The sequence below is a fragment of the Paenibacillus algorifonticola genome, assembly GCF_000971975.1.
GTDB lineage: Bacteria > Bacillota > Bacilli > Paenibacillales > Paenibacillaceae > Pristimantibacillus > Pristimantibacillus algorifonticola.
In genome coordinates this window covers 1-57,671 of record NZ_LAQO01000019.1, presented here as the reverse complement: position 1 = coordinate 57,671, position 57,671 = coordinate 1, and the positions used below count along the sequence as shown (strand labels likewise).

Below are 57,671 nucleotides of genomic sequence, written 5' to 3'. Positions count from 1 at the left end.
TCGCGGTCTTCCGCTACCGCATCCCGAACTTCAACTTTGATTTTCGCCACACTATACACACCTTTCGCATGATTTTTATCGGAATTATAGTATAAAAAAGAGCTTTGACCGCTTCATCTATAGGGTGACGACTATGAGCCCCCTCTGTCATTCCGTTCGTTTATTGTTCATTTGCTTCGCCAAACGTTTCCAAATAACGGCTCGCGAGATTGGCAAAATAAACAGCGGTCAGCGGCAGCGCCTGCTCATCAACATCGAAAGCCGGATGATGCCATTCCTGCGGGCCCGCTGTTCCCATGAAAAAAAACAATCCCGGCACTTGCTTCTGATAATAAGCAAAGTCCTCGCCCGCAGAAGACGGAAGCGGCTCTATGACATTAAGCAACGCATCGTGAGCTGCTGCGACTGCTGCTTCTACTAAAGCAGCGTCATTTTGAACCGCTGGCGGCCCTTTAATCCAGCGTACCGCCGCAGTTGCGCCAAACGCTACCGCTACATTTTCCGCCACCTGCTTGAAGCGCTCCAGCACGCGTTGCCTCACCTGCTCGTCAAAGGTGCGAATCGTCCCGTCGAAGACGGCCTTTTCCGCTATGACATTCCAGGCGGTGCCGCTTTGAATGCGCGTCACGCTTATGACCGCGCTGAGCAGCGGGCTGACATTGCGGCTGACGATCGATTGCAGCGCCGTCACAATATGCGCCGCCGTCACAATCGGATCTATGCTTGCTTCCGGCACAGCGGCATGGCTGCCTTTGCCTGTCACCTCAACAACAAAGCCATCGGCTGCTGCCATCATAGGTCCCGGCTTAATGCCGATCGTCCCGACGGGCAGATCCGGCTTATTATGAATTCCATAAATCGCTTGAACACCTTCAAGCGCGCCGCTTGCAATGACCGCTTGCGCGCCCGTCGCCTTTTCCTCAGAAGGCTGAAAAATAAAGCGTACCGTCCCCGCAAGCGTCTCCTCGCGCTGCTTCAGCAGCAAAGCTGCACCGATGAGAGAAGCGGTATGATAATCATGCCCGCAGGCATGCATTTTTCCTGCAACCTGCGAAGCATAAGACAGCCCCGTCTCCTCTTGAATCGGCAGTGCATCAATATCGGCCCGCAAAGCTAGTACAGGCCCGCTGCGTTTGCCGCCTACTTCGGCGACTACACCCGTTTTTAGTCCATAATCGACGATGCGAATGCCCGCTTCCGTAAGCCATTCTTGAATCGCCTTCGTCGTGGCGAACTCTTCATTTGATAATTCGGGATGCTGGTGCAGCTGGCGCCGTATTTCGATCAGCTTTGCGCCCAGCTGCTGCGTCCTCTCCGCCGCCTGTGTATCCGCCATGCCAAGTCCTCCCCGCCTCGTGCTTTTGCTCCAGCATATTCATGCTGCCTGCCCTACTATTCACCTTTCACAATAACCACTCTAAACGGTCTAGCTTTCTACAGCAAGCTCAGCGAAAGCTTCCGATAGCAGCTCATAGGAGCGAATTCGAGCTTCAAAATCCTTAACCGCCGTCGTTATAATAAACTCATTGACGTGATGCTTCTCCTGCCATTCCAGCAGCCGCTTGCGAACGGTCTCCTTCGAGCCCTTCGTAATTTCGGCTTCCTTCACTTCAACCGTATAATGCTGGCCCGATTGTCTGCCGAATTCCTCCGCTTGCTGGGCCGTTCCAACCGTCAGCGTCTTGCCATTTTCCAAATGAATTTTGACGTTTTTATGGTCAGAGGCCAGCAGTGCGGCTTCCTCATCGGTATTTGCTGCAATGAGCGACAGCGCCAAAATCGCCTGTGGCTGCTTGCCTTTATCCGAGCGGAACTCCGCATGGTAGGCGGTTAGCGCCTCTTCCGCAACAGCTGCATCGCTATTGATAAATTGCGCAAACACATACGGATAACCGGCTTCCGCTGCCAGCTTCGCACTAGCTACACTCGCGCCAAGCACAAAAATCTCGGCTGGCTGCTCCGGCACAGGAGAAGCCTGCAGTCCGGCCAGCGCATGATCCGCGGGCAATGTATTTTGCACAAAATGCTCTAATTCCACCAGCTTATCCTGCAGCGACTGCTCCTGTGAAATGCCTTTCTGCAAAGCCTGCGTAGAACGCGGCAGCCCGCCCGGCGCACGGCCGATGCCCAAATCTACGCGCCCTGGAGCAAGTGTCGCCAGCAAATTAAAGTTTTCCGCTACTTTATAAGGACTATAATGCTGAAGCATAATACCGCCTGAGCCGATGCGAATACTTTCTGTTTGAGCAAGCAAAAACGAAATCAGCACCTCAGGCGAAGAGCCTGCAACTTGCGCCGAGTCATGATGCTCGGATACCCAGAAGCGGTTGTAGCCGAGCTGCTCTGCCTTTTTCACCAGTTGAAGTGTATTTTGGAAAGCCTCTGCCGGGGTGCTCCCTGGAAAAACAGGGCTTTGGTCTAAAATGCTAAGCTTAATCGCCATTTTCATTCTCTCCCATCGTCGATTGCCTCGTAACGCTCGTTTATATGCTATAGCTAGGTTCCGGCGCGATTCGCTTCAGAAACTGCTTCGTTCTCTCTTCCTTCGGCTTGCCGAACAGCTCGCTCGGCTTGCCTTCTTCGACGATAACACCGCCGTCCATAAAGACGACATGGTTGGCCACATCGCGGGCGAAGCCCATTTCATGCGTGACGACGATCATCGTAATGCCTTCTCCTGCGATTTTGCGAATGACGTCAAGCACCTCGCCCACAAGCTCCGGATCAAGTGCCGACGTCGGCTCATCGAACAAAATCACTTCCGGGTTCAATGCAAGCGCCCGGGCGATGCCCACCCGCTGCTGCTGCCCACCGGACAGCTCGCTTGGGTAAGCATCAAGCTTCGCCGCCAGGCCTACCTTCTCCAGCATTTGCGTGCTGCGCCGCCTCGCTTCATCTTTGGGCAGCTTTTGTACAATGAGCAGCCCTTCCATGACGTTTTCCAGCGCCGTCTTATGCTTGAATAAATTGTAATGCTGGAACACCATCGCAGAGCGCTGGCGCAGATTATGAATATCTTTTTTTCCTGCCGTCTTGAAGTCCAGCTTAAAATCGCCAATGCGGATTTGCCCATTATCGGGCTTCTCCAAATAATTGATGCAGCGCAGCAAGGTTGTTTTTCCCGAACCGCTTGGGCCCAAAATGACAACGACCTCGCCTTTTTCCACCGTCAAATCGATGGATTGAAGCACCTGATTTTTCCCAAACGACTTGGAAATTTGCTTCAGTTCAATCATGCTACGCCACCTCGATTGTATTTATTAATTCTCCGCTCCAGCCAAGCTGTCGCCTGCTCGATTAATATGGTCATGCCCCAGAACAGCACCGCAGCTGCAATGTAGGCTTCAAGAAATTTCCAGTTTGTGGCAGCGACAATTTGCGCTTGGGCGTTGATTTCAACGACAGATACGGTAAAAGCGAGCGTCGAACCGTGCAGCATGCCAATCAAATTGTTGGATAAATTCGGCAAGCAGACGGCAAGCGCCTGCGGCAGTACAATACGACGCAGCGCCTGCGGCGTCGTCATGCCAATGGAATAGGCGGCCTCCATCTGTCCGCGGTTCACCGAAAGTATGCCTGCGCGTACAACCTCCGACATATAGGCGCCTGCTGTAATCGAGAAAGAAATATAAGCAAACCCGATTAACGGAATGACCGTTGAATTAAAGCCGAGTCCCAGTGCGCTCGCCAGCCCATCGATTATAATCGGAAGGCCGAAATAGATCAGCAGCAAATGCATGAGCATCGGAGTGCCACGAATGAACAACACATATGCGCTAGCCAGCGGGTATAGAACGGGAATCCGATAAATACGAATGAGAGCTATCGCTGTGCCAATAATGAAACCGACGAACACCGAGACGATCGTAATATAAAGCGTATTCGGCAGCGCCTTGAACAAGCTGAGAAAGGCCGTCCATATAAATCCAGGGTCTAGTGACATCAGGCTCAGCCTCCTTTCTCCAGGCGCGTGATAAGCGTTCGCTTCCACAGCCTTCTTTTTCCATAACGTACCGCCGGTTCGGCCACTTGTTTCTCATGACGCAGCAGCCTGCGCTCCAAATAATGGAAGGTCCGCTCCAAAATGGTGCTGATAACAAAATAAATGAGCGACAAGGCAATGTAGGTTTCAATAAAATGCTGGGTCGCCGAGGCGAGTGTTTGCGACTTGCCCGTCATTTCCATGGCGCCCAGCGTAAACGCCAGCGACGTATCCTTCAAGTTGCCAATGACGAGGTTTGCCAAAATGGGGATCGATATCGCCAGCGCCTGCGGCAGCACAATACGGGTAAACGCCTGATAGCCACTCATACCAATGGCATAGGCCGCCTCTACCTGCCCACGATCCACCCCATTGACCGCTGCCCGAATAGCTTCGGAAATAAAAGCGCCACTATGGAGGGCATAAGCCAAAATAACGAAAACGAGCACATTGGCCCGCGATACATCAATATGAACCAGCTTGAGCAATTCCGGGAGGCCGTAATAAATGAGAAAGAGCTGAATCAATATCGGCGTTCCACGGAAAAAGGATACATACACCTGCGAAGCCCGCTGCAATACGGGAATTTTGTAAAGCCGGGGCAGCGCGATTATAAAACCAACCACGAGCCCCAGCAAAATGGATGCAGCCACAATAAACAAGGTAATATGCAGGTAAGACAGCAATTTGGGTAAGAAATCCAGCAAGTAATGAATATCAAATTTTCTGCCCATAGGTTTCCCTCCGTCTTACACCCTTGACCAGCAAGTTAGTAGCACCATTTATTTTTTTACAACTTCATCAAGCGGTTTTGTGTAATCTTCGCCAAGCCACTCTACGCTAAGCTTCGAAAGCGTTCCGTCATCTTTAACCTCTTTAATCGACGCATCCAGTTTGTCAGCCAGCTCCTGGCTGTCTTTCCGAAGCACGAACAGCACATCGGATTGAATGAGCGGATCGCCTACTGTCTTCATCGCAGGATTGCCATCTGTGTCAGGATAGAAGGGAAGCGAGAAATCGGTAGCAAGCGTTGCATCTATGCGGCCGCTTTTGAGCAAAGCAATACGGTCGTTGGCTGCGCCGCTGGAGTAAACAATTTCATATGGATTGTTATGGTCCTTGTTGTATTGCTCTAGGAAAAAGGCCTGGTTGCTCGTTGGCGATGTAAATATTTTTTTGCCTGTCAAATCGTCGATCGATTTAATCGTCGTATTGTCTCTATAAACCGCTATTTTCGAAAGGAAAATGCTGTACGGCTCTTTATTAAAAAGGAATTTAGCTTCACGCTCCGGGTTTTTCTCCATTTGGTGAGCGACAAAATCGATTTTTTTCGTCTCCAGGCTTAGCAGCAAGCTTGAAAATTCTTGCGTTTGGAACTCAAACTCATATTCCGGCAGGCGCTTATCCAGCTCTCTAACCAGCTCAACGTCGAAGCCTGTCAGCTTGCCATCCTCATCGATAAAGCATACATTCGGGAACTGGGTGCCCGTGCCGACAATAATTTTCTTCACTTCCTGAGCCGGGCTCGCACTTGCTCCTGCACCGCTGTTCGCTGTTTCATTCGCGCCATTATTTGCAGCACCGCACCCTGTCAGCGTAAAGGCCAGGACAAGCAGCGTAGCTAAAAAAGTTCTTTTTTTCATAAAAATCGTTCCCCCATGTCATGTTCATTTTTATAATACCTATAATTCCTACCTACTAAGTAAGAATTGTTCTGTCACTAATTTATCATCCGCCCAGCAAACCGTCAATGCCCCGAATAATAGGGTTTTTCTATTCTCTTATCTAAACATTCGATAGGTCGGCATTATAGCAGCTGTTCAAGTTATCGCATTCGCTCGTTTTACGTTTTATGTTCCGCTGACGAAGGGCAGCGCTTTGACAAGCTTCACCAAGCTTTCGAAAAAAGGGCTGCTCTCCCCGTTAAGCATAATCAGGTTCGTATCGAGCGACAGGCCCTCCACTTCCGGAATCGTAATCGGGAAAAGCTGGCCAGCCTGAACCTCGTCATAGGCAGACAGACTTGGCAGGAAGCAGATCCCCAGCTTTTGCAGCACGAGCCGCTTCGCGGTTTCCAAATTATCCGTGTGGCAGGACATTTCCGGCGGTTCATTGAGCGATTCAAAAACCCGCTGAAGCCTTACCCAGTCCAGCGCCCCACATTCAAAAAACACAAGCGGCTGGTTGCCTATCGCCCTCAGCGTAATCTGCTTCTCTTTCAGAAAAGGATGGCCCTCATACACATGCAGCCGAATGGCATCATCCAGCAGCTTAACTGAGCGCAAGCCGGGATGGGTCGTTTGACGGACAAAGCCGATATCAACCTCTTTGTTCAGCACCTTTTCCACGATATCATCCGTCGGGGCGGTCACCGTCTTGAAGCGAATGCCGGGATGCTTCTCCTTCAGCGCTGGCAGCAGCCTCGGCACCAAATAGTTCGCCGTTGACACGGTACAGCCAAGCCTCAACTGGGCAGGCATCTCCTGCTTCTGATGCAGCTGCTTGCGCCCCTTTTCCAGCGTCTGCAAAATTTGCTGGGCGTAGGGGAGGAACCGCTTGCCTTCCTCGGTCAACTGAATTTGCTTGCCCATACGGTCGAACAGCTTGCAATCAAGCTCCCGCTCCAATGACTGAATTCTCGCGGTAACAGACGGCTGGGAGAGAAACAGGCTTTCCGCTGCTTTATTGAAGCTGCCGTAATAAATGACATAGACGAATGCTTCTATATTTTCAATATTCACCGGGAGAGCCTCCTCGAAAAAAATACAACTTAACCAACTTGTTAACTTGGAATTATGTTGTGATAATGGTAATCCACATCTACCTAGGTGTCAATGGGCGAAGGAGAAAAAAAACAGCGGCATCTATGGACAAGGAAATAAAGTCCTAGACAGCCGCTGGTTTGTTGAACTAATGTTCTACGTTAGAGTTCAATGTTGGGTAGATCTTTTCCTCTACTATAAGCGTTCATTAATTTTAATCAACATTTCCTTTAAGATTTGCTTCTCCTCCTCGGTAAGGACTTGAACGATTTCTTCCTCCACCTTTTGGAATAAGTCTTGAAAGTCTTCAATCAGTTCAATCGCTTTTGGCAATACGTATATATTTTTTTGCCGTTCATTATTGGTCGGGATTTTACGCTCGATGAACCCTTTTTGCTCTAGACCTTGAAGCATGCTTGTAATGCTGGCCCCACGTAGATGAAACCGATCTGCAAGGTCCTTTTGAATACGGTTACATCGGAAGCATCATCACAACCGACTGGTTCGCAGCCTTCGACAACGTGACTAGGACAATTACTTAGCCACTGAGCGTCCGATTCGAGCCTTTCATCACCTATTCGTCGGAACTGAAATTATTGCATATAAGAATTGACATATCTATATAATTAGATATAATGATGCTATGGAAACCATGATGATCTTTAAAGCTTTGTCTAATGACACCCGCGTGAAAATTTTGGAATGGTTAAAAAAGCCGGATGAAAATTTTGGACCGCAATTGTATTTACCATCGGATGCTGACTTTAAAGGAGGGATTTGTGTAGGAAGCATTCAGGAAAAAACGGGATTGGCACAATCGGTGATTTCCAGCTATTTAATGATCATGAAGAAAGCTGAACTTTTAGAATCAAGGCGATTTGGACAGTGGACCTATTATCGGAGAAATGAAGAAACCATTCGTAAATTTGCCGACTATATCAAGAATAAAATGTAGGTAGCCACAATTATAGGGTTACCTGCTCATTTTTTGATTCTATATATCTATAATTATAGATATATAGAAATAAGGAAAAATATTGTGTTATAAGGAGAAAAGAATCATGAACAGAATCAGTCCACTATTTTTTATTGCACTAGGTATATTTGGCATTATAAATACCGAACTTGGTGTAGTCGGAATTTTGCCAATGGTCATGGAGAAGTATAACGTTACCGCAGGACTAGCTGGAATGCTTGTTAGTTCGTTTGCACTTATTATTGCCCTTTTTGGTCCATGGATGACGCTGTTGCTGTCAAGATTAAATCGTAAAACTACATTGATTGGCATTCTGATTATTTTTGCCGCTTCCAATTTGATGTCAGTTTTTGCTCCGAATTTTTATATGCTTATGGCTCTCCGAATGATTCCAGCTTTCTTTCATCCGGTTTATTTCTCCATTGCTTTTGTACTAGCCACTGAATTATCAGTAAAGGAGGAAGCCGCGAAGGCGAGTGCAAAGGTATTTCTTGGGGTAAGCATGGGCATGGTGCTCGGAATCCCGCTTACTTCCTACATTGCCAATCAATTTTCACTTGGTACCTCATTTTTATTTTCTACCCTTGTGAATGTCATTGCGTGTGTTGGAATAGGAGTAATGGTTCCAGCCATGTCGGGAAAGGAGAAAACCTCTTTTGGAAGACAGCTTGCGATATTACGAAAACCCGCTTTATGGTTAAATAGCGGTGCTGCTTGCTTCATATTTGCTGCTATGTTTTCTGTATATAGTTATTTTGCGGAATATTTAGGACAGAGGTCTGACATGAGTGGGAAACTTATTAGCGTGATGCTTGTGATTTTCGGAATTAGCGGTGTGGCAGGAAATTGGTATGCTGGAAAGCTATTAAGCCATCGTATGTTGAAAACAGTGCTGCTTTATCCTATCGCTTTAGGAATATGCTATTTACTTCTTTATTATGTGGAAACACCCCTTATTCTCATAAGTGGGATTATCATTGTGTGGGGAGCTGTTCATACGAGTGGACTTATTGTAAGTCAAATTTGGCTGACATCGGAAGCTTCAGAAGCCCCAGAATTTGCTAACAGTTTATATGTGTCTTTTTCAAACTTAGGCGTCACGATGGGTGCGGCTATAGGTGGTTGGTTTATATCACGATTGGGAGTAGGAGAAGTCGTTTGGAGCGGTTTACTTTTTGTAGTATTGTCCCTTTTGTGTATCGTCGTAAAAATAATGTATTTTGGCTTAAATGCTAAGCCAAATGTGAAATCTATGGTTACGGAAGAAGATTGACGGAACTCGTTTCTTTAGTCACACCTAAAGAGGATGGCAAGTAGTGCGGGAAGTGTACAACTTATGTGGAAATTCACCTAATACACCCAAAATGAATTTTATTAACACCAATACCGTGCAGTTTAGCTCAACTGGCAGAGAGCCTTATTGGGAACGATGAAGTCTTTAAACTCTTATATGGATCAAACTAGTTCACTTGGGAATGAGCTTCCCAACCAAAGGAGCCAATAGACAATTACCTGTTCGCTCCTTTGGTGAGTTCCGCTTTACCACTATTTGTGATACGGTTCTCCGCACTGTCTGTAACGACAAGTTTTAGAGCCATCCTTCACGGGATGGCTCTTTATTTGGAATATTGAACTTAACTATTTGTTGAATAACTAAATGACCCTACATTTCAAATTAACGGATAGGCTTATATTCCCCATCGAAATTAAAACAATAACCGTTGTCTATACGGATATATCCGAAAATACAATGGTCTCTATCCCTATATAAAACACCAGAGCAGTTTTTATTGTCTTGGTTACCTTCTGCAACCAAAATTCTGTCGTCCTCACAAGCTATAACAATTCCTATATGATCGTGAGAGTGATCGCTTAAAAGCTTCTCAAAAATAACGATATCCCCACGTTCTGGATTAAATCCATCTTGTTTATCACGATAGAAAAACCCCGTTTCAGGCAATTGTGCCCAATCCAACCATGCGCCAACCCCAGCTAATCGATACATGCGATTCGGATATCGAATTGGCAGTCTTATTCCCACCGCCATACAGCAGTAGTAAACGAATGCAGCGCACCAATTCCCTTCTAGCACTTTATAGATATCAGTGTCCGGCCAATACTTGCAAATTTCCCGGTAGCGTTCATCTTCCGGAATGCCAATAATATTTTGCCCTGCAAAAATTTCTGAAAAATCTGCCAGCCTAAGACGTCTGTCTTCCGCATTAATCTCCATCGTTTCCGTGTCGACGTTAGATTCCGTCCCTGCATACTCATTAGGAATCCCCAATTCAATAAATACATTTTGCAGTCTATGTATAACCGCCTTGGATGAATAGTTACCAGTATTCTGAAAGTACATCTGCAATAAAATAGCATCTTTAATCATTTCCTCGTATGGGTCCTGCGTTCGATGTATAGCTTCTTGATAAAAGATCGATCGAAGAATGACCTGCTGCTCTTCGTCAGAAAAGAGTTGCGTGCTCCGCAGTATAGGTCTTACCGCATCTGCACTGTTTGGACCAGGGAAGTCTTTAATTCCGGTTTTATACAAATAATAACCGTGAAGCAACCCGGCTACCCCGGCAATATCCGGATCTTGTCCTCTTCTCATAGCAAGCATCGAAGCGAAATTTGATACCCCGTAAAGATGTACTCCGGTTTTCTTTTTATAGAGAGTCTCCCCTGTATGTAAGAGCATTTCTTGAACAAGACCACGAACACTTTCAATCCGCTTAACCTTCTTCTCTCCAATCATAATTTCGCCCCCTGCCCTTCAACTATGCTGACTCAAGAAAGATAATTGGCCATTCATCATTAATTATAGCTAATTTCCCAACAAAAAAACGGCTCAGAATGTAACGAAACATTCCCTTGCCGTTTTTAACGTTTGAATAGGCTATTTAATAACGCCTTTTTTCAAAATAATATTCGCATACAGCGCCTGCTCGCCAGTTGCAACAATCGCATAAGCCTTCTTCGCCCGCTCATAAAAAGCAAAGCGTTCCACTTCCTCCGGTTTCTCGCGAACGGGCGTATGCTGCTCAATGATGAGCTGATACTGCCCCCAGATTGGCGTCTGTACCGTATCGCCAGGAACAACCTGCATGAGCGCCGCCGGACGCTCCACATATTGGTCCAGCGGAAACAGCGGCAATATCGCTTCCAGCAGCTCAGGAATGCCGTGGCCGTCTGCCCGGACAACGCGCTGCGCGTGACTCATGACGGGGAAATTGCCGTCGGCCAGCACGATTTCGTCGCTGTGGCCCATTTCCATTAATATTTTAAGAAGCTCAGGTGAAATCAATTTGGATATGCCATGCAACACCTTAAACACTCCCTTAGTAGGATTAAAATTAAGACTTCACCTGCAAAGCCGCTAACCGCAGATAAGCTTCGTAAGCCTGCCCCCATACTTCCCTGTCCGTTGGCGCGGGCCCCTCATAGGTGACCACCTCAAACGATGCCGCCGACAGCTGCCGTGCCTCCTGCAAATCCGCACATTCCCCTTGGGCGATGAGCTGAACGAGCATATTGCCGATTGCGCTCGCTTCGACCGGGCCTGCCCATACCGAGCGCCCAATCGCATTTGCTGTAAAGCGGCATAGGAGCCGGTTCTGTATACCGCCGCCAACCATATGCAGGCCGGAATATACCTCCCCGGTTAGCTGCTCCATCTGCTCTAGCGCATAACGATATTTCAGCGCCAAGCTTTCGAGAATGCATCTCGCGATTTCGCCCCGAGACTGCGGTACAGGCTGACCTGTCTCCTCGCAATATTGCTGTACATTCCGAATCATGCCGGACGGGCTGTAAAAACGCAGATCATCCGGATGAATCAGGCTGCGGAAAGGCTCTGCCTGCTCCGCTTCAGCCGCAAGCTGCGCGAATGACAGCTCTTGTCCTTGCGATTCCCATTCGCGATGGCATTCCTGCAAAATCCACAGGCCCATAATATTTTTGAGCAGCTGATAGGTCCCGCCGACTCCGCCTTCATTGGAAAAATCGAGCGCCATCGCTTCTGGCGTAAGCAGCGGACGCGCAAGCTCGGTGCCAAGCAGCGACCATGTACCGCACACCAAATAGGCAAACGCCCCTTCTCCTGCCGGCACAGCAGCAACCGCCGATTCTGTATCATGCGTGCCTACGGCAATCGCTTCGATCGGCGGCACATCCAGTTCCCCGCATACTTCCGATGTAAGCGGCCCAATGCGTGAGCCCGGATGAATAGGTTCCAGAAACAGCTTCGCTGGAATGCCTAGCTGCTGCATGAGCGGCTCATTCCACTGCTGCCGCTCTGGATGAAACAGCTGCGTCGTAGTCGCCATCGTAAATTCGCACACCTTCTTGCCCGTCAAAAAATAAACGAGCAAATCCGGTGTCAGCAGCAGCGTCTCGGCGGCCGCCAGCTTGGGCGAGCCTGCCTTGCTCATCGCATACAGCTGATAAATCGTATTAAAGGGCATGAACTGGAGCCCGCCCTGCTGGTATTGCTCCTCGCGGCTCAGCAGCTGCTCCACCTCTTCGATCAAACCTTCCGTCTGCGGGTCGCGGTAATGATACGGATTGCCCAGCAGCTCGCCATGCGAATCCAGCAGGCCAAAGTCCACTCCCCATGTATCCACGCCAAAGGTGGAGGGATGATAGCCCTGTTGGAACGCTTTGCGAATGGCAACCTTCATCTCCTGCAGCAGTCGCAAAATATCCCAGTGCAGATGCTGTCCTACTTGTACCGCATAGTTTGGAAAACGATGAAGCTCGGTCACCTCGAGCTTGCGTCCGCCCTCTGCATTCGCAGCTAGCTTGCCGATTAACGCCCTGCCGCTGCTCGCGCCGAGATCAAAGGCAAGCACAGTCGCCGCCGTTTTCGCTGCATTTGCCATCCCTGCATTCCTCCTTTGCTTGCGGATTCACCACAAAGCTACTGCATTTTTTGCAGCAGCTGGATGCGGTATGCCTCGCTCTCCAGCGATGCGATTTCTTCAAATTCTTCTTTCGTCAGCACTTTTGGCTCCTTGATGGCTTTGGCGATCAGGAAGATTTTTGCGCTTTCCTCTACAACTTCCGTCCGGTAGTAGGCTTCACGCAGGTTGCGCCCTGTCGTTACGAGTCCATGATTGCCTAGCAAAATCGAGCTCGCAGCATTCACTTTCTCAACAAGCGCATCAGCGAGCTTATCTGTAGTAGGCAGTACATACGGAATATACACCGTCTTGCCTACAAGCGCTGCCTGATCGGGGAACATAATCGGCAGCTCCTGCTCCACAAGTGTAAAGGCGATGCAATAAGGCGGGTGCGTATGCACGATGGCCCCGATATTCGGGTTCGCACGATAAGCATATAGATGCATCAGCACCTCGGACGATGGACGGAAGCCCGTATCCGTTACGGCTCCAGTCTCAATATCGACCTCTACCCACTGCTCCGGCTCAATTTCATCAAGTGCAAAACCGCTTGGGGAAAGATACATTTTGCCCTCATGCTTCGCACTAATGTTGCCGCCTGGACCAACCACCAAACGGTTCGCGACCGTCTTTTTTGCGTATTTACATAGTTCCTCTCTAATTTCCAAGCTGCTCATTTCTCTCTTCCTCCTCCATCCTATTGAACCCATGAAGCTGCCGCCCCAAATAATCGGAACGGCAGCTTGTTTAATTCTTATTATTTATATAACGGCCCGAAGTTGTCGCATGCGCGGTAATCTGCGCTTTCCGCATTGCTCGTACCGAATAGGCCCCAAGCGCGTGGACGGAATAGCTTTTCCTCTGCCACATTGTGCATATTAACTGGAATACGCAGCATCGAAGCAAGCGTTATTAAATCTGCGCCAATATGCCCGTAGCTGATAGAGCCATGATTCGCGCCCCATTGGTCCATAACTTCATAAACGCTGCGGAATGCACCGCTGCCTGTCAAAATCGGAGCAAACCACGTTGTTGGCCAGGTCGGATCTGTCCGTTTGTCGAGCACATCATGAACGCCTTCTGGCAGATCAACCGAATAACCTTCGGCAATTTGCAGAACGGGGCCAATGCCCTTCACCAAATTGATCCGGGACATCGTCATCGGCATGCCGCCGCGTGTCAAATAGTCGGAGGAATAGCCGCCGCCGCGGAAATACTCGACCGATGCCGGACGCCACGAGGTTGCTTTTAGGCAGGCATCTGCCTCCTGCTCAGAAATTTCCCAATGCGGCTTCAAAGCCGGCTTGCCATCCAGCTGCTGCTCGCCTGTTCCGTCAAGCGTCGCTGAACCGGAGTTGATCAGGTGCAAAATGCCGCCCGCTGCATGGCCTTCCAGCTTATGTCCCGTTACGCGTTCAACCGAATCAGGACTCCAATACGTCCGAACATCGGCAAAAATTTGCGCCGTATTCGTCAGCAAATTACCGAACAGCATCGCTACGCCGTTCAAGCTGTCATTTTCCGTTGCTACCGTGTAAGGTGCACGAATGCCGTTCCAGTCGAACGAGGAGTTAAGCAGCGTTTCCATGAAATCGCCGTTTGGAAAATGATCCGTCCATTGGCGCTGCCCCTGGAAGCCGGATACGATCGCATTGTGACCCATCGCCTCTTCCCCGAAGCCAAGCTCTGCAAGACGCGGGTTGCCGACCATCAGATCACGGGCAATCATCGTCATTTTCACAACGGTTTCCCAATCCTTGTCCTTCTGCTCTCTGGAGGTCTGGATTTGCGCCGGATTGTTGTCTGCGCCTTCTGGGCAGTTTTCCTTCACCCATGCAAGCGCGCGGGCAAATTCTTCACCATCGTAAATTTGCTCTTCGAAGCGGCGAACGAACTCCGACATGTCCACATACTCGGTACGCATGCCCAAATATTCCTGGAAAAAAGCATCGTTCACGATCGAGCCCGCGATTCCCATCGATACGGAGCCCATCGACAAATACGATTTGCCACGCATGTAAGCTACAACAAGACCCGCTTTCGCGAAGCCCAGCAGCTTGCCCTTCACGTCTTCAGGAATGCTCGTATCACCGGAGTCCTGTACTTCTTCGCCATAAATGCCGAATGCCGGAAGGCCCTTCTGTGCATAGCCGGACAGTACAGCAGCCAAATATACGGCACCTGGACGTTCTGTGCCGTTAAAGCCCCATACCGCTTTCGGAATGGACGGGTCCATATCCATCGTCTCGGTGCCATAACACCAGCATGGCGTTACCGTGATAGACACGCCTACGCGCTCGCGGGAAAATTTCTCCGCGCAAGCTGCCGCTTCCGCTACACCACCGATACAGCTGTCCGCAATGACGCATTCAACCGGCTCGCCGTTCGGATAACGCAAATGCTCGCCAATGAGCGCTGCTACCGATTTTGCCATATTCATCGTCTGTTCTTCGAGCGATTCGCGAACGCCCTTACGGCGTCCATCGATCGTAGGACGAATACCTATTTTAGGGAAACCGCTTTCAAAACGATGCTTTTCTTGTGTCACTACTATCCCTCCAATATAAAATAAATTGCATAACCAGCTGATTGCGTTAGTATAGAGTTACCGATAACTCTAATTTATCAAGCTTGAGGGTTGCTGTCAATGGCTCTCTTTTGTAAGATGGTAGAATACAAAACGATTGGGATGTAATAGATAAGGAGCAAGCCGCATGGTTACGATTTACGATATCGCTCAGCGATCCGGGGTTTCGGCGATGACCGTATCGCGAGTTATCAATAACACAGGCAGAATAAGCGACAAGACGCGGGCAAAGGTAAAGAAAGTGATGGAGGAAATGCACTATGTGCCGAACCAGATGGCGAGAAGCCTGGTGCTCCAGCATACCCGCTTGCTGTTTTTGCTTATTGCCGATATTACGAATCCGTTTTATACGACACTGTCACGGGGAGCAGAGGATGCCGCTACGAAAAATGGCTACAAGCTGCTGTTCGGCAACAGCGATGAAAATTTGGAGAAGGAATCGGATTACATCCATACGATTTTGACAACGCGGGTTGACGGCGTGATGATGGCACCGACTGGCGACCCTTCCCTGCCCAATCTGGAGTCGCTGCTCCAGCATCAGACTCCGTTCGTGCTTATTGACCGCGAAGTACCAGGTGTTGAATGCGACATCGTCCTTGGGGACAGCAAGGAAGGAGCCCGCCAGCTCGTTGATCATCTTGTGGAGCAGGGGCATACGCGGATTATGATGGTCAACGGCTCGCTATCCAGTTCAAGCGCCCGCCTTCGCTTGCAAGGCTACAGAGAAGCACTTCAGCTCAATGGACTGAAATATGAGCCTGAATATTTATTCGAGACCAGCTTTGGCCCGCAAAATGATCTTTCTGCCATGAATGCCTGGATCGACAGCATAAACCCGCTTCCGACCGCTATCATTGCGGGAAACAACGTCATTGCCATTGAGCTGATCCGCCTGCTCCAGCAGCGCGGCCTGCGTATTCCAGACGATATTTCCATCGTATGCTTTGACGATTTTGGCCCCTATGCGGACATTAATCCGTTTATGACCGTTGTCGCCCAGCAAGCCTACCAGTTCGGTTATCTCGGCATGCAAATGCTCATCGACCGCATTCAGAGTGGCAGCGCCTCCGGGCCGTGGCGGAAAGTCGTGCTGCCTGCGGAGCTTATCGTAAGAAGCTCCGTCAAGCAGCTTTAACATGGTCATTGGAGGGCAATGAGAGCATATAGAAAAAAAGGCCAACCAGAAATCTCTGGTTGACCTAATCAATTGAACTATATTTCTTAACCACTGCTACACTAGCTAGTTCAATGAAAGATGATTTAGATCCTAGTCTGTGTATGCAAACGTAAGCGATCCAGAGCCTGATCGATTTTAGCTGTAAGGAGAAAATAAAGTTCTAGACTGAGAAAATAAAGTATTAGACTGACGATGCTTCATTAAGCTAACGGGTAGGAGGTTTAAGATCAATCTCGGTGAACCATACCATAAATGACGGCGAAATTTTTTTGAATAATAAATTTAAATCCAATCGTAAGGATGATCTGCATATGAAAATTTTATTAGTCGAAGATGATAAAACGATCGCATCGGGTCTGGAATATTCGCTGCAGCAAGATGGTTTTCCGACCGTTCTCTGCCATGATGTCGCCTCAGCCCAAAAGGTGCTCGCCGAAGACATCGATCAGTTCGCTTTATGCTTGTTCGATTTACAGCTTCCGGACGGAAGCGGCTATGAATTGTGTAAGATGGTGAAAGAGCGACGAGACATTCCGGTTATCTTCTTAACGGTGATCGACGATGAGGTCAATGTCGTGATGGGGCTTGACATGGGAGCCGACGATTATATTACAAAGCCTTTTCGAGTTCGTGAACTGCTCTCCCGGATCAAGTCCGTCTTGCGGAGATACCAGAAGCCGTCCTACACCAGAGCGATCATAGACATCGACAATGTCCGAATCAATACGCTGGAAGGCAAAGTGTATAAAAACGGCGCTGAAATTTGGTTGACCGCATTAGAGTATCGCTTATTGCTGATCTTTGGTAGCCACATTGGACAGGTTCTCACAAGGAATCAGCTTCTAGAGCAAATCTGGGACGTGGCCGGCGACTTCGTGAACGACAATACGTTAACGGTTTATATCAAAAGGCTGAGAGAAAAGCTGGAGGATGATCCAGGGAACCCGATTTTGATCAAAACGATACGCGGTTTAGGCTATAAGGTCGGTGAATAGATGCTGCGTAATCGAGAAATTCAGATTTTATTGCTCATCATGGGCTCGATTAGCTTAACGGCGATCGTTGTCGCTGCTTTCATTTCGTCTGTCGCGGCGGCGTTCGTTACCATTCTATCCATTCTGCTTATTGGTAGCAGTTTATTATTCACGAGATGGAGATATCACGAGCTAGAGAAGCTGTCCGTCTATTTGCGGGAAATTAGCAACGGCAATGATTCCCTTGACGTTCGCGATAATCAAGAAGGCGAGTTAAGTATTTTAAAGAATGATATTTATAAAGTGACGCTCATGCTATCGGAGCACCGATCGTTATTGCACCGGGACAAAATTCAACTGACGGATGCCATATCCGATATATCGCATCAGCTCAAAACGCCGCTCACCTCCATGACGGTGATGGCCGATTTGTTAAGCGCCCCTGACCTGCCTCCTGCCAAAAGAACGGAGTTCACCCATCATATTCGCATTCAGCTTGAACGCATCGATTGGCTTGTTTCATCCTTATTAAAGCTATCGAAAATTGACGCGAAGACCATCCAATTCAAAAAAGATCGTATACTCATGAAAAACCTTATCCAAAAGGCATTAGAACCGGTTATGATTCCGATGGATATTAAGGGACAAACGGTTTCCATCACGGGCGATGACGACGTCTCTTTTGTCGGCGATTTCAATTGGACTGCCGAAGCGGTCATCAATATTTTGAAAAACGGCCTGGAGCACACGCATGAAGGCGGAGCAATCGCCATCAGATTTTCCGAAAACGCGTTATTTACGGAAATCGTCATTGCTGACAACGGAAAAGGCATTCCGAAAGAAGATCTGCCTTATATTTTCAAACGTTTTTACAAAGGAAAGAACGCCGGCGAAGGGAGCATCGGCATAGGACTTGCGATGGCTCACAGCATCATTGCCAGCCAGAACGGAGTGATCGATGTGACGAGCGACAGCGAGAAGGGTACGCAGTTTCGGATTAAATTTTATAAGCAAGTGATTTAGCGGCACTCCGTAAGTGACTGAATTGTCACCTCCATCGTCACTTGAAAGTCATTTTAGACAGATAAAATGATATTCATCAGATGAACGATGGAGGTAAGACAATGCATTTGAAGCAACAGCGTAAGATTATTTTTGCAATCACGATATTCTATACCCTTTTGATTCTTTATTTTTTGTTTTTCGCTTTCGGCAGAGTAGGTAAGGTAGATCAAATCACCGAGTACACCTTTATTTTTTTGCCGGATAGCTTTTTTAGGCTGCCAGGTCTATCCGATCTTCTACATCCTACGCTGATGGATTTTGTGGATTTCGCGAACATCGCAGCCTTCATCCCTTTTGGTATATTGATTCCGTTGTTATATCGAACCAACTTTGTTCGCTTCATGACTTTGTTCATCCTGTCCATTCTCGTGCTGGAGACTATTCAGGCACTAACTTTCCTCGGCAGCTTTGACATTAACGACGTCATACAGAACTCATTGGGTGCAGCCGTCGGATTCGGGGCGTACAAACTTGGCTTTCGTACAAAAAACAACTGGAGAAATACTGCTACTATGGGTATTTCCAGTGTTGTCTTGATGCTCGGGGTGTGGGGGGTCTTCGGGATGCTTGACCAAGTGTTCACCAAAGAACTTGGCCCCTTTGTGGCGATAAACGAATTGAAGGATAGTACCGGGAATCCATTAACGGGAACCAAACGGTCCAGTCTTAAGATGGGCGGTCAAGACGTGGAACCCAAATATAATGTGTATAGCATTGAAGGTAAAAAGAAGGAAACGTACACGTATACGTTAGGCAATAAAGAGGAGTTGTATTTCTCCTTAAATTATGGAATTCCCGATCAAAAGGATTTCCAAGGCAGCATCAAGCTTACCGTCGATGGACATGAGTTCCTGTCCGCATCTGCAGAAGATCAACGCCATGAGCCGGATATGACCGAAATTTTCCTCCCACAGGCAAATGAGCTTACGATAACCATTGAGGGAAATGAAACCCTATGGGATGTTGGATTTAGAGAGATGATATATTTCTGGAACTGAGCATCAAGGGAAGGAGGTATGGCAATGGAAATTTTAAAAATTGAGCATCTGTCTAAAATATACGGCACAGGCGAATCGGCGGTGAAGGCGCTTGACGAAGTTTCTTTTTCGGTCCAAAAAGGCGAATTCGTCGCGATTGTCGGCCCGTCCGGATCGGGGAAATCGACGCTCCTTCATATGCTGGGCGGCGTGGATCGACCGACTGGCGGTAAAGTTTATGTTCAGGATACGGACATGTATGACTTGAACGAAACGCAGCTGGCCATCTTTCGACGCAGGCAAATCGGCCTGATCTACCAGTTTTTCAATCTGATTCCCGTCCTGATGGTGGAAGAGAATATTACGCTGCCGCTCTTGCTGGATAACCAAAAGGTAGATCAAAAGCAATTAGCTGGCCTTGTGCATACGTTGAATTTGCAGCATCGATTAAACCACCTGCCGAATCAGTTATCCGGCGGACAGCAGCAACGTGTCTCGATCGGCAGAGCGCTCATCGGCAATCCTGCGATCATGCTGGCAGACGAACCGACCGGGAATCTGGACAGCAAGAATAGCAGCGAGATCGTCGACTTATTAAAAATGTTGAATAAAACCTATCATCAGACGCTGATCGTTATTACGCATGACGAACGAATCGCCTTGCAAGCCGACAGGATCATTTCGATTGAAGACGGGAGGATTGCCAAAGACGAGGTGATCCGACGATGAACATTGTCAATACACTAACCATCCGGCATCTGAAGCAAAACAAAAGACGAACGCTCGTAACCATCATCGGCGTCATCATTTCGGTTGCCATGGTGACCGCTGTCGCTACGCTTGTTTTTTCCTTTTCGGATTTAATGATCAGGCAAGCCATTGCGGATACAGGGGAGTGGCATGTCCAATATCAAGATGTAACCAAAGAACAGCTCGCGGTGATACAGGGCGATGACGCAGCCAAAACTGTTGCGATCACAAGAGATCTTGGCTATGCCCCATTAGAAGGGGGACAGAATCCCAATAAGCCGTACTTGTTCATCAAGGAATATGATACACAAGGTTTCGCTCAATTTCCAATTGAATTAAGCAAGGGGCGTCTTCCGCAAACGGACAAAGAAGTCGTTATGTCCGAAGCCGTTGCAACGAACGCCAAAGTGAAGTGTGAAATCGGCGATCGTCTAACCCTTCGTGTAGGCGAACGATTCGAGCAAGGGGGTGATCATCCCCTGGATCAGACCGAACCGCTGCGTAGGGAAGACGGCACATTGACCGAAACGTTGCAGCATATAAAGACAAGGGATTATACGGTGGTGGGCTTCATCAAGCGTCCCGTATGGGAAACAGCTTGGGCCCCGGGCTATACGATCATTAGCTATATCGATGAAAACATCATCGGTGCAAACGATCGAGTCAATGCGGCGGTGGTCTTGCAGAAAGTCAATCCGTCCTTGTTCGCTCATGCGGAAAATTTGGCTAAGAGGAACCATATCGAGACGGTCCAATATAATAACGATTTGCTTCATTATTACGGCTTGTCCAATAGCAAAGCCTCGTACAGCATGATGTACTCCTTATCGGTGATCCTGATGGCGGTCATTATGATCGGCTCGGTTTCGCTCATCTATAATGCTTTTGCGATATCCGTCTCGGAACGTTCCCGCCATTTAGGGATGCTCGCGAGCGTGGGGGCTACGAAAAGGCAGAAGAGAAATTCAGTGCTTTTTGAAGGAGTCGTCATTGGCTTGATCGGCATTCCCATTGGCATCCTATGCGGTCTTGCCGGGATTGGGATCACCTTTTGGTTCATGAACGCCATGATTCAAGGGGCATTATGGACCAATGAACAGCTGATGCTCGTCGTCACGCCGTTATCGCTCTTGATTGTCTGTGTTGTCTCGATGTTGACGATTTTCATTTCGACGTATCTCCCGGCGATCAGAGCATCCAAGGTATCCGCCATGGACGCGATTCGCCAAACAACCGACTTAAAGCTTACGGTCAAAGCTGTAAAAACGTCAAAGTTCATTCGCAAGCTCTTCGGCATCGAAGCGGAAATCGGGCTAAAAAATTTAAAAAGGAACAAACGGAGATATCATGCCATCGTATTTTCGCTCGTCATCAGCATCGTTTTGTTTTTAACGGTATCGTTTTTTACCACCGCCATGAAACAATCCCTGGATCTGTCGCAGGAAGGCGTCAATTTCGATATTGAAGTATCGTACAGCAATGGAAAAAGAATAGACGACCGGTTGATACAATCGATTGTATCCCTGGATGGCGTAAAGGAATACAACGTGATTCACGAGTTGTATAAGAACGCTTGGGTCGATGAAGCGTTCATCGCCGATGAATTGCAAGAGAAGATTAAGAAGGATAAGAGTTTACTGCAAGACGGAAAATATCCTTACGATATTAAGATCCATGCATTGAACGATTCGAGTCTGCAAGCCTATGCCAAAGCGGTCGGCGCAGATTACGAACAGCTTACGGATCCGGATCATCCCGCCGCGATCGTGATGGATACGATCCATTACAAAGATATGGGTACGGGAAAATATGTCCAGACGAAGGCCATGTATACGAACGTTGGCCAAAGCATCGAATTAACGAATATCTATAAAGAAAATGGGGGAAAAACGAAAATAAATAAAGTGACCGTTGCTGCATTGACGGATCAAGCTCCTATGGGGATGAACACGACAGGATTAGGCGGGTTAAATATCATCGTTTCGGAACGCGTCATGAATCGACTGGCAGACGACGAGGACATGGCTAACGTTCAGACATACCTCCATTTGAAAAGTACGGAACCGATGAAAACGCAGCAGGAAATCGAAGAGATGCATGAGACCAATCTGAATGCCAACAATTCATATCAATCCAGAAAAAGCGAAGAACAACAGATTCTATTGATGTCCGTCTTTTCTTATGGTTTTATCGTATTGATTTCAGCGATTTCCATTGCGAACATTTTTAATACGATCTCAACGGGTATATCCCTTCGAAAACGAGAATTTGCGATGCTGAAATCCGTTGGCATGACCCCAAAAGGCTTTGCGAAAATGATGAACTATGAAAGTATTTTTTATGGGGTCAAGTCGCTGCTTTTCGGGCTCCCCGTCAGTTTCGTCGTGATGTATCTGATCTATAGGGCATTTGCGAACAAATTTAGCCACGGGTTCACCCTCCCTTGGATGAGCATTCTTTCGGTCATTGTCGCCGTATTTGTCATTGTCGGTTCCGCCATGTTATATTCTGGCGTGAAAGTAAAAAAGGAAAACATTATTGATGCATTAAAAAAAGAGAATATATGATAGCCCATTGGCCCTGACTTGGTTAAAGTCAGGGCTTGCTTCGTTTAGGGGGCTCAACGAGCCGCACCCCATCTATTGCACACGTTAAAGAAAAAGAGATTCAGGCTAAAGGGATCTTCGGGTAGTTTTCGCCGATAGCCCCGTTAAGCTGAACCGTATCACAAATAGAGGCAATTTCTCTGAAGAAAAACTTGCAGAAGTCTGTATTTACAGATTGCGGACCCTTAAGAGTAGGTTAGGTCAGTCTTTATGGAGTATATTGTGTAAACAAGCTTATGCGCGCTTTTTTATTGTTATACAACATATGGATTTGGTTTGAATGACAGACTCATTCTTTAAAATAGGGCGTAATCCCTCTTGAGTACAGGTTCTCCACTAACTTGAAAAATTCTTCTGATGATAAATCCTTTTGACGCTGGATCCAAAGACGAAATAAAGAAAGGGAAGTTGTCAGGTAAAACTCAATTAAGTATGGCGATAAGGAATGGTTTTGCGGAACGTTTAATTCTAATTGATCCAAAGTGATTTCTTTTTTTAAGCGTTTTAAAAAACGGGCACTTCCATAATCACCCAAAAGGGCATTAAGAACCAGGAGATGTTCTCTTTTGTCCAGACAATAGAGCGTATCTTGAACCGTATGCATCGATAGCTCTTTATTCGCCAATTCTTTTTTCATGTCATTCAATAAGTCATTTTCAACAGAGTCTAACAATTCGTAAATGTCAGTAAAGTATTGATAAAAGGTGCTGCGGTTATATCCTGACTTATTCGCAATTTCCTGAACCGAAATTTTCTCAATCGGTTTTTGGCTATATAACTCACAAAAAACTTCTACAAACTTTTGTCTTGTTTTCTCCGTTATTTGGGGTTGCTTTTTCATATTTCCCTCCTACTAGCGAATAAGAATATCATCCGACAAATAATAAAAAACTGATGGTTGATCAAGGAATAATGAAGATTTATAATCACATCATACAACATGTTGTCTGATAATCAAAAGGAAATGTTAATAAGTAGGGGTGGTTTTAATGTCAGCAAATCAAAATAGAATTTTAATTTTTGGTGCAGGTGTCATCGGGAGCATGTACGCAATTAAGCTTATTGAAGCAGGGTTTGATGTTAGCCTGTTTGCACATTCTAATAGATTTAAAACATTAAGAGAAAATGGCCTGCAATATAAAGAAAAAGGTATAGTTAAATCGATACAAGTGAATGTCATTGATACGCTCGAAAATGACGATGTATACGATTTTATTTTCGTTACCGTTCGTTATGATCGGTCCGAATCAGCGTTGTTAGCGCTAAAAGATAATCAAAGCAAAAATATAGTTACGATGACTAGTAATTCAATTGGATTTTCTTCGTGGCTGGATATTGTAGGGGATAGACTCTTACCAGCTTTTCCCGGCTTCGGCGGACAGATTAAAGATGGAGTATTGCATGCTCGATTTCTACCAAAGATTATAGTGGCAACTGCATTTGGAGAAATTAATGGTGTAGTGACAGAACGCATAGAAAACCTCGCAAAATTATTTAAAACAGCAAAGCTTCCCTACGTTATTAAAAAGGATATGCAAGCGTATCTAATCACACATTCCGTATCAGACATTGCCATGTTGAGCGTTTTGCATTCTGAGAATAAGATAATTGACAAAAAAACAGCCAGAACCAGAAAGACGGCACGCAAAATAACAGTCACTTTAAAAGCGTATCTAAGGGCAATACAAAAAGCAGGCGTTTCAATTGATCCACCAATGCTTAAAATGGTGCTTAAATTTCCAAACTTATTTTTGGATCTATTCTTTATGACATGGCTACGAACTAAAATGGTTAGGGATATGATGTTGCCGGATTATGCGAATAATGCTAACAATGAGATTGTGCAGCTGAGTAATGATTTAATGAAATTTTTAAGTCAAAATGATATCAAATCGGAAATACATGTTCAGTAATTTTTTTGTTAAAATATTATGGTAATTTTAAATTTATTTTCATTAAATCCTAACGGGAAACGATAATTGAACAACAACAGCGGCAGTCTAAGACTTTATTTATCAAGTCTTGTTCTGTCGCTGCTTTATTTATTGGACCCAGTCTAAAACTTATTTTTAAGAAGCTGATGATTTTTTAATTCATAAACGTTGTTAACTCAACGACTCTAGTCTAAGATTTTATTTTCACAGAACATTAGCTTCGAACAAAGATCAACTTGGTGGACACAGCAGCCGCTATTTCAACAGAATCACGGGTTATGGCACAGGCTGCGGACTCAGGAGCCGCTAATACGCTGCCGAAAGCCATTTTGACGGGAATAAGAGGGCAATAACGGATTTCCTGTCCGCTTACGACCTCAAATCGTACCAAAAGCCAAAATAACGGAACCTCAGTCCTACAAAAAAAGTTATGAGCGTCCGAGCTGCATGGCCTCAGCCACAGTGGTCTCTGCAACAATCGCATGCTGTGGTTCCCCTGCCTTGAATCATCAGATGAGATTGGCCCCGTATAGGTGCTAAGCAAGGAGCAGCAGGCCGACTCCCGTATGCATATATCCTCTAGTTTTGAGGTCTATTTAGCGTTTTTTCTTTTTTAACGATTGTCTGCTCATATCTTTCAATTTTATCATCCATGCGTTCAAGCACCTTCTTCATATCTTCCATTCTTGCTCTGAGCAGCTTACGCTGATCAATTAGGAGCTCTTTTCTAGCCTCCTTCGTCTCATCACCCTGTTGAAACAACCCAACATATTCAATCAAAACTTCAACTGGAAGACCTGCGCCTCGCATACACTTGATAAATTCAACCCACCGGCAATCTTCCTCCGTGTAGTCTCTGAGCCCGCTTTTATTGCGGTTCACTCGTGGAATTAGCCCAATTCGTTCATAATAGCGAAGAGTATCCTGTGACAACTCAAATTTTTCACTTACTTCTTGTATAAACATGCCGATTCCACCTCCTCATTTAAAATAAAGAACGCCCATGGAAATGGTCAGGCGTTCTTGTCAAATCTCAATATTAAACAGCACCCACTACTGGATGAGGAACATACGGCTCTTCCAGCGACGCGATTTCTTCTGGTGTTAACAGAATGGAAAGAGCAGCTGCCGCATCCTCGAGATGAGATATTTTCGAAGCGCCTACAATGGGACCTGTTACTTGTTCTTTCTGTGCCACCCAGGCAAGTGCGATTTGAGCACGGGGCACGCCACGTTTTTCAGCGATTGCCGCAACACGCTCTACAATCAATCGATCCGTATCTGCTGTCGCATCGTATTTAGATTTCTGAACTTGATCGGTTTCGGAGCGATGTGTCGTTTCCGACCAATCACGCGTCAATCTTCCTGATGCAAGCGGACTGTAAGGAATGACACCGATTTTTTCCACCTTGCAAAGCGGCAGCATCTCCCTCTCCTCTTCACGATAGATGAGGTTTAAATGATTTTGCATCGACACAAACTTGGTCCATCCATTTTTCTCAGCTGTATATAGAGCCTTCTGGAACTGCCATGCATACATAGCGGAAGCACCAATGTATCTTGCCTTCCCAGCCTTCACGACATCATGCAAGGCTTCCATCGTTTCTTCAATAGGAGTATTATAATCCCAGCGATGAATTTGATAAAGGTCTACATAATCGGTTCCCAATCGCTTAAGGCTCTTGTCTATTTCACTCATAATGGCCTTACGGGAAAGACCAGCACCATTTGGTCCTTGATGCATACGGAAATGCACCTTTGTTGCGAGCACAATTTCATCACGATTCGCATAATCCTTTAGAGCCCGTCCAACAATTTCCTCACTTGTTCCGTCTGCATACACATTCGCTGTATCAAAAAAATTAATACCAAGCTCCAGCGCTTTTTTTATAATAGGACGACTGTGCTCTTCATCAAGCACCCATGGATGAACCCACCGTTCTGCTACACCAAAGCTCATACAGCCAAGACAAAGCCGAGATACATCCAAGCCCGTATTTCCAAGTTTCACATATTCCATTTGTTCGTTCCTCACTTTCAATTAAGTACTGTTTCCTTCGTATGTAGTTTATCCTCTGGAGTTAACTCCAAGTCAAGCGATTATATTACATATTCGGTATTAAGCTATCCTGCCGGTAGCTTAATATTTCAGTACAGATAAAAATATAAGAACCCTGAGATTAATCTCAAGGTTCTTCGAGAAGGGTATGCAAAGGATAGAATAGGGAATAGCAAAACATTAATAAATAGTCGGCACCATTCCCCCATCCATACGGATTGGAGAACCTTTAAATGCGGATGCATAAGGACTGCATATAAATGCGGTCAGCCTGCCTATTTCAATAGGCTTGATAAATCGCTGTATTTCAGATTGAGGCAGGTTTGTAGTCATAAATGTCTTCTCTTTTTCTGAAAAAGTCATATCCTCATCAGGGTACATGCCCTCGATGATTTGATGCACTTTTTCAGAGAGTGTTGGCCCTGGCATGATCGTATTGACTGTAACTTCTGTTCCTACTGTTAATTTAGATAAGCTTTTTGACAATGATAACAGCATTGATTTTGTCATACCATATTGAGGCATTAGCCCTGAAGGCATAATGGCTTCTTCACTCGCAATAAAGATAATGCGGCCATAATCCTTTTTCAACATTTTAGGCAAATAAAATTTTGATAAGCCATTTGCAGCAAGAACATTCGTACGGAAGTATTTTTCCCATACTTCATCGTGGGCGTCCTCATATTTCATGATTTCATATATACCCATATTATTAATCAGAATATCAATGTTGGGGTATTTTTCAAACAAAGCTTCTCTTTGTCCCATATCCACAATATCGGCTGTAGCATTTTGAGGAGAGGTAGCCGGGAAGGCTGACTTTATTTCATTTACAGTTCGCTCTACCTCTTCATTGTTTCGTCCATTAATAAGTACATGAACACCTTCTTTGGCAAGTTCAACAGCAATGGCTTTACCTATACCTTTCGTTGATCCTGTAATTAAAGCTGTTTTATTATTTAATCCCATATCCATAACATAATTCTCCTTTTCATTTACGTATAAATGATGGCAAGCTGATTAGCAGTCATTTTTAAAACAGTCCCTCACTCCGGATAGTGATTATATTACCTTGTCTGAATTGTTCAGTAACTAGCCCATTGCGCCAAAGTTCTTGTTGAACACGCCAAATAATAAAACCCAGCAAATACTAGCTCTCAGTCTAGTCAGCTGGGTTGTGAATACTATTAATGAATAGTCGTCCTGTCTAGCCGTTCTTGTGATACCGAGTTTGCACCTAAATGCTCTGTACGCCAATTTGAAGGTGTATCACCTTCCCAAAGGCGGAAAGCGCGGTAGAACGAGTTCTGGTCTTCATATCCAATTAAGAAAGCCACTTCCTTAATATCGAGCGAGGGGTCTGCCAAGTACGCTCTTGCCTGCTCATGTCTAGCTTGTGTCAACAAATGCTTGAAGCTCGTGTTTTCATCAGTAAGTCGGCGCTGCAAGGTGCGATCGCTCATACGCAGCTCCTTCGCAACCGTCCTAATGTCGGGGCACCCTCCAGTGAGGCTGCGTTTCATGATCCATTTGACCCTCTCGGCCATTGAACGGCTGCGCTGCTGTTCATTGAGCGATCGGTCCAAAGCTGGAGTCAGAATCTCCAGCAGCTCTTCATTGTATGAGACAAAGGGGCGATCCAGATCCCTTCGATGCAGCGTCAATCGGTTACATTTTGCACCAACGAGGATCGGGCAGCCGAAATAAGCTTCAAGAGCCTGTACATCGCCCATTGGGTGGGAAAATTCGACGAACTGCGCCGTCAAAGGTTGGCCTGTGCCCCGGCGCCCAAGCTCCAGAAGAAACGCCAGCGTGATACCAACCAGCATCGACGGGCCGGGTTGCTCGGTATACAGCCATTCCAGTGCGATTGTACAGTGCTCGCCTTCCTCCGTGATACGTAAGCTTTCGGGGGGACACAGCTTTTTGTAGCGAACCATGCGGTTTAGAGCGTCACGGTAGTCACGAGCGTGGTAAGTGGCCAAGACGGTCGGTGGGTACTTCGCTGCTTCAAAGACGGTCGCAAGCTTGATGATTCCTATGGCAGTGTCACCAATGAGGTCGGAATAAGCCTGCCAGATCGCGAAATATTGGGCGGTGGTGACTACTGGTTCAGTAATAATGGTGAGCGGAAGTCGTGCTTGGCGAGCTACGTCGTGGGCGGCAATCCCTAATTGACGTAATCCTTCCCAAAATCCTGGCGGGATTTTAATGCGGTCAGAAGTATGAGTCTTCATCTATATGGCCCTCCTCTAGCTGCTTACCTATTCATTAAATTTGGTTGTGATTGGGTGTCCTGCCTTGTTGATGGGACAACTATTATAGTAGCTATCTTTGTACACATAACAATACTCTTATGTCCGTTAAGATGTCTACTTTAACGTAATAAACTGAGCAGCTTCATAAAAATAGTCATAACAAAAACTAAGTTTTGTTGATCGTCCGTTCAGCCTCCTCTGCCCGTATAACACAGAAATAGACAAAAAACCTTCAGCACTTCGCGGGTAGTCGCGAAACTGAAGGCTTTTCACTCCAAAATGGATAAGCTATTTGTGTATAAAATACTTGTCTAGCAAAGTGAGGCTTTCCTTTGCCGCCAGAGAACAGCGCATGCCGACTGCGCTTGGTATGAATGAGGGAACAGGGCAAAATTAATTTATTTCTGCGATTATAGGCTTAGCCAGCGGCAGCGTAATTTGCACCTCCGTGCCTTCGCCATGTCGACTATTAATATGTAGAGTGCCATGATGGGCCTCAATAATTCTGGAGCTGATCATCAGCCCAAGGCCCGTGCCTTTTTCTTTTGTCGTAATAAAGGGCTGCCCAATTTTTCCAATAATGGAGTCGGTCATCCCTATCCCCTCATCGCGAATCGTCAAGCAAACGCTATCAGGAAAGTTTGAGCGAATAGCAATCGTAACGCGGCCGCCATCAGGCATCGCTTCGATCGCATTTTTGATTACATTAATGAATACTTGCTTGAGTTGATTGGCATCTGCATGAATGATCATCAAGCAGTCTTCCACCTGCGTCTCAATATCCACATTCGTCATAATCGCCTGCGTTTCCAGCACCGAAATAACACCGCGCAAAATATGTACCAAATTCTCATCGTTGAATCTGGTAAAATGCGGCTTCGCCAAAGTCATAAATTCATTGACGATTAAATTAATTCGATCCAGCTCATTGGACATAATATCGAGATACGAGATATAACCTTCGTTTTTGGTTTTCAGCAATTGAGTAAAGCCCTTGAGCGCCGTTAGCGGATTGCGAATTTCATGGGCAACGCCCGCAGCAAGCTGGCCAATAACCGACAGCTTCTCGGAACGCACCAGCATATCCTCCGATCGCTTGCGGTCGGTCAAATCCCGGATTACCGTTAAAACAACCCGTTTGCCCATATAGTTATTAATGCGGATGCTCGACATTTCAACATCTATCGTTTGCCCGTCCCTGCATATAATTTGCAGCTCCTCAAACTGGCTCGGCTCTTCATCGAACATAATCAGATCCAGCTTTCTAAGCGAATCCTCATGATCGTCAGGATGAATATATTCAAATACCGAATGCCCAATTACTTCGTTTTTGTCATTGGCCTGAACGAGCTTGATAGCCGAATTGTTGGCGTAAATAATTTTTCCGTGATCACTTAGTACGATCGGCTCTGGCAGCAGCTTCATGACACGCTGGTACATCTCGGCGCTTTCCCGCAAGGAACGCTCAAGCGCTACCGATGAGGTCACATCCTTGGCCGAGCCCAGCATCGCCGTTCTGCCTTTGTACATAATAAGTGAGAGATTGACTTCCAAATAAACGAAGCCGCCATCCTTCTTCTTCCCGCGTACGGTAACCGTATAGCGGGGCTCACGCTTTTTGATCAAAATTTCCGCTACCTGCCTCTTAATGGTGAACAGCTCAATCGCATCAATGTAATCGGCAGTTCGCAGCTTGACAAATTCCTCCCTCGTGTAGCCGAGCATGGCGGACATATACGAGTTGATATAGACAATTTTGCGGTCCTGCCTGACAAAAACGCCGGCTAGCACATTTTGCGTCAGGTGGCTGTAAAGCTGCTCCGTCTCCCGAAGCGCCTTCTCGGTCTGCTTGCGTTTCGTAATATCCCGCTCAATGGCAACGATTCCGGTCGTCTTGCCGCTGCTGTCTCGAACAGCCGACAAAGTAATACTAACATGCAGATGCTTGCCGTTCTTGCACAGCTTTGGATATTCCACTGCGGCTACCTTCTTGCCCTCAATCACCTGGTCATATAGCCTGGCATACTCCTTATACAGATGAGCCGGACCGACGGGAAGCTTCCTGCCTACCAGCTCCTCCTTGGTCCAGCCATACATCTGTTCAAAAGCTGGATTGACATCCAGCACGATACGCTGTAAATCGACAATAACAATACCATCTGTTGTCTCTTCCCAAATGGAGTTCATATAGGTATGATACAAGTCCGCACTTACATAGTCGCTCATCCGAACCCTCCACTTTCAGCCCTATTCCGTCCTCATGAGTTGTAAATTCAACATTGGTTGTTAACTTCCCTGCTAGTGTATCTAGATTTATTGGAAAATAAATATATTCCTCCCTGTAAGACGGTTACTCTTTTATAAAAAAATAGAAAACCACGACAGGTTTCACGACACGTATTATGCAGCTTGACGGGAAGCCTGACGAGCTGCGCTGCGTGTGTAAAGCAGCGAACTGACGACCGTGCACAGTACAATAACCGACATGCCCCATAAAATATGATTGAATGCCTCTGATTTCGCCAGCTGCGCCTGCCATACGATAGCGGTGCCAATCAATGCGGCAGTCAATGCGCCACTGAAAAACTGTGCAAGCTGGAATAATCCCATGCCTGCTCCAATTTCCTTTTGCGGCAGCAACCTTGACATCTCATTGGACACGCTGCTCGTTAAGGCGGAGAAACTTACACTAAGCAGCATATAGATGACGAGAATCGCCCAATAGGAATGAACGGCGCTAAAAGCAAGCGCGAGCGAGGCAGCCAACAGGCCGATCGGCGCCAGACGGATAAAGAAACGATTGCCAAGCCGGTCAATTGTACTGCCGATGTATCTTGAGGCAACCATCGTCGCCAACGAGCCTGGGAATACGATCAAGCCGGACTGGGCAGGCGTTAAATGATACACGCCAGCGAGCACCTGTGGAACGAGAAATAACGCGGCGAAGTTGTTCATGTATGAGGTAACGCCCAGCATGCCGAGCAGCATGTAAGGCTTATTGCGGAACAAATCCGGCTGGACGAAAGGATCCTTCGCCTTGTGGATTCGCCACCAGAACAAAGCCACCGCGACAACACCAATGATTAAGGCGACCAGGCTTCTGCTCGTCAAGGCAAGCAGGAGACCCGTCGTTCCGATTCCAATGAGCAGCGCGCCAGCTACGTCGAACGAGCCGCTTTTGCGGCTTTCAGCCGGAATCATTTTATAGAACATGGGAATGAGCAAAATCATAATCGCAGTAACCGCAAATAAATAATGCCAGCCCAAATATTCGACGATCACACCGCCGATAACCGGACCAAGTCCAAGCCCTAACGAGGTCGCGGACATAATAAGCGCCATCGCCCGACCGCGGCGGTCAGCGGGAATAAACCGTGTAACGAGCACGATGCCAAGCGCGGCAATCGCCCCTGCTCCCGTTGCCTGAATAAGACGCGCAGCCATGAGCAATAGAAAGCTGTTGCTGAAAAATCCGATAATCGACGCCACGCTAAGGGAAGAAAGCGCAATGAGAAACAATAGCTTCATCGGTATAAAATCAGAAAGCCTGCTGTACGTAATCGAGGCAATCGCGAACACAATGGAATAACCGGTTACGATCCATGAGGTCGCAATCGCTGAGAGGGAAAATTGCTTCTCCACATCCGGCAGCGCCAGATTAAACATCATTGTATTCATAACTACCAACGTTAAAGCAAAGCTAAGTAGTAAAATGACCAGACCCTCTTTTTTCAGGCCCGCTTCTCCGTTATTCATGCTGCTTCAAAACTCCTCGTCCACTGCTTTATTTTTTATATATAGTAACATTTACGTAGTTGGTTATGCTATGTATTTTTTTGAATGCAGGAAGATGGAAAAAGAGAAGCAACGACCGCTGCAGAGGAATAGCCCACTGCTTCGGTCGTTGCTTTGGTTTAAGCCACTTTCTTGCTGTCCGTCGCGCTGCCCTGCTGCTTAACCTGCGCTTTACGCTTTGGCGTGCATCAGCTCGACGAGCGTACGCACCATAACTCCTGTGCCGCCTTTCGGCTCCAGCGCCTTCGCCGACTCGCGGAACGATACGCCCGCAATATCAAGATGAACCCAAGGCAGCTCCTCAGCGAATGTGCCGATGAACAAACCGCCGGTGATGGTGCCAGCTTCACGGCCGCCGCTGTTTTTCAAATCTGCCGCTTCACTCCGAATTTGCTTCTTATATTCTGGATAGGCCGGAAGCTGCCATACGCGCTCGCCTGCGCGCTCAGATGCTTCGCGCACCTGCTGCATGAGCCCATCATGGTTCGTCACCGCTCCTGTTGCTTGCGAGCCGAGCGCCACCGATACCGCGCCTGTCAGCGTCGCGACATCAACCAGCTTCGTTGCTCCGCGGCGAATGGCCGTCGTAAGCCCGTCGCCAAGCACCAGCCTGCCTTCGGCATCGGTGTTCACCACTTCTACCGTCAGACCGTTCATCATCGTAATGACATCGCCTGGCTTAAGTGCGCGATCCGATGGCATATTTTCCGCCGATGGAATAACCGCAATAATATTCACCGCTGGCTTAAGCTCGCCAATCGCCTGCATCGCGCCAAGCACTGCCGCTGCGCCGCCCATATCGGCGATCATCTCCTCCATGCCAGGCGCACGCTTGAGCGAAATGCCGCCTGTATCAAAGGTAATGCCTTTTCCGATCAGCCCCCAAGTCGCTTGTTCGCCTGGCGCCCCCTTATAGTGCAGTACAATCATACGCGGCGGGTTGATGCTGCCTTGGCCGACGCCAAGCAAGCCACCCATGCCCTGCTCGGCCGCCGTCCACTCGTCAATAATTTCAATGTCAAAATCATACTGCCGGGCAAGCTCCTCGGCATACGTAGCAAGACCTTCAGGCACGAGCTTATTGCCCGCTATATTCGTCAAATCACGGGCGCTGATTACGCCATCGGCACAGGCAACGCCGCGCGTTATCCCTGCGATCCATTGCTCGCTGAAATCAGAAGCAGCATCTTGCGCCGATGTCCCCGCGATTGAGAAATACACTTTACCGATTGCATAACGCGTCTTCACTTCGCGTTTCTCTGGCAGGCGGTCATGCACCGCCAGCTTAAGCCCTTCAGTCAGCGCCTGAGCCGCTTGCTGCTGGGAGAGACCTTCCGCTTCCACCGCTGATAGCGGCAGCACAACATGCACCGATTGCGCTTTTATGCGTTTCAATGCTTTGGCCGCTGTTGCAGCTGCAAGGCGCAAGCCGTCTGCGCCGGATTGCTCCTCATAGCCGACCGCAATGACATGCTCAGCAGAAGGATACAAGCCCAGCGTCTGAATGACGTGAGCCTGCTCTGCCTCTCCTTTGAACAGTCCTTTAATAAACAGGCTGCGAATGGCCTGATCAATTTGCGGCAGCAGCCATTCGGCTGAAGCATCGCCAAGCTCACGCGTGCTAATGAAACGAACGACTGCATCTATTGGTTCAGCACCTGGCGTTCCGTATGTAAAGAATGTACTCATGGTCAATCATTCCTCTCCTTTTGGCGCCTCCCGCCATAAAGATGACAAAAAAATCGGGGGGCATACCCCCGATTTTAATCATTTATTCCGCTAATGGCAAATAAATAATGAATGATGTGCCGCTGCCTACGACGCTATCGACGCGAATAGAGCCGCCATGATTGCGGATAATCCGGTAACTGACAGATAAGCCGAGGCCTGTCCCTTCTTCCTTGGTCGTAAAAAAAGGATCAAATAATCGAGCTAGCGTCGCCTTATCCATTCCCTTCCCGTTATCCTTCATCGTAATCTCCACATAAGAGCCATCGGCTCTCGTTGACAACTCAATAATGCCGATATCATCGCTTTCCCGCTCCGCTACCGCATCAAGCGAGTTTTTTACAATATTGAGAATGACCTGTTTGATCTGCTTCATATCGATGGAGGCGATCAATGCATATTCATCCCCTTCGAGCTGCAGCTCGATCTGGCAATTGCGCATAAGCGCCTCGCTCTCCGTAAGCAGCGCAACTTCTTTAATCAGCAAATTAATGGAAAACGCTTTCTTTAATGGGGCTGATGGCTTGGACGAATTCAGAAACTCGTAAATAATATCATTAGCACGATCAATTTCGGCTAAAATAATCCGGGCATATTCCTCCTTGCCCATTTGCAGCAAATACGGACGCAGCAGTTGGATAAAACCGCGTATAGACGTCAGCGGATTGCGAATTTCATGAGCGATGGCAGCCGCAATTCGGCCAAGCATGGCTAGCTTGTCATTTTGTAAAGCCGTTTGTTCAATCTGCTTGTACTCAGACACATCTTTGACACTGAATAGAAAATCACCTTCAAGCTGATCGCCGTAGGTGACCGTTACGAGTAAATGATGGCCATCCTTATCCTGAAACTCATAATTCCGCGTGCGCCGAAGCAGCATTTCCTTGTACAGCCGTAAAATCATTTTCCGTGTATACCGACTTAGCTGCGGATGCCGTAAAATTTCAGGCAAGTTGCAGCCCACCAGCGTTTTGCGGGGAATGTCTAGATGCTTCGCCATTTGCAAATTAATGAATGACAAAATGCCTTCACTGTCAAACAATGCGATGCCGCTGTCCATATGCTGCAGCACATTTTCATACTTATTTTTGACCATTTCAAATGAACGATTGGAACGGAGCAGCATTTCCCTCATTTCCGTAAACTTCTGATCATTGGTTTGATTCGCCAGTAAGTGAAAACGATACGCAACCATAAATTCAATCAAAAAAATGAACGAACGATTGTACATTTTGACTGCTTCTTCCGAGTCCACATTCGATACTAATGTCTGCATGCAATCCTCATGGATCGCAATGACATCATCAAGTTGGATTCCCGTTAACTCTTTGCCTAGCTCTGCTGCTTGATAAAGAGAACCTTCCTTATCACTACGTATGTATTCGGCAAGCGCCGGGAAATAACGCTTTCGCATCATCTGCATCCTCTACTCCCCCCCGGCAGCATCAATGGACAACGCTAATTCAAGCTATACTCATCATAGATTTTGGATGTCCTTCATGTCAATGAGAATATTTGTCGAAAAATGGTATTTTTACAACGAATTGGACGAATCCTAAGCTGTCTGCTGCCAGCTGTTTGTATTTTCCACGTTTGTTCGATAGCTAAAGTAGACCTGACCGCCCCAAAAGGTCGTTTTGATGCGCGAATTGCGCTGCTCTGAATCGGTATGCCCCGTTTTATTTTTTTCGTTCCCCTTATTTTCACCACTGGTCTTCTTGCAGCTATCCTTGTCTTTATTTTTGTCCGTATCCTTGTTTTTACCGTCTTTATGGCTGTTGTTTTTGCCATCATTGTTATTTTCATTGTTGTTTTCATCTTTATTTTTATTTTTGTTTCCCTGGTTATTTTCTTGCTTATCGTTATTTTCATGTTTGTTTTTGTCTTTGTTCTTATCTTTCTCTTTGTTCTTATCTTTGTCCTTGTCTTTGTTGATATCCACCTTATCTTTTTCTTTATCCTTGCCGTGCTGCCCGCTCTTGCCATTATCCTCCTGCTTGGCTGGTGTCTCATTGCCAGCTGCCTCAGCAGTCGGTTTAGGAGGCTTTGGAGTTGCTGTCTCCGCAGGCTTCGAAGAAGCCGCAGCGTCCGTCACTGAGCTTACAAGAATCGGCGCAGGAGTTGGAGAAGCTGCTGGCTCAGCAGAGGCGCTATCCACAACCGGCACGGAGGATAGCACCGCCTCTTGCTTTGTTTCCGCCTCAAGCAAGCTTCTCAGGCTTTCTTTGGTCGATTTATCGGCATGCTTCATAATCGTTTTTACACCGCCAAGCGGCTCGGTTATCATGCTGATGGAATGCTGCTGGAAGTTCTCCAGCTCAAGGTCATAACCTTCATCCTTGGCCATCAAATAAACCGCCATCTTGCCCGAGGACAGGCCGTACGCCTCCGCCGCATCCCGCAGCTCTACCGGGGCGGACAGCGTCATAATTTCTACAGCCGCCTGCATATGCCCATCCGCCACCATTTCCGTCAAAGCCTTATTAAGCTTGCTGGAAAATAAAACATCCAACTGCGGATCATCACCGCCAATGACTACACTCGTAACTACGATATCCTGCACCTTATCATCAAAATAGTGCATACCCGCAATTTTTTGCATAATAGCTGTTGTGACCAGCGCAAGCGATTTATTTTTGTAGGACACTCCGGCGATGAGCTGCTTCCCTGCCTCATTGAACGCATGCAGCTCCTGCACCTGCTCACGGCTGTCGATGCCGATTTCAATGCTTGGATTAATGTCCATGCTGAAATAAGCCACTACTGGATGCTCGCCGCTCTGAACATACAGCAGCACAGGCAAAATAAGCAGTACGATAGCCGCAGCCACTCCGGTTCTCCACAGCAGCGCTTTTGGCCTCTTGCGCCTTGCCCTCTCCTCCTGCTGGATCACAATTTCATCGCCAACCTGAACGTTGCGAGGAAGCGCGGTATTGATGAATCTGCCATCCGCCGTCAGCACAATTGCCCTATTCTTTTGTATCTGCATTACGACGCCACGGTTCATCATTCTGCCTCCTTGCTCGCTTCTCGCTGCCAATCGTCCAGATCCAGGTAATCTTTCAAAAACGGGTACGTTCCCCTTAAAATACAAGCAATGGCAATCATATATTTACGATTGCGCTCAATCGTCTTGCGTGACAAGCCACTCGCCTCCGTCAATGCTTTGACCGGCAGCTTGCCTGTCAGCTTTAATTGGCCAAACATCGCGGTATCCTCCGCTAATATCGCTGCTGTTCGCATCAGCATTTTGCGTGAATCTGCATGCTTGGGTGAAGCTTCAACCAGTTCGGCGAACGATACGCCGTATTTCAGCAGCTCCTGATTAAATTCGCCCATCTCCAGTCGGCGCTCATCCGCCGTGCTGTTCAATTCATAAGCAGCCAGCGCCTGCTTCATTTCAACAGGATTGTAAAGCTGCTCCTCATCGTCTAAACGCTCGAACGAGCTATATGGAACCGAGGATAGATGGCGCTGCTCACGGCGCACATAGTCAATTAGACGGCGTCTGATGACCGTCTCGGCAAAACCAAGAAAAGATCTGCCAGATTCCGGCGAAAATTGGCTAATGGCCTCGTTAAAGGCGATTAATGCCACGCTATATTCATCATCCCTGCTCGCATTGACATAACGTTTGCAGAAGCGGCTTGTCACTTTTGCAATGTATGGCTTATAGCTTGCAATGAACCGCTCCCGCAGCAGCGCGTCTCCTTGCTGAATTTGCAGGACCGTCTGCTCCGGCGTCAGGGATAGCTTTGATTTCGTATTTTTTAATAATGATTCCTTCGCGTTCGCTTCTACGGTGTCGGTGGGTACGGTTTTCCGCAAGAAACGCTTGAATAACACAAGTAGCAACCGTTCCACCTCTCATTCATAGGTTTCGGTCAATCTGTTTCGCTTAAGGGGGTAGGCCCCGAAATTTATGAGAAAAATGAAAAAGCCCCCAAGCGGAGGCCACATTTCATAAAATGATTCATTTTAGACTGATGTTCGCCGCTCTTTAAGCTTATTGCGCCGGCTGCTTAATATAGCCAGACGCTTCTTTAATTCACCTTGCCATGCGATGTCGTCAATTTGTTTCGCAAAGCTGAGCAAATCAAGCGATATGTCAATTTGGCTCAGTACGACATCCATCGGATCTTCACTTTCATGATTCACGCAGTTTTCCAGCAGTTCCTTGCCCTCTTGCTCCACATACTCCTGAAAATCAACCTCAGCGGCGCCGTCTCCATGTGCGTATTCAGCCAATATTTCATACTCATTTTCTACCAAGTGGTGAATTTCCACACGGTTGCATACCGGGCAGAACAGAATAGGCACGTTATGGATATGTGTCCGAAAATGCTTTAATGTCCCTTTGGTACCAATCATACTAGCTCCACAACAAAAACTCATCGACGACGACCTCCTTAGCTGTTGCCAGTTCGCAGCAAGCACGTTTCGTTTGACATAAACTTATTCGCTTTACATACGTACAATTCCTGCTTTTTGCGAAATAGAAAAGCCCGCGCCAATATTTGGCACGGACTCTTCGTCTTAGCTTCTGCTAAAGAAAAGCAATTTTGGATTAAACAGACAGCGTTTGCTGACCTGGTTTCCAGTTCATTGGGCAAAGTCCGCCGGATTGCAAAGCTTGCAATACACGAAGCGTTTCATCTACGCTGCGGCCAACATCGTTATGGTTAACGACTTGGTATTTTACTTCGCCTTCTGGATCGATGATGAACAGGCCGCGAAGCGCGATACCTTCTTCTTCAATCAGAACGCCATAATCTTTAGCGATTTTTTTCGTGATATCAGCAGCAAGAGGGAACTCAAGCTTGCCAAGACCATTATCGTTAACGGATGTATTAATCCATGCTTTGTGGCTGTGCTGGCTGTCTACGCTCACACCAAGAATTTCAGTGTTGAGCTTCTTGAACTCAGCAGCAGCAAGGCTCAAAGCTGTAATTTCAGTCGGGCAAACAAAAGTGAAGTCAAGTGGATAGAAGAACAATACCAACCATTTGCCTTTGTAGTCTGCAAGGGATGCTTTGCCGAAACCTGAACCATCACCGATTGCTGTTTCTGCTGTGAAATCTGGAGCCGGGTAACCTACCAAACGTTCTGCCATAATTTGAAATCCTCCTTGAGTTTTAATGATGAGCATGTATCGATGCATTAACATCGGTGAATATCGCTATCTATTGATAAATATTATCACTAGATTATATTGAAGTCAAGATTGTATTTAATATTTTTTTGTAATTATTATAATTAAGATTTTTTCAGCGCTGCAATGATCAAATCGCCCATTGCCGTTGTGCCGATAGCTTTGCTCTTATCGACCGCGATATCGCCTGTACGGTGTCCTGCATCCAGCACCTCTTTAACAGCATCCTCGATCGCTTGCGCTGCATCGTGGTAGCCGAAAGTCAGACGGAACATCAACGCTACCGAAAGAATCGTTGCGATTGGGTTCGAGATGCCTTGCCCAGCAATGTCAGGAGCGGAACCGTGTACCGGCTCGTAAAGGCCAAAGCTGCCTTCGCCCAGCGAAGCGGAGGAAAGCATGCCGATGGAACCAGTCAGCATAGCTGCTTCATCGCTCAAAATATCGCCAAACATGTTTTCCGTTACGATAACGTCAAAGCTCGATGGACGACGCAGCAATTGCATCGCGCAGTTGTCTACAAGCACATGCTCCAGCTCAACCTCTGGGTATTCAGGAGCAATCCGGTTAACGACTTCACGCCACAGGCGGGAAGTTTCCAGCACGTTTGCTTTATCAACGGAAGCCAGACGTTTGCTGCGAGTCATCGCAATGTCGAACGCTTGGCGAACGATACGCTCAATCTCTTGTACATTATATACGCAAGTATCAACCGCTTCTTCGCCGCCAGCACCTTCACGACGGAATTTCTCGCCGAAGTAGATGCCGCCAGTCAGCTCGCGCACAACGATCAGGTCAGTGCCTTCCAGCACTTCAGGCTTAAGCGTGGAAGCTTCCTTCAAGCAGTCAAATACAGTTGCCGGACGAATGTTGGAGAACAGGCCCAGCGCTTTGCGAATGCCGAGAAGGCCAGTTTCTGGACGAAGCTCCTTGGAGTTGTTGTCCCATTTCGGGCCGCCAACAGCACCGAGCAATACAGCGTCAGCATTTTTACAAAGATCAAGCGTCTCTTGCGGCAATGGCGTTCCTTTCTCATCAATCGCAATACCGCCGAACAGACCGTGCTCGGTTTCGAACTGATAGCCGAAAAGCTCTTCTACTTTTTTCAATACTTTAAGCGCTTCGCCTACGACCTCTGGACCAATACCGTCGCCGGCAACTACTGCAATTTTTTTAACTTCTGACATTGTTGTGTAACACTCCTTATTTTTGAGCTCGGATGAGCTATTCTCATTCTGTTATCATTTGTACCATATTTCAGTGCCGAAAACAAAGATATAAAATCTATGGTCTTTATAGGCAATGCTTATAAAGGCTATTGGACACGCATATGCCGCATGGCAGAACGCAAGGTGAAACGGCGGTCGCCGTCCTTTGGCGGCGCGGCGCGTTTCAGTCCGAGAAATAGAAGAACAAGTATGGCAAAACATATACTTTCTTATATTTCAAGGTGAAACGGCTGTCGCCATCCTTTGGCGGTGCGGCGCGTTTCAGTCCGAGAAATAGAAGAACAAGTATGGCAAAACATATACTTTCTTATATTTCAAGGTGAAACGGCTGTCGCCGTCCTTTGGTGGCGCGGCGCGTTTCAGTCCGAGAAATAGAAGAACAAGTATGGCAAAGCATATACTTTCTTATATTTAAATAAAGGAGGAGCTTTCGCTCCCCCTAAGCTAACTAAATCAAGCTCATTTTATCGCGACGGCCTGGCGATTTGCGTTTCTCAATGAGTCGGTTGAGCGCATCGATGTAGGCGCGTGCGCTCGCTTCCAAAATATCTGTGCTAAGGCCGCGGCCTTGCGCAGATACTTCATTTTGGTTCAGCACAACATGCACCTCACCAAGCGCATCCTTGCCTTGGGATACCGATTTGATCGAATAATCCTCAAGCTCTACAGCTTCAGCAGTCACTTTATCGATCGCATTGTAAATCGCATCGACCGAGCCATTGCCTTCCGCTGTTCCTTCGCTAACGCTTCCATCCGCTTGACGGATAATAACCGAAGCGCTAGGCGTCGATTGGTTGCCGTAGCTCACTTGAATCGTCTCAAGCGTGAATACTTCCGGCGTATCAACGAGCTTTTCTTCCAGAAAGGCACGAATATCTTCGTCGGTGACATTCTTTTTGCGATCAGCTAAGTTTTTGAACTTGGCGAAGGCCACGTTAACCGCTTCTTCATCCAGCTCATAGCCCATATCAATCAGCTTCTCGCGGAATGCGTGACGGCCGGAGTGCTTGCCCAGTACGAGCGAAGACTCTCTTAGACCGATTGTATCCGGCGAAATGATTTCATACGTCGTTTTTTCCTTAAGCATGCCGTCCTGATGAATGCCGGACTCATGCGCGAAGGCGTTGGCGCCAACAATCGCTTTATTGCCTGGTACAACCATGCCCGTCAGCTTGCTGACCAGACGGCTCGTCTTGGCAATTTCTTTCAGGTTTAGCGTCGTTGTCGCGCCAAAATAATCAGCACGCGTTGCAAGCGCAAGGGCAATTTCCTCGATCGCGGTATTTCCGGCACGTTCGCCGATACCGTTAATCGTGCCCTCTACTTGATCGGCGCCATTAAGTATAGCAGACAGCGCATTGGCTGTTGCCATGCCCAGATCATCATGGCAATGCGCGCTGAGTTGGATCGTTTCGATGTTCGGAACGTTTTGCTTCAGCGTTTTGAAGATGTTGCCGAATTCCTGCGGATTCAAATAACCGACGGTATCCGGAATATTAACGACTGTCGCTCCCGCGCGAATCGCCATATCCGTTACTTCGCAAAGGAAATCAAGCTCTGTGCGCCCAGCATCTTCAGGCGAGAATTCGACTTTATCAAAATATTTCTTCGCATAACGAATAGCGCGCTCTGCTGTTTCCAGCACTTGCTCCTTCTCCATCCGCAGCTTGTGCTTGCGGTGAATTGGGCTTGTCGCCAGGAATAGATGGATGCACGGGTCCTGCGCGCCTTTAAGCGCTTCACGCACCGCGTCAATATCCTGCTCGCGCGAGCGCGACAGGCCGATAATCGTTGCATTTTTGATAGCTGTCGCTACCGCATTAACCGCTGCCAAATCACCGGGCGATGCCGCAGGAAAACCAGCTTCAATCCGGTCAACGCCCAGCTTTTCCAGTTGGAGCGCGATTTCCACCTTTTCCTTCGTGTTCAGGTTAACGCCTGGAGACTGCTCCCCATCACGCAATGTTGTGTCAAAAATATAAATTTTACGCATTTTCCTTGCACCTCCGGGAACAGAATGATCCCGGTACGCACGGACAGCTTTAGACTGCGCCTGCGCGCAGCTCCTCTGCCGGTGAACCGGAATTATTTCTTCATCGCTTCATGCTATGGGGGCGCATCTTCGCAAGGTTAAACACCTATTTGAAGATACGCCCTAGTTAAAATATATTACTTCTTGATCCAGTGCATAAGCTCACGAAGCTGTTTGCCTGTTTGCTCGATTGGATGAGCTGCCTCGTTGCGGCGAGTAGCGTTCATCATCGCTTGTCCTGATTTGTTTTCCAGGATGAAATCGCGTGCGAAACGGCCGGATTGGATATCTTCCAATACGCGCTTCATTTCTTTTTTCGTTTCAGCTGTTACAATGCGAGGACCTGTTACATAGTCGCCGTATTCAGCTGTGTTGGAGATGGAATCACGCATCGAGGAAATTCCGCCTTCATACATCATGTCAACGATCAGCTTCAACTCGTGCAAGCACTCGAAGTAAGCCATTTCTGGAGCGTAGCCAGCTTCAACAAGCGTTTCAAAACCAGCTTGTACAAGCGCGGAAGCGCCGCCGCAAAGAACAGCTTGCTCACCGAACAAGTCTGTTTCGGTTTCTTCTTTGAACGTTGTTTCGATAACGCCTGCACGAGTACAGCCGATACCTTTAGCATAAGCAAGACCGATTGCTTTTGCATTGCCGGAAGCATCTTGCTCGATCGCGATCAAGCCCGGTACGCCAAAGCCTTCTTCATACGTACGGCGAACCATGTGGCCTGGCGATTTAGGAGCAACCAGGAATACGTCTGTATCTTTGCTTGGCTTGATTTGGCCGAAGTGAATGTTGAAGCCGTGGGAGAACATCAGAGCCGCGCCTTTTTTCAGGTTCGGTGCGATTTCCTCGTTGTATACTTGTGCTTGAGTTTCGTCAGGCAGCAGAATTTGAACAACGTCTGCTACTTTAGTTGCTTCAGCAACGGTCAATACTTCGAAACCGTCTTTTTTCGCTGCGTCAGCGGATTTACCTAGGCGAAGACCGATGATAACTTTAAGTCCGCTGTCGCGAAGGTTTTGCGCTTGTGCGTGACCTTGGCTTCCGTAACCGATTACTGCGATCGTTTTACCTTGAAGTACGCTTTGATCAGCGTCTTTTTCATAATACAATGTAACTGCCATGTGAATAATTGCCTCCTTTATTTTGACCCTTTTGAACGGGTGTTTAAGTAGAGAATGACGCGATTAACCGCGGTTCTCCGCTTAAACTCCCGCTCAAAGCGGGGTGAATCTATATTTTTGATAAAAGGTTGCGTCCGAACGTTAGCGGCTGTTGCCGCGGTTCAGCGCCGTTACACCGGTACGGGACAGCTCGCGAATGCCGTAAGGCCCCAGCAATTCCACCATTGCATCAATTTTCTCGGTATCGCCAACAACCTGTACCATAACGGAATGAGTGCCAATGTCCACAACTGCTGCGCGGAATGTTTCGACTACGCCGAAAATTTCCGGACGCGCCGCAGGCTCGGCGCTTACCTTAATAAGCGCCAGCTCGCGGGCAACAATTGGGTTAGAGCTAAGGTGAATGACTTTAATAACATCAATAAGCTTATAAAGCTGCTTCGTAATTTGCTCAAGCGTCTGCTCATCGCCTGTTGTGACGATGACCATGCGGGACAGGCCAACCTCTTCGCTCGTACCCACTGTGATGCTCTCAATATTGAAGCCGCGGCGGCCGAACAAACCGGACACACGCTGCAAAACGCCAGGCTGGTCGTTAACGATTACTGCGATTGTATGTTTCTTCATTCCGCATCCCCCATGATCATTTCGTCGATCGTGCTACCCTGTGCGACCATCGGGTATACATTTTCTTCTTTGCGAACGACAAACTCCACAACTGCAGGACCAGGGTGACGCAGTGCCTCTTCCCATACTGCTTTTGCTTCTTCCTTGTTCGTCGCGCGGAAGCCCTTCACACCGTATGCTTCCGACAGCTTCACAAAGTCAGGGCTGCCCGAAAGGTCAATATGGCTGTAGCGATTATCGTAAATCAGCTCCTGCCACTGGCGCACCATTCCCAGTACCTGATTGTTCAAAATAACAACCTTGACCGGAATGTTGTTGATTGCACAAATCGCCAGCTCCTGCGCACACATCTGCATGCCGCCATCGCCGTTGATTGAAATAACAAGTCGGTCAGGGTTCGCCATCTGAGCGCCGATTGCCGAAGGGAAACCAAAGCCCATCGTTCCAAGGCCGCCAGAGGTTACCCACGAGCGCGGTTTGTTGAACTTGTAAAACTGTGCTGCCCACATTTGATGCTGGCCAACGTCCGTTGTTACAATGGCATCGCCGTTCGTCGTCTCGTGCAGCATTTCCACGACCCATTGCGGCTTAAGCTCATCTTCCGAATCCTTGTATCTGAACGGATATTGCGCTTTCGAAGCCAGCAGCTCTGCACGCCATGCATCCGCTTTGTCTGCACGCTTAGCCTGCAAATTCGCAATTTGCAGCACCGTCTTCACGTCGCCTACAATCGGAATGTCAGTTGGAACGTTTTTGCCGATTTCGGCAGGGTCGATATCAATATGAATGATCTTCGCATATGGTGCGAAGCCAGACAGCTTGCCCGTTACCCGATCATCAAAACGAGCGCCGATATTGATCAGCAAATCCGCTTTCTGAATCGATTTGTTCGCTGTAAAGGTGCCATGCATACCCGGCATGCCCAGGAACAAATCTTCTCCGCTTGGGAATGCCCCAAGACCGAGCAGCGTTGTCGTAATCGGAATATCGGTTTTCTTCACGAATTCATGCAGTTCTTCATGCGCGCCGGAGTAAATAACGCCGCCGCCTGCAAGGATAAGCGGACGCTCCGCTTCCGTGATGGCTTTAATCATTTTGTCCACCTGCAGCTTGTTCGGCGATACAGTTGGATTATAACCGCGAATGCTGACTTCCGTTACCGGCTTGAACAGCGTCTTATTAGCGGAAATGTCTTTCGGTATATCAATAAGAACAGGTCCTTTGCGTCCTGTATTAGCAATATGGAAAGCTTCATGAATAATACGGGCCAGATCATCTACATCCCGTACCAGATAGCTGTGCTTCGTAATCGGCATCGTAATACCTGTAATATCAGCTTCCTGGAACGCATCGGTTCCAATCAGACTCGACATAACATTGCCCGTAATAACGACCATAGGCACCGAATCCATATAAGCAGTAGCAATACCCGTTACCAGATTCGTCGCGCCAGGACCAGAGGTTGCAATACATACCCCTACTTTGCCGCTTGCGCGGGCGTAACCGTCGGCCGCGTGAATCGCGCCCTGCTCATGGCGGGTAAGCAGATGGTTGAAATCAGAGAAACCGTGCATCGCATCGTAAATGTACAACACTGCGCCACCCGGATACCCGAATACGCAATCGACGCCTTCCAGCACCAAGCTGCGAAGTAAAATTTCAGAACCCGTAATTACTTCTGGCTGCCTCAGCTTCTCCATTAATTCTTCTTTTGACTTCAGTGTTGCATTTTGCGTGACCATCGGTCATCCTCCTCTCGAAAACAACAAAAAAACCTTTCGTTCCTCCTGCTTCTAGAAGAAGCATCGAGGGACGAAAGGTTTAACTTCCGTGGTACCACCCAAATTCGTTACACATCTTGCGATGTATAACCTCCACAGGTAAGAACGTGTGCGCACTGACCGTCCATACCTTTAGCACTGTAACGCGTGCCCTGCGATTTTCCCTAATAACCACTTGACGTGCTTTTCAGGAAAACAGCTCCGAGGTGAGCTCGTAGAAAAGGGGTTTTGGCGATGGTTGCAGCTGATCCATCCGCTCTCTGAACAAAAGAGCCCTTAACACTTCGTCCTCATCATTGCTGATGACATATGTTTGAATAAGACTTTCTTTATTATAAGCTGACATCATTCGTTAGTCAAGAAGAAACCGTAATAGCTTTTTAGCAAAAATAGGGCGCGCGACAAAGCCTCGCTTCATATATTAGCATAGCCAGCATTAGGCAAACTCATGCAGTCAGGAATGATCTTAATGATACGAGAGCGCAACGCCCGTACCGATGATGAAGAAATCATCAGGCTCATCAAGGCAGAGCTTATGCCATTATCATGGACGACTCATCAACATGACGCTAAAGTCATTCGCGAGCTGCCTCTTCGCCTTCGCCGCGGCGTAACCTATGTGGCGGCAGCAGGAAAAACAGCCAAACCCTATGGCTTTATCCATTTTGAAACGGCCCGCGACATTCTGATGTTTTCCATGCTTGCTGTACACCCCGAGCATCGCAACCGTCATTGCGGAAGAAAACTGATGGCGGCAGCCGAAGCCTATGGCTTGGCAGCTTCCTGTACGATGGCTCGCCTGTTCGTTGATCAAATCAACGGCAAGGCCCACCATTTTTATGCGAAGCTCGGATATCAGACCATTCGATATTATCCCGAGCTTCGCTGCTACGAAATGATTAAAGGCTTGCTTAACACCGAAAACAGCAGCCCTATGCCGCTAAATACTTAGTAGTAGCCACCATAGTTGTAGCCTTGGTTCGGACAGCATTTTCCTCCACCATAGCCGCCTCCGTAACCGCCGCCATATCCTCCACCGTAGCCTCCATAGCCGCCTCCGAAGCCAGCTCCGAAGAATGGAAGTGTACCGATTGCCAGCAAATCAAACAGAACTAGGGGCAGCAGCGCCTTTGTTTTGACCGGCTTGCCTCTGCCTTTGCCAATTGGCGCAAGCGTCAGCTTGTTGCCCTGGATGCGAACGAGCTTGCCCGTGACGACAGAGCCGTCCTTGCGCACTGCATAGATGGATTTGCCCGCGAGCTTGCGCACCTGCTCTTTGGTAATGTTACCCATGCAAAATCCCTCCTTTCCCGTTGTTCTTTAGTTTATTCAGGAAAGAGGTAGCCGCCTGTTTGTTTGTCCTCTGCCGCCGGAATTGGACGCTTGAATATACGATTCTCTAGCTGGAGCCGGGAAGCTTTATAAATCATAATGAGGCTGCCCCCTAAGGGACAGCCTCATCTATAACGCTTCAGTTACTAAGCGTTGATTTTTTGTTTAGCCACGCCAGCAAGGGAGTTGAACGAAGCGATATCGTTAACAGCCAGGTCAGCAAGGATTTTGCGGTTTACTTCAACGCCAGCAAGTTTCAAACCGTACATGAATTTGCTGTACGACAGACCGTTGATACGAGCTGCTGCATTGATACGAACGATCCACAGTCTGCGGATGTCACGTTTTTTGTTGCGACGATCGCGGTAAGCATACATCAAGGACTTGCCTACTTGCTCCTTCGCTGTTTTAAACAGGCGATGCTTCGAACCGAAATAACCTTTTGCCAGTTTCAAAATTCTTTTGCGACGACGAGTGCGGACAAATCCGCCTTTAACTCTTGCCATGAGTATTGACCTCCTGAAAGTTTCTAATTAGTATTTATTGCAAAACGTGCTTATTTAAGATTGTTAAGACCTTGTTGCAGGCGTTTAACGTCGCCAGCAGCCATCAGTGGTTGACCAGCAAGAACGCGCTTCTGGCGTCCGGATTTGTGGGAAAGCAAGTGGTTTTTGTAAGCTTTATACCGCTTTACTTTACCAGTACCCGTAATTTTGAAACGGTCTTTCAGACTGCTGTGTGTTTTCATTTTCGGCATGTCAATTATCCTCCCTTAAATTAAGTGTTGCTTTTTGGTGCCAAAATCATAATCATGCTCCGGCCTTCCAGCTTAGGAGCGCGTTCTACGCTGCATATTTCGGCAACCTCTTGAGCGAGACGATCCAAAATCTTTTGACCAAGCGACGCGTGCGCAATTTCACGACCGCGGAACCGGACAGAAGCTTTAACTTTATCGCCTTCACCCAAAAACTTTACAACATTGCGGTATTTCGTTTGATAATCGTGCTCATCAATGTTTGCACGGAACCAAACTTCCTTAAGATCAACGATCTTTTGGTTTTTCCGGGCTTCTTTTTCTTTCTTTTGCTGCTCATAGCGGAATTTTCCGTAATCCATAATCCGGCATACCGGCGGTTTAGCCGTCGGTGCTACGTTCACCAGATCCAGGTTTAAATCTATGGCCATTTGCAAGGCATCGCGAATTGGTTTAATACCGATTTGCTCACCTTCCGCACCAACTAAACGTACTTCTCTGGCCCGGATTTCATCATTGATTTGATGTTCTCTGCTAATAACGTGCCACCTCCAAAAGAGTATACTTGCAAAATAAAAGGGATACAGGCTCAATTGAACCCGCATCCCATAACCGTTGTTTGCTGCTATTCCCTTCATCTCACAAGGAGACGCAAAAGATAAGCTTAGTCGATTATCGCAAACCGGTCAGCGCGAGCCGAAAGGTGAGAAGCGGGTGCTTCTGCTTGTGCGTTACAGTATTTCATAAATTGTTTCCTAAACACTACCGACTTACTATATCACAACCAAAAGTTCAGTGTCAACACTTTTAAAATCATAATGTGAATAACGGTGCGAAGCGGACGGAATCGTTGCGTAGAAGCGTCAGCGTCCTCCTTTGCTCGCAAATTTTCACCGACTCAGTCGGTTCATTCAGGAAATCTGCGAGCAACAGAGGCCGGAACAATGATCCGTCAGCTTATTCACTAATCCGGTTTTAAAGCTGCTTGCTCTGCACTTCCTCCAAGCGGATGACGCGGGTATGCTGCGTATGGCTCCACTTCTTGTTGTTTTGCGTAAAGAAGGCATGAACCGTAATTGGCCACCACGACAGTGTGAAAAGCAAGAACGTCGGGATGCGCAGATACAGCTTCCAGTTTACTTTAGCCAAATACATAGACAATGGAATTTGAATGAAAATGTAAAGCATATACGGGATGGACACCCAAATCGGAAGCATATTGTATACGGATGTTACCCGCTCTCCTCCCGAAAGGAAGATGTCGCCCCAAACGATAGCGGCAATACAGAAGCCCGCAAGATAATTGTAAGCATTAAAAACATACAGCGCCGCATCGATCTTCGTCCAGCTGCGATCCTTGATGCCCTGCCACAGCAGCGGCAGCATATGCTTGCGCGTTACGTCAAAGTGGCCTTGCATCCAGCGCAGGCGCTGGCGGGCGGAAGCTTGGAATGTAATCGGCTTTTCGTCGAATACTTTAGCTTCAAAGTTGAATTTCGGGTAAATGCCCCGTTTAATGCAGCGAACCGTAAACTCCAAATCCTCGACAAGGCTCGTAGCTCCCCAGCCCATTTCCTGCAGCAGCTTGGAATCAAACACCATGCCCGTACCGCCGAGGAAGTTCGCAAGCCCGAGATTCGTACGCGGCAGCTGCCATAGACGGTTACAGAACCAATAGTTGATTGCATTAGCCGAGCTGACCCAAGAGTCATTCGGGTTTTTCGTATCCAGATAACCTTGTACAACCTGGAAGCCATTGCACAGATCATTGTTCATATATTGCAGGAAGTCCGTTGCTACGAGATTGTCAGCATCGAAAATCGCAACGCCATCATAGCTGCGCGGCATTTGCCACAGCTCTTTAAGCATCCATTCCACCGCGAAGCCTTTACCGCGTTGATTCGGATTTTCTCTGACGCAGGCGTATACGCCGTCATAGCTTTTTACCACGTCGACTGTTCCGTCCGTGCAGTTGTCGCAGATGACGAAAATATCGTACAGCTCGCGTGGGTATTTCATTTTTTGCAAATTCTCGATCAAGGCTCCAACTACTTGCTCTTCGTTATGAGCGGCGATCAGCAAAGCGAAAGACTTTTGCGGCTTATGCGACAAATCCTCTTTTCTGCGATGCCATCCAAAAAACGTCAGAAACAATTGATACAGGCCAAGCACTGCAAATAAAATTTGCACAACAAACATAATCGAATTGAACATTTAGGTACTGCCCCCTTGAGACCCCTTTTTTTGATTTGCCGATTGAGTGGCGCAGTCAATAAACATGCGTTCATCGTTCAGGCGGTTATTTTATATCTCTCTTGTTTACGGGCGCTTTTCTGAAAGCGTCCCTGACCTTACTTGATTCTCCACACATTGCTTCCTTTTGTCAAAAGCTCAATTGAGCGTTTTCCAGCCGGAAAAGCGCTACCATGGTTAACCAATGACTGCATTACCTCCTTTTGCGGCGCGTCACCCTTATTTTCATCCATTTGCTGATTTTTTAGCACTTCTGTCCTTACTTACGATAAAAAACGCGAAAATGTTTCCGTTAAATTTATCTCATAATGTGACTGACTGGTGAACGCCCGGCTGCGGACTGCCGCTCGCATTCCGCGAGAAGCCCATCAAAAATCGTATCCCAAGACTTGCGAAGACTGAACAATCTTGCGCTGATGCCCAAATTTCTTCTACGTTCCTCATCCTTGTGCAGAAGCGCAAGTGCAGCGGCAAAGCTTGCCGGACTCCCCGCCTCGCAGAGCATGCCGTTCAGCCCGTGGGAGACGGAATCAAGCACGCCGCCCTTGTTCGCACAAAGGACAGGTGTGCCGCATGCCATAGCCTCAAGCACAACATTGCCAAACGTTTCCGTCGCTGACGGAAACAGGAAAAGGTCAGCTGCGGCGTACCATCTTTGCAGCTCTTCTGACGTTTGGAAGCCGAGAAAGGTTGCAGCTACGCCGCTTCTTGCGCATTGCTGCTGCAGCGCCTCTGACGAAGGACCGTCACCAGCCAGCACCAGCTTTACTTGTGCATTCGTTTGCTTTTGGAATAAGGAGAAAGACTCAATTGCCGTTTCGACATCTTTCTCCGGAGCAAGCCTTCCTGCATAAAAAACGACAAAACATTCGTTATTTATGCCTTGCTGCGCCAGCAATTGCTCCCGGTTAACCCGGGGATGAAACAAGCTCGTGTCTATGCCCCGGCTCCACACTGAAAGCCGCTCCGCATCCCATCCTTTCCTAGTCAAATCCTGCAGCGTAGATGTGGAAGGCACAAATATCTTTTTACAGTCGTGATGAAACCATTCCATATACCTACTTAACATCTTTACCATCCATTGCAAATTATAAAACGGCAAATATTGATCAAAATTGGTGTGATACGATGCGATCAGCGGAATTTGATGCCTGCGGGCGTAATGAATGCCACATAAACCAAGGTTAAATGGGGTAGCTACATGTATGAGGGTGGGATTAAATTCATGCAGGGCATGGCGAAGATGCAGCGGATTCGGCAGCGCCAGGCGGCACTCCGGGTAGAGAACAAACGGCAGGCTGGCAAAACGCTCCACAGAGCTTGCCTGCATAGCAGCTTTGGAGTCAAATATCGAGCGCTCCGGCGCCAGCACCAGGCACTCCACCCCCCTGCGCTGCAAATAAGCTATCCAGCGGCCAAGCGAACGGGCAACGCCATTTCGTTCCGGCTCATAGGTATCGGTAAAAAGCGCGAGTCTCATTCATACGCCTCCTTCGCCTTTACTCTTGATTGGTATCGGCTATTATTGTAAGGAAGGTATGTTATCGGGTAATCAACACAGTATGAACGGAACATTAATCTGGATTTTTTACAAATTGTATGCGTACAGGGGCTCAAAACATGGTACTATCTTTAGAGTGGAAAACCGCCACACTTATACAGGAGGATTTGAATGAAACAATTGTTAGGATGGCTGAGAGTGCGCGAGCAGCAGCTCATTGTCTGGGCGAACAGCCGGCGTGGTCATAAGCGCCTGCACCGCTGGCTCGGAAAATGGCTCAGCGTCATTACACATATGGGAGGCGCGACGTTTACCCTGTCCAGTTCTCTGCTATTTGCTTTGATCGCTCCATCACCATGGAACGCAACAGGCTGGCAATGCTTCATAACCGTCGTCATTAGCCATTTCCCCGTATTTGTGGTCAAACGCTGGTTTAAAAGGCTGCGCCCGTATCAAGCGCTTGAAGGCTTGACCACGAGCCACAAACCGCTTGTCGATTCGTCATTTCCATCCGGACATACGACGGCGATATTCGCCTGGCTCATCCCTATTGTGCTTACAAGCGGCGTCCTGCTGGTCATTACGGTTCCGATTGCTGCGATTATAGGCGTTTCGGTAGGCTGGTCGAGGATGTACCTAGGGCTGCATTATCCTTCCGACGTTATTGTCGGCGCATTTATAGGCACGGTCACGGCATTTGCCGTACAATACAGCTGGGTTACTGCCATGTAACCTAGCTGTATTTGGCTTTTGCCCGTTTTTTTACTGCGGGGATTGTTGATTCATTGTTTTAGACGCTAGTCTTCTGTTTCTGCATCCTCTTCGGTTTGTTCCGCTTCACGCTGGGCATTCGCCAGCTTGTTTTCGCGGAATTTCGCCAGTGCCGCTGAGCCAATTACAGCTTCCAGACGGTAGATCGGCTGGCCCTTGTCCATAAATTTCATCTCATATTCGGTAAATACAAGCTCCTCGCGCGGCCCATCCTTATGCAAATGCAGTGAAATGTTCCGAAGCTGAAGCTCCATCTCCGTAAAGCTGTTCAGTGAAAACTCAAACAGCGACATCGAATCGGTCTTAAAATGAATTTCTCCTCGCTCGTTCAGCAACTGACCATATTTCGCCAGAAAACGCGGATGCGTCAGCCTGCGGCGGGCATGCTTTGCTTTCGGCCAAGGATCGCTGAAATTCAGATGAATGCGCTCAAGCTCGCCAGGCTCAAACATGGTCTCGATTTGCTCGATATTCGCACGCAGCAGCGCCAAATTAGGCGGATGGCTAACTCCCTGCTCGGCCCAAATCGCATGCGCCTTCTCGCCTGCGCGGCGAATCAGCTCGTCATACATATCTACGCCAATAAAATTAATATGCGGATTGCGCGCGCTCATATGACTAATAAAACGGCCCTTGCCCATGCCAAGCTCCACATAAATCGGGTTATCATTGCCGAAAAAATCGCGCCATTTCCCTTTAAGCGGGGCGGCATCCAGCACAACAAGCTCAGGCTGCGCCTCCAGGCTTTCACGAATTCCTTTTCTTCCTCTTAATCGCATTGTATTTGAATCCTCCATTTAATTGCGGGCCCGCCCGAATGGCAGGCAACTCCCGCATATAAGCTAGTCCTTATTGTGCCTAAGATCGCCCTTCTTGTAAAGCCGATAGCCAAAAAAAGAACCGCAGGGTGGCCGCCCCCGCGGTTCTTCTACTAAATAGAGCAACTCAGATCAGCAAGCGATAATCAATCGGAGCACTGGACTTATCAATTTCATACGTTTCTTCCAGCGCTTCATTCAGCTTCTTGCGTGCAGATACTTCAACATGATGATTATTGTGGAATCTGACACCGCTCAGCGCCATCAGCTCTTTAACTGTTAATTCTACCGTTACTTTCTCATCGCCATGTGGAATTCTAGTTTGCTCGCTCATTAGACATCACCTCATCGTTTAATATAACTCATTATTTCCAGACAAACGACATTGTATGACAATCGCTACGAATTAGCTATGTTAGGTTTTTTTGTTGTCCTTTCACACTTTTAATATAACAGATCATGTAAGGTATAGCAAGCCTATTTTTCGTTTTCCCAAAAATAATTTCCAGTTTTCCGCATCGTGGAAACGTTTACATTTGGCCCATAATCGGGCGTGGCTTTCCGCCTGCTTTTTCGTTAAAATAGAGGGAGCGAATAAATGGCGGTGAAAAAGATTCTGCGCTGCGTGAAAAGGTCCGCTTCCGATCGCTGTTGCCCCTGAATTTCTCTGAATAAGCCGATGAAACGGTTGAAATTTAGGGGCAAAGGCGAGCCTACGTTTCTCCAGCCGGACCTTTTCACTTCGCTTGACTTTTTCACCACCCTTTTTAGAAGAGAAGGAGAACGGAATGAATTCATTAAAAGCAACCGCATTAGAAGCAACTAATGAACCCCTGCTATGGGGCGATAAAAGATTTCATACATGGAACTACGAGATGCGCGAGCAATTCGGAGGCAAAGTATTCAAGGTCATGCTCGATGCCGGATTCACATGCCCGAACCGCGACGGATCCATTGCCAAAGGCGGCTGCACCTTCTGCAGCGCGCGCGGATCTGGCGATTTTGCCGGGAGCCGGCGTGATGATCTCGTTACCCAGTTCAACAATATCCGTGATCGCCAGCATCAAAAATGGCCGGATGCCCAGTATATTGGCTACTTCCAGGCATATACGAACACTTACGCGCCCGTAGAGGAGCTTCGCGAATATTACGAGGTGATTTTACAGCAGCCCGGCGTTGTGGGCCTGTCGATTGCAACCCGTCCCGACTGTCTGCCGGACGATGTCGTCGATTATTTGGCAGAGCTCAATGAACGCACCTACCTCTGGGTCGAAATGGGGCTGCAGACGGTTCATGAATCGACCTCGGAGCTGATTAACCGGGCGCATGATACCGCCTGCTATGTTGACGCGGTACAGCGATTGCGTGCGCGCGGCATCCGCGTGTGCGCCCACATTATTTACGGGCTGCCGCAGGAAACGCATGAAATGATGCTGGACACCGGACGCGCCGTTGCCGCCATGGATGTGCAGGGCATCAAAATCCATCTGCTGCATCTGATGCGCAAGACGCCAATGGTCCGCCAATATGAAGCTGGACTGCTGCGCTTTCTTGAGAAGGATGAATACGTCAAGCTAATTGGCGACACGCTGGAGTTTTTGCCACCAGAGATGATCGTCCACCGTCTGACTGGCGATGCGCCCCGCGACCTGCTCATCGGCCCGATGTGGAGCCTCAAGAAATGGGAAGTGCTCAATGCTATAGACGACGAGCTGCGTCAGCGCGGCACTTGGCAAGGAAAGCTGTGGGTGAACAGCTAGCATGGGATTTTTATCGGTTCTCAGCATGGCGCATCGCTGGATGGCCGAACGGGCACAGCCCGGAGATGCCGTCATCGATGCAACGTCAGGCGGCGGCGTTGATACGCTTGCACTCGCCCGTCTCGTTGGTGAACGGGGCAGCGTATTCGCCTTCGACATCCAGCAGGCGGCGCTTGACCGGACGCGGGAGCGGCTGGACGCTTTACGGGCCAGCGGCAAGGAGAAGCTTGCGGAGACGCAGCTTTTCCTCCAGAGCCACGAGCATATGACGGATTGCCTCCCGGCCGCGCTGCATGGCAAAATAGCCGGTGTGATGTTTAATCTCGGCTTTTTGCCTGGAGGCGATGAGTCGCTTATTACGCAGCCATCGACTACAATTGCCGCGCTGGAAGCAGCGCTTGCCCTGCTCCGTCCGGGCGGCATCATTACATGCGTCGTCTATCCCGGTCATCCGGGAGGCGCGGAGGAAGCGGCAGCCGTGCAGCAATGGGTCGAAGCGCTGCCAGACGTGGCCGTCTCCACTATGCTATACCGTCAGCTCCACAAGAAGGCAGCACCGTATTTGCTTGGCGTAGAGAAAAAAGGCAAATGAGAAGCAAAAACCACTTAACTTAGGGAGAGATACTGTCATGACTAAACCATATCCATTGCAATTTCAGCCAGAGATGAAGGAACGTATTTGGGGAGGCCGTGCGCTTGAGCAGTTTGGACTCACGCTGCCGGAAGGCTCGATTGGCGAAGGCTGGATGATCGGCGACCATCCGAACGGCACGACGAAGGTTATAAATGGCGAGCTTGCTGGCAAGGGCCTCGACGAAATTCGCGAAGCTTATGGCCGCGAGTGGTTCGGCACGAAAGGCTTTTCCGAGAAAAATGGCCGTTTCCCGCTGCTCATCAAGCTGCTGGATTGCAATGATGACCTGTCGATTCAGGTTCACCCGACTGACACATACGAAGGATTGCCTGAAGGCGAGCTTGGCAAAACCGAAATGTGGTACATCCTTGATGCCAAGCCAGGCGCTACGATTATTTACGGCTTGAAGGACGGCGTAGACCGTGCAGCTATGGAAGCCGCAATCGCTGAAGGACGCATTATGGATACGCTGCAGGAGGTTCCCGTTCAAGCAGGCGATGCCTTTTACATTCCGGCAGGAACCGTTCATGCGCTGTGCGCTGGCGTAGTCGTTGCCGAAATTCAGCAAAATTCCGATACGACCTACCGCCTGTATGACTATGACCGTCTTGGCCTTGATGGCGAGCTGCGCGACCTGCATATCGAGGACTCGCTGAACGTCATTGCTTATGACGGCGCAGGCGCAAGCCGCATGACTACCGAAGGCGTTGCTGATGGCCAGTGGCTGACCATTGCCTCATCTCCTTATTTTATTGTGGAAAAAGGAATCATTCGCTCCACTGCAGCTTATGAAACGCCGGCGACAAGCTTCGTCATCTTGATCGTTGCCGAAGGCAGCGGCAAGCTGAAATGGGCAGACGGCGAGCTCGCTCTCGCAGCTGGCCAAGCTTATTTGCTTCCAGCAAGCCTTGGAGGCTATGAGCTGGACGGCAGCCTAACCGTGATCCGCAGCGTTGTGCCTGCGTAAAGCTTTTTTCTCGGCAGGAACATAAACGAATGGAAAACAGGGATGCGATTTTCTCGCATCCCTGTTTTATTTGTATAGGGCATATCGGAGCATGCGTTTACACTCCGTGATATTGTATAATTTATACGGAGATGAATGTGAATATACGTACCGAAAGGCAGCTTCATGCTCTTCATTTCAGGGGTATACTCCCCCACAAAGATCGACTTGGTGGACACAGCAGCCGCTATTTTAACAGGATCACGGGTTAAGGCACGTGCTGCGGACTCAGGAGCCGCTAATGCACTGCAAATGACCATTTTGCCGGGATGATGAGGACGATAACGAATTTCCTGTAGCTAGAATAAAAAGTGGACACAGCATTAAGGAACGCCTAATAATAGACGTAACGAAAAA

General features: G+C 47.9%; 53 protein-coding genes and 1 pseudogene (1 of these 54 running past the window's edge). 14 read left to right on the top strand and 40 right to left on the bottom strand.

Annotation, left to right across the window (positions count from 1 at the left end):
* The 9 genes and pseudogenes from WH37_RS23135 to WH37_RS23095 form a co-directional block, all read right to left on the bottom strand.
* Nucleotides 1-50, bottom strand: partial view of a GNAT family N-acetyltransferase gene (locus tag WH37_RS23135; protein ID WP_143088586.1) — the start only. 484 nt of this gene lie to the left of the window's left edge; only the first 50 of its 534 coding nucleotides appear in the window; the start codon lies at nucleotides 48-50; its stop codon lies beyond the left edge, outside the window.
* 110 nt (nucleotides 51-160) lie between these two features.
* Nucleotides 161-1,336 (bottom strand): amidohydrolase, encoded by a 1,176-nt coding sequence (locus tag WH37_RS23130; RefSeq protein ID WP_046233004.1) that lies wholly within the window; start codon nucleotides 1,334-1,336, stop codon nucleotides 161-163.
* A gap of 90 nt (nucleotides 1,337-1,426) precedes the next feature.
* On the bottom strand, nucleotides 1,427-2,443 hold the full coding sequence (locus tag WH37_RS23125) for an LLM class flavin-dependent oxidoreductase (protein ID WP_046233003.1): 1,017 nt from the start codon (nucleotides 2,441-2,443) through the stop codon (nucleotides 1,427-1,429).
* A 40-nt stretch (nucleotides 2,444-2,483) separates the two neighbouring features.
* A complete protein-coding gene (locus WH37_RS23120) occupies nucleotides 2,484-3,236 on the bottom strand; it encodes an amino acid ABC transporter ATP-binding protein (protein WP_046233002.1) in 753 nt (250 codons plus the stop codon).
* On the bottom strand, nucleotides 3,233-3,943 hold the full coding sequence (locus tag WH37_RS23115; RefSeq protein ID WP_046233001.1) for an amino acid ABC transporter permease: 711 nt from the start codon (nucleotides 3,941-3,943) through the stop codon (nucleotides 3,233-3,235). Before WH37_RS23115 ends, WH37_RS23120 begins: the two co-directional genes overlap by 4 nt.
* A 5-nt stretch (nucleotides 3,944-3,948) precedes the next feature.
* Complete coding sequence (locus tag WH37_RS23110; protein ID WP_046233000.1) at nucleotides 3,949-4,716, bottom strand: amino acid ABC transporter permease; 768 nt, start codon at nucleotides 4,714-4,716, stop codon at nucleotides 3,949-3,951.
* A gap of 48 nt (nucleotides 4,717-4,764) precedes the next feature.
* Nucleotides 4,765-5,625 (bottom strand): transporter substrate-binding domain-containing protein, encoded by an 861-nt coding sequence (locus tag WH37_RS23105; protein WP_046232999.1) that lies wholly within the window; start codon nucleotides 5,623-5,625, stop codon nucleotides 4,765-4,767.
* Nucleotides 5,626-5,832: 207 nt separating this feature from the next.
* Nucleotides 5,833-6,723, bottom strand: coding sequence for a LysR family transcriptional regulator (locus WH37_RS23100; protein WP_046232998.1), 891 nt, complete (start codon nucleotides 6,721-6,723; stop codon nucleotides 5,833-5,835).
* Nucleotides 6,724-6,939: 216 nt separating this feature from the next.
* A pseudogene (locus WH37_RS23095) lies at nucleotides 6,940-7,212 on the bottom strand (MarR family winged helix-turn-helix transcriptional regulator); the annotation flags it as partial.
* A gap of 175 nt (nucleotides 7,213-7,387) precedes the next feature.
* Between WH37_RS23095 and WH37_RS23090 the strand changes: the two are divergent.
* The gene (locus WH37_RS23090) at nucleotides 7,388-7,699 is read left to right on the top strand and encodes an ArsR/SmtB family transcription factor (RefSeq protein ID WP_046232997.1); all 312 of its coding nucleotides are present in this window, start codon (nucleotides 7,388-7,390) and stop codon (nucleotides 7,697-7,699) included.
* A 106-nt stretch (nucleotides 7,700-7,805) separates the two neighbouring features.
* Nucleotides 7,806-8,993, top strand: a complete 1,188-nt coding sequence (locus WH37_RS23085; RefSeq protein ID WP_046232996.1) for an MFS transporter — start codon at nucleotides 7,806-7,808, stop codon at nucleotides 8,991-8,993.
* 402 nt (nucleotides 8,994-9,395) lie between these two features.
* On the opposite strand, the gene WH37_RS23080 is transcribed toward WH37_RS23085, so the two are convergent.
* The 5 genes from WH37_RS23080 to WH37_RS23060 all read right to left on the bottom strand — a co-directional run bounded on the left by WH37_RS23080 (nucleotide 9,396) and on the right by WH37_RS23060 (nucleotide 15,169).
* Complete coding sequence (locus tag WH37_RS23080; RefSeq protein WP_046232995.1) at nucleotides 9,396-10,475, bottom strand: CHAP domain-containing protein; 1,080 nt, start codon at nucleotides 10,473-10,475, stop codon at nucleotides 9,396-9,398.
* A 141-nt stretch (nucleotides 10,476-10,616) separates the two neighbouring features.
* A complete protein-coding gene (gene fucU / locus WH37_RS23075; protein WP_046232994.1) occupies nucleotides 10,617-11,045 on the bottom strand; it encodes an L-fucose mutarotase in 429 nt (142 codons plus the stop codon).
* 28 nt (nucleotides 11,046-11,073) lie between these two features.
* Nucleotides 11,074-12,600, bottom strand: coding sequence for a rhamnulokinase (locus tag WH37_RS23070; RefSeq protein WP_046232993.1), 1,527 nt, complete (start codon nucleotides 12,598-12,600; stop codon nucleotides 11,074-11,076).
* Nucleotides 12,601-12,638: 38 nt separating this feature from the next.
* Complete coding sequence (locus WH37_RS23065) at nucleotides 12,639-13,298, bottom strand: class II aldolase/adducin family protein (protein WP_046232992.1); 660 nt, start codon at nucleotides 13,296-13,298, stop codon at nucleotides 12,639-12,641.
* An 80-nt stretch (nucleotides 13,299-13,378) separates the two neighbouring features.
* Entirely contained in the window at nucleotides 13,379-15,169 is a 1,791-nt protein-coding gene (locus WH37_RS23060; protein WP_046232991.1) for an L-fucose isomerase, read from the bottom strand.
* A 166-nt stretch (nucleotides 15,170-15,335) separates the two neighbouring features.
* Between WH37_RS23060 and WH37_RS23055 the strand changes: the two genes are divergently transcribed.
* The 6 genes from WH37_RS23055 (at nucleotide 15,336) to WH37_RS23030 (ending at nucleotide 22,721) form a co-directional block, all read left to right on the top strand.
* A complete protein-coding gene (locus tag WH37_RS23055; RefSeq protein WP_046232990.1) occupies nucleotides 15,336-16,346 on the top strand; it encodes a LacI family DNA-binding transcriptional regulator in 1,011 nt (336 codons plus the stop codon).
* A 353-nt stretch (nucleotides 16,347-16,699) separates the two neighbouring features.
* Nucleotides 16,700-17,383 (top strand): response regulator transcription factor, encoded by a 684-nt coding sequence (locus WH37_RS23050; RefSeq protein WP_046233093.1) that lies wholly within the window; start codon nucleotides 16,700-16,702, stop codon nucleotides 17,381-17,383.
* Entirely contained in the window at nucleotides 17,384-18,385 is a 1,002-nt protein-coding gene (locus WH37_RS23045; RefSeq protein WP_046232989.1) for a sensor histidine kinase, read from the top strand. It begins immediately after the preceding gene.
* A 101-nt stretch (nucleotides 18,386-18,486) separates the two neighbouring features.
* A complete protein-coding gene (locus WH37_RS23040; RefSeq protein WP_046232988.1) occupies nucleotides 18,487-19,425 on the top strand; it encodes a VanZ family protein in 939 nt (312 codons plus the stop codon).
* A gap of 24 nt (nucleotides 19,426-19,449) precedes the next feature.
* Entirely contained in the window at nucleotides 19,450-20,133 is a 684-nt protein-coding gene (locus WH37_RS23035) for an ABC transporter ATP-binding protein (RefSeq protein ID WP_046232987.1), read from the top strand.
* Nucleotides 20,130-22,721 (top strand): ABC transporter permease, encoded by a 2,592-nt coding sequence (locus tag WH37_RS23030; protein ID WP_046232986.1) that lies wholly within the window; start codon nucleotides 20,130-20,132, stop codon nucleotides 22,719-22,721. The genes WH37_RS23035 and WH37_RS23030 overlap by 4 nt, the downstream gene beginning before the upstream one ends.
* A gap of 328 nt (nucleotides 22,722-23,049) precedes the next feature.
* On the opposite strand, the gene WH37_RS23025 is transcribed toward WH37_RS23030, so the two are convergent.
* The gene (locus WH37_RS23025) at nucleotides 23,050-23,601 is read right to left on the bottom strand and encodes a TetR/AcrR family transcriptional regulator (protein WP_046232985.1); all 552 of its coding nucleotides are present in this window, start codon (nucleotides 23,599-23,601) and stop codon (nucleotides 23,050-23,052) included.
* 148 nt (nucleotides 23,602-23,749) lie between these two features.
* On the opposite strand from WH37_RS23025, the gene WH37_RS23020 reads away from it, so the two are divergent.
* Nucleotides 23,750-24,673 (top strand): ketopantoate reductase family protein, encoded by a 924-nt coding sequence (locus WH37_RS23020; RefSeq protein ID WP_046232984.1) that lies wholly within the window; start codon nucleotides 23,750-23,752, stop codon nucleotides 24,671-24,673.
* Between the two features lie 600 nt (nucleotides 24,674-25,273).
* Here the strand turns inward: WH37_RS23020 and WH37_RS23015 are convergent.
* The 17 genes from WH37_RS23015 to ilvB form a co-directional block, all read right to left on the bottom strand.
* Nucleotides 25,274-25,660 carry a MerR family transcriptional regulator gene (locus WH37_RS23015; protein WP_046232983.1) on the bottom strand — a complete coding sequence of 129 codons (387 nt, stop codon included), beginning with the start codon at nucleotides 25,658-25,660 and terminating at the stop codon, nucleotides 25,274-25,276.
* 73 nt (nucleotides 25,661-25,733) lie between these two features.
* On the bottom strand, nucleotides 25,734-26,714 hold the full coding sequence (locus tag WH37_RS23010; protein ID WP_046232982.1) for an aldo/keto reductase: 981 nt from the start codon (nucleotides 26,712-26,714) through the stop codon (nucleotides 25,734-25,736).
* Nucleotides 26,715-26,933: 219 nt separating this feature from the next.
* Entirely contained in the window at nucleotides 26,934-27,728 is a 795-nt protein-coding gene (locus tag WH37_RS23005) for an SDR family NAD(P)-dependent oxidoreductase (protein WP_046232981.1), read from the bottom strand.
* Between the two features lie 212 nt (nucleotides 27,729-27,940).
* Nucleotides 27,941-28,990 carry an AraC family transcriptional regulator gene (locus WH37_RS23000; RefSeq protein ID WP_046232980.1) on the bottom strand — a complete coding sequence of 350 codons (1,050 nt, stop codon included), beginning with the start codon at nucleotides 28,988-28,990 and terminating at the stop codon, nucleotides 27,941-27,943.
* A gap of 414 nt (nucleotides 28,991-29,404) precedes the next feature.
* Nucleotides 29,405-31,237 carry a PAS domain S-box protein gene (locus tag WH37_RS22995; RefSeq protein ID WP_046232979.1) on the bottom strand — a complete coding sequence of 611 codons (1,833 nt, stop codon included), beginning with the start codon at nucleotides 31,235-31,237 and terminating at the stop codon, nucleotides 29,405-29,407.
* A 174-nt stretch (nucleotides 31,238-31,411) separates the two neighbouring features.
* Nucleotides 31,412-32,767 (bottom strand): MFS transporter, encoded by a 1,356-nt coding sequence (locus WH37_RS22990; RefSeq protein WP_046232978.1) that lies wholly within the window; start codon nucleotides 32,765-32,767, stop codon nucleotides 31,412-31,414.
* 210 nt (nucleotides 32,768-32,977) lie between these two features.
* Nucleotides 32,978-34,495, bottom strand: a complete 1,518-nt coding sequence (locus tag WH37_RS22985; protein WP_046232977.1) for a leucyl aminopeptidase — start codon at nucleotides 34,493-34,495, stop codon at nucleotides 32,978-32,980.
* Nucleotides 34,496-34,577: 82 nt separating this feature from the next.
* A complete protein-coding gene (locus WH37_RS22980; RefSeq protein ID WP_046232976.1) occupies nucleotides 34,578-35,957 on the bottom strand; it encodes an ATP-binding protein in 1,380 nt (459 codons plus the stop codon).
* A gap of 132 nt (nucleotides 35,958-36,089) precedes the next feature.
* Nucleotides 36,090-37,544: an anti-sigma factor domain-containing protein gene (locus WH37_RS22975; protein ID WP_082110967.1), complete on the bottom strand. Its 1,455-nt coding sequence runs from the start codon at nucleotides 37,542-37,544 to the stop codon at nucleotides 36,090-36,092.
* On the bottom strand, nucleotides 37,541-38,380 hold the full coding sequence (sigI, locus tag WH37_RS22970; RefSeq protein WP_231594340.1) for an RNA polymerase sigma factor SigI: 840 nt from the start codon (nucleotides 38,378-38,380) through the stop codon (nucleotides 37,541-37,543). Before sigI ends, WH37_RS22975 begins: the two co-directional genes overlap by 4 nt.
* A gap of 132 nt (nucleotides 38,381-38,512) precedes the next feature.
* Nucleotides 38,513-38,929: a hypothetical protein gene (locus WH37_RS22965; protein ID WP_046232973.1), complete on the bottom strand. Its 417-nt coding sequence runs from the start codon at nucleotides 38,927-38,929 to the stop codon at nucleotides 38,513-38,515.
* Between the two features lie 172 nt (nucleotides 38,930-39,101).
* On the bottom strand, nucleotides 39,102-39,647 hold the full coding sequence (locus tag WH37_RS22960; protein ID WP_046232972.1) for a peroxiredoxin: 546 nt from the start codon (nucleotides 39,645-39,647) through the stop codon (nucleotides 39,102-39,104).
* A gap of 143 nt (nucleotides 39,648-39,790) precedes the next feature.
* Complete coding sequence (gene leuB / locus WH37_RS22955; protein WP_046232971.1) at nucleotides 39,791-40,873, bottom strand: 3-isopropylmalate dehydrogenase; 1,083 nt, start codon at nucleotides 40,871-40,873, stop codon at nucleotides 39,791-39,793.
* A 490-nt stretch (nucleotides 40,874-41,363) separates the two neighbouring features.
* Nucleotides 41,364-42,908 (bottom strand): 2-isopropylmalate synthase, encoded by a 1,545-nt coding sequence (locus WH37_RS22950; RefSeq protein WP_046232970.1) that lies wholly within the window; start codon nucleotides 42,906-42,908, stop codon nucleotides 41,364-41,366.
* Nucleotides 42,909-43,084: 176 nt separating this feature from the next.
* A complete protein-coding gene (gene ilvC / locus WH37_RS22945; RefSeq protein WP_046232969.1) occupies nucleotides 43,085-44,077 on the bottom strand; it encodes a ketol-acid reductoisomerase in 993 nt (330 codons plus the stop codon).
* A 141-nt stretch (nucleotides 44,078-44,218) separates the two neighbouring features.
* Entirely contained in the window at nucleotides 44,219-44,704 is a 486-nt protein-coding gene (gene ilvN / locus WH37_RS22940) for an acetolactate synthase small subunit (RefSeq protein WP_046232968.1), read from the bottom strand.
* The gene (ilvB, locus tag WH37_RS22935; RefSeq protein WP_046232967.1) at nucleotides 44,701-46,446 is read right to left on the bottom strand and encodes a biosynthetic-type acetolactate synthase large subunit; all 1,746 of its coding nucleotides are present in this window, start codon (nucleotides 46,444-46,446) and stop codon (nucleotides 44,701-44,703) included. Before ilvB ends, ilvN begins: the two co-directional genes overlap by 4 nt.
* Nucleotides 46,447-46,954: 508 nt before the next feature.
* On the opposite strand from ilvB, the gene WH37_RS22930 reads away from it, so the two are divergent.
* On the top strand, nucleotides 46,955-47,437 hold the full coding sequence (locus tag WH37_RS22930; RefSeq protein WP_046232966.1) for a GNAT family N-acetyltransferase: 483 nt from the start codon (nucleotides 46,955-46,957) through the stop codon (nucleotides 47,435-47,437).
* Here WH37_RS22930 and WH37_RS22925 read toward each other — a convergent pair.
* The 6 genes from WH37_RS22925 to WH37_RS22900 form a co-directional block, all read right to left on the bottom strand.
* The gene (locus WH37_RS22925; RefSeq protein ID WP_046232965.1) at nucleotides 47,434-47,778 is read right to left on the bottom strand and encodes a hypothetical protein; all 345 of its coding nucleotides are present in this window, start codon (nucleotides 47,776-47,778) and stop codon (nucleotides 47,434-47,436) included. The genes WH37_RS22930 and WH37_RS22925 overlap by 4 nt on opposite strands.
* 185 nt (nucleotides 47,779-47,963) lie before the next feature.
* Complete coding sequence (gene rplT / locus WH37_RS22920; protein WP_046232964.1) at nucleotides 47,964-48,323, bottom strand: 50S ribosomal protein L20; 360 nt, start codon at nucleotides 48,321-48,323, stop codon at nucleotides 47,964-47,966.
* A 50-nt stretch (nucleotides 48,324-48,373) separates the two neighbouring features.
* Nucleotides 48,374-48,574 carry a 50S ribosomal protein L35 gene (rpmI, locus tag WH37_RS22915; protein ID WP_046232963.1) on the bottom strand — a complete coding sequence of 67 codons (201 nt, stop codon included), beginning with the start codon at nucleotides 48,572-48,574 and terminating at the stop codon, nucleotides 48,374-48,376.
* Between the two features lie 20 nt (nucleotides 48,575-48,594).
* Nucleotides 48,595-49,176 carry a translation initiation factor IF-3 gene (gene infC / locus WH37_RS22910; protein WP_231594339.1) on the bottom strand — a complete coding sequence of 194 codons (582 nt, stop codon included), beginning with the start codon at nucleotides 49,174-49,176 and terminating at the stop codon, nucleotides 48,595-48,597.
* A gap of 370 nt (nucleotides 49,177-49,546) precedes the next feature.
* Nucleotides 49,547-50,785 carry a glycosyltransferase family 2 protein gene (locus WH37_RS22905; RefSeq protein WP_046232962.1) on the bottom strand — a complete coding sequence of 413 codons (1,239 nt, stop codon included), beginning with the start codon at nucleotides 50,783-50,785 and terminating at the stop codon, nucleotides 49,547-49,549.
* A gap of 337 nt (nucleotides 50,786-51,122) precedes the next feature.
* Entirely contained in the window at nucleotides 51,123-52,304 is a 1,182-nt protein-coding gene (locus WH37_RS22900) for a glycosyltransferase family 4 protein (protein ID WP_046232961.1), read from the bottom strand.
* Between the two features lie 192 nt (nucleotides 52,305-52,496).
* On the opposite strand from WH37_RS22900, the gene WH37_RS22895 reads away from it, so the two are divergent.
* A complete protein-coding gene (locus tag WH37_RS22895; protein ID WP_046232960.1) occupies nucleotides 52,497-53,057 on the top strand; it encodes a phosphatase PAP2 family protein in 561 nt (186 codons plus the stop codon).
* Nucleotides 53,058-53,122: 65 nt separating this feature from the next.
* Here WH37_RS22895 and trmB read toward each other — a convergent pair whose 3' ends face one another.
* Together trmB and WH37_RS22885 are read right to left on the bottom strand one after the other, a co-directional pair.
* On the bottom strand, nucleotides 53,123-53,875 hold the full coding sequence (gene trmB / locus WH37_RS22890) for a tRNA (guanosine(46)-N7)-methyltransferase TrmB (protein ID WP_046232959.1): 753 nt from the start codon (nucleotides 53,873-53,875) through the stop codon (nucleotides 53,123-53,125).
* Between the two features lie 166 nt (nucleotides 53,876-54,041).
* Complete coding sequence (locus WH37_RS22885) at nucleotides 54,042-54,248, bottom strand: hypothetical protein (RefSeq protein ID WP_046232958.1); 207 nt, start codon at nucleotides 54,246-54,248, stop codon at nucleotides 54,042-54,044.
* 454 nt (nucleotides 54,249-54,702) lie between these two features.
* On the opposite strand from WH37_RS22885, the gene mnmL reads away from it, so the two are divergent.
* Genes mnmL through WH37_RS22870 form a run of 3 tightly spaced genes read left to right on the top strand, consistent with a single transcriptional unit; the run spans nucleotide 54,703 to nucleotide 57,275 of the window.
* Nucleotides 54,703-55,674 (top strand): tRNA modification radical SAM protein MnmL/YtqA, encoded by a 972-nt coding sequence (gene mnmL / locus WH37_RS22880; protein ID WP_046232957.1) that lies wholly within the window; start codon nucleotides 54,703-54,705, stop codon nucleotides 55,672-55,674.
* 1 nt (nucleotide 55,675) lies between these two features.
* Nucleotides 55,676-56,266, top strand: coding sequence for a tRNA 5-(aminomethyl)-2-thiouridylate-methyltransferase MnmM (gene mnmM / locus WH37_RS22875; protein ID WP_046232956.1), 591 nt, complete (start codon nucleotides 55,676-55,678; stop codon nucleotides 56,264-56,266).
* 37 nt (nucleotides 56,267-56,303) lie between these two features.
* On the top strand, nucleotides 56,304-57,275 hold the full coding sequence (locus WH37_RS22870; protein WP_046232955.1) for a type I phosphomannose isomerase catalytic subunit: 972 nt from the start codon (nucleotides 56,304-56,306) through the stop codon (nucleotides 57,273-57,275).
* Nucleotides 57,276-57,671 lie beyond the last annotated feature (396 nt).

Coding starts and splice junctions, on each gene's coding strand:
- WH37_RS23130 (WP_046233004.1), bottom strand. CDS start 1,336: ATGGCGGATACACAGGCGGCGGAGAGGACGCAGCAGCTGGGCGCAAAG.
- WH37_RS23125 (WP_046233003.1), bottom strand. CDS start 2,443: ATGGCGATTAAGCTTAGCATTTTAGACCAAAGCCCTGTTTTTCCAGGG.
- WH37_RS23120 (WP_046233002.1), bottom strand. CDS start 3,236: ATGATTGAACTGAAGCAAATTTCCAAGTCGTTTGGGAAAAATCAGGTG.
- WH37_RS23115 (WP_046233001.1), bottom strand. CDS start 3,943: ATGTCACTAGACCCTGGATTTATATGGACGGCCTTTCTCAGCTTGTTC.
- WH37_RS23110 (WP_046233000.1), bottom strand. CDS start 4,716: ATGGGCAGAAAATTTGATATTCATTACTTGCTGGATTTCTTACCCAAA.
- WH37_RS23105 (WP_046232999.1), bottom strand. CDS start 5,625: ATGAAAAAAAGAACTTTTTTAGCTACGCTGCTTGTCCTGGCCTTTACG.
- WH37_RS23090 (WP_046232997.1), top strand. CDS start 7,388: ATGGAAACCATGATGATCTTTAAAGCTTTGTCTAATGACACCCGCGTG.
- WH37_RS23085 (WP_046232996.1), top strand. CDS start 7,806: ATGAACAGAATCAGTCCACTATTTTTTATTGCACTAGGTATATTTGGC.
- WH37_RS23080 (WP_046232995.1), bottom strand. CDS start 10,475: ATGATTGGAGAGAAGAAGGTTAAGCGGATTGAAAGTGTTCGTGGTCTT.
- WH37_RS23070 (WP_046232993.1), bottom strand. CDS start 12,600: ATGGCAAATGCAGCGAAAACGGCGGCGACTGTGCTTGCCTTTGATCTC.
- WH37_RS23065 (WP_046232992.1), bottom strand. CDS start 13,298: ATGAGCAGCTTGGAAATTAGAGAGGAACTATGTAAATACGCAAAAAAG.
- WH37_RS23055 (WP_046232990.1), top strand. CDS start 15,336: ATGGTTACGATTTACGATATCGCTCAGCGATCCGGGGTTTCGGCGATG.
- WH37_RS23050 (WP_046233093.1), top strand. CDS start 16,700: ATGAAAATTTTATTAGTCGAAGATGATAAAACGATCGCATCGGGTCTG.
- WH37_RS23045 (WP_046232989.1), top strand. CDS start 17,384: ATGCTGCGTAATCGAGAAATTCAGATTTTATTGCTCATCATGGGCTCG.
- WH37_RS23040 (WP_046232988.1), top strand. CDS start 18,487: ATGCATTTGAAGCAACAGCGTAAGATTATTTTTGCAATCACGATATTC.
- WH37_RS23035 (WP_046232987.1), top strand. CDS start 19,450: ATGGAAATTTTAAAAATTGAGCATCTGTCTAAAATATACGGCACAGGC.
- WH37_RS23030 (WP_046232986.1), top strand. CDS start 20,130: ATGAACATTGTCAATACACTAACCATCCGGCATCTGAAGCAAAACAAA.
- WH37_RS23025 (WP_046232985.1), bottom strand. CDS start 23,601: ATGAAAAAGCAACCCCAAATAACGGAGAAAACAAGACAAAAGTTTGTA.
- WH37_RS23020 (WP_046232984.1), top strand. CDS start 23,750: ATGTCAGCAAATCAAAATAGAATTTTAATTTTTGGTGCAGGTGTCATC.
- WH37_RS23015 (WP_046232983.1), bottom strand. CDS start 25,660: ATGTTTATACAAGAAGTAAGTGAAAAATTTGAGTTGTCACAGGATACT.
- WH37_RS23010 (WP_046232982.1), bottom strand. CDS start 26,714: ATGGAATATGTGAAACTTGGAAATACGGGCTTGGATGTATCTCGGCTT.
- WH37_RS23005 (WP_046232981.1), bottom strand. CDS start 27,728: ATGGATATGGGATTAAATAATAAAACAGCTTTAATTACAGGATCAACG.
- WH37_RS23000 (WP_046232980.1), bottom strand. CDS start 28,990: ATGAAGACTCATACTTCTGACCGCATTAAAATCCCGCCAGGATTTTGG.
- WH37_RS22995 (WP_046232979.1), bottom strand. CDS start 31,237: ATGAGCGACTATGTAAGTGCGGACTTGTATCATACCTATATGAACTCC.
- WH37_RS22990 (WP_046232978.1), bottom strand. CDS start 32,767: ATGAATAACGGAGAAGCGGGCCTGAAAAAAGAGGGTCTGGTCATTTTA.
- WH37_RS22985 (WP_046232977.1), bottom strand. CDS start 34,495: ATGAGTACATTCTTTACATACGGAACGCCAGGTGCTGAACCAATAGAT.
- WH37_RS22980 (WP_046232976.1), bottom strand. CDS start 35,957: ATGCAGATGATGCGAAAGCGTTATTTCCCGGCGCTTGCCGAATACATA.
- WH37_RS22975 (WP_082110967.1), bottom strand. CDS start 37,544: ATGATGAACCGTGGCGTCGTAATGCAGATACAAAAGAATAGGGCAATT.
- WH37_RS22965 (WP_046232973.1), bottom strand. CDS start 38,929: ATGAGTTTTTGTTGTGGAGCTAGTATGATTGGTACCAAAGGGACATTA.
- WH37_RS22960 (WP_046232972.1), bottom strand. CDS start 39,647: ATGGCAGAACGTTTGGTAGGTTACCCGGCTCCAGATTTCACAGCAGAA.
- leuB (WP_046232971.1), bottom strand. CDS start 40,873: ATGTCAGAAGTTAAAAAAATTGCAGTAGTTGCCGGCGACGGTATTGGT.
- WH37_RS22950 (WP_046232970.1), bottom strand. CDS start 42,908: ATGCGTAAAATTTATATTTTTGACACAACATTGCGTGATGGGGAGCAG.
- ilvC (WP_046232969.1), bottom strand. CDS start 44,077: ATGGCAGTTACATTGTATTATGAAAAAGACGCTGATCAAAGCGTACTT.
- ilvN (WP_046232968.1), bottom strand. CDS start 44,704: ATGAAGAAACATACAATCGCAGTAATCGTTAACGACCAGCCTGGCGTT.
- ilvB (WP_046232967.1), bottom strand. CDS start 46,446: ATGGTCACGCAAAATGCAACACTGAAGTCAAAAGAAGAATTAATGGAG.
- WH37_RS22930 (WP_046232966.1), top strand. CDS start 46,955: ATGATACGAGAGCGCAACGCCCGTACCGATGATGAAGAAATCATCAGG.
- WH37_RS22925 (WP_046232965.1), bottom strand. CDS start 47,778: ATGGGTAACATTACCAAAGAGCAGGTGCGCAAGCTCGCGGGCAAATCC.
- rplT (WP_046232964.1), bottom strand. CDS start 48,323: ATGGCAAGAGTTAAAGGCGGATTTGTCCGCACTCGTCGTCGCAAAAGA.
- rpmI (WP_046232963.1), bottom strand. CDS start 48,574: ATGCCGAAAATGAAAACACACAGCAGTCTGAAAGACCGTTTCAAAATT.
- infC (WP_231594339.1), bottom strand. CDS start 49,176: ATGCGGGTTCAATTGAGCCTGTATCCCTTTTATTTTGCAAGTATACTC.
- WH37_RS22905 (WP_046232962.1), bottom strand. CDS start 50,785: ATGTTCAATTCGATTATGTTTGTTGTGCAAATTTTATTTGCAGTGCTT.
- WH37_RS22900 (WP_046232961.1), bottom strand. CDS start 52,304: ATGAGACTCGCGCTTTTTACCGATACCTATGAGCCGGAACGAAATGGC.
- WH37_RS22895 (WP_046232960.1), top strand. CDS start 52,497: ATGAAACAATTGTTAGGATGGCTGAGAGTGCGCGAGCAGCAGCTCATT.
- trmB (WP_046232959.1), bottom strand. CDS start 53,875: ATGCGATTAAGAGGAAGAAAAGGAATTCGTGAAAGCCTGGAGGCGCAG.
- WH37_RS22885 (WP_046232958.1), bottom strand. CDS start 54,248: ATGAGCGAGCAAACTAGAATTCCACATGGCGATGAGAAAGTAACGGTA.
- mnmL (WP_046232957.1), top strand. CDS start 54,703: ATGAATTCATTAAAAGCAACCGCATTAGAAGCAACTAATGAACCCCTG.
- mnmM (WP_046232956.1), top strand. CDS start 55,676: ATGGGATTTTTATCGGTTCTCAGCATGGCGCATCGCTGGATGGCCGAA.
- WH37_RS22870 (WP_046232955.1), top strand. CDS start 56,304: ATGACTAAACCATATCCATTGCAATTTCAGCCAGAGATGAAGGAACGT.